Origin of the sequence: Vibrio sp. 10N.261.46.A3 (assembly GCF_041472995.1) — a bacterium.
Lineage (GTDB): Bacteria > Pseudomonadota > Gammaproteobacteria > Enterobacterales > Vibrionaceae > Vibrio > Vibrio coralliirubri.
Window position 1 is genome coordinate 39407 of sequence record NZ_JBFRRH010000110.1, and the last position, 57671, is coordinate 97077.

Here is a 57671-nt window from a genome sequence, read left to right on the forward strand (position 1 = left end):
CTCGTGGGTTGGTGGATTAAACAGAAGCTCTCTTTTCAGCAGCGATTGCTCGAGCAGCAGCTAGAGTCCGATCGTTTGTTGCATGAATCTCAGCAAGCTCAGCTCAAAGCATCACTCGCAGAGGCGCAACAAGAGCTCGATGAGCTAGATGATGACCGAGACAAAGCGGCATTCGAGCTCAAGCAGGCGCACGGTAAGGTGATGGCAGCGATGGAAAAGCTGCGCTACTTTGAGGCGGTAAAGCAAGAGCGCCAGCAGTATGCCGATGAGATCAATGTACTTAAGGATCATAAGTCTGAATTAGAAGCCGAGCTGCGCGAGCAAGAAGCAAGGCATGACCAAGAAAACTTAGCGAACAGTGAAAAGCTGCAGTTGCTAGAGCAAGCTGAATCACGACTTAAGCAGCAGTTTGAACTGTTAGCGAATCAACTGTTTGAAACAAAAACCGCTAAGGTCGATCAGCAAAACAAGCAGAGTCTAGAAGGTTTGTTGTCTCCACTAAGAGAACAGTTGGAAGGCTTCAAGAAACAAGTGAACGACAGCTTCAGCCAAGAGGCCAAAGAGCGTCACACCTTGGTGCATGAGCTTAAGAATCTACAACGTCTCAATGAGAGTATGACGCGTGAAGCGGTGAACCTGACTCAAGCGTTAAAGGGTGATAACAAACAACAAGGTAACTGGGGCGAAGTGGTACTGGCTCGGGTGCTTGCTGAATCAGGGCTGCGCGAAGGTCATGAATACCAAACGCAAGTGAACCTGCAAAACGATGCGGGCAAGCGTTATCAACCGGATGTGATCGTGCATCTGCCACAAGACAAGCAAGTGGTGGTCGATTCGAAAATGGCGTTGGTGGCCTTTGAACGCTACTTCAATGCCGAAACCGACCAGCAGCGCGATGCTGCATTGCGTGATCACTTGGTGTCACTGCGAGCGCACATTAAAGGCTTGAGCCAGAAAGATTATCATCAGCTCAAAGGCATACAGAGTCTGGATTACGTGTTGATGTTTATCCCGGTTGAGCCAGCATTCCAAGTGGCGATTCAGGCCGATCCTAGCTTGGTGAAAGATGCGATGGAGCAAAACATCATCTTGGTCAGCCCAACCACTCTGCTGGTGGCACTGCGTACCATTGATAATCTGTGGCGCAACGACAGACAGAACCAGAACGCCCAAGTTATCGCGGAACGTGCGAGCAAGCTTTACGACAAGCTGCGCCTGTTTGTTGATGATATGGAAGGTCTTGGTAGCTCATTAGACAGAGCCAACCAAAGCTACCAAGGGGCGATGAATAAGCTAGTCACAGGGCGAGGCAACGTGATTCGTCAGGCCGAAAGCTTCAAGCAACTGGGTGTTGAAGTGAAGAAACCGATCTCGATTGGTTTGGCTGAAATGGCGCAAAATGAGGCTTTTTCAGAAAATGCCTCCTTAGTAGAAAGACAACCTGCTGAGGATAAAGTAAACTAATCGGCCGCAGCGCCTCTAAATACAAAGAGCGCTGTCGATGAGAACTTACCATGGTAGATAACAGCATTATGGACACAAGCGTGCAGACAAATTCAGCAGTAGAGTCAGAAACCACACACTTTGGTTTCGAAACAGTCGCAAAAGACGAAAAAGTCGCGAAAGTAGCAGAGGTATTTCACTCTGTAGCCGCTAAATACGACATCATGAATGACTTAATGTCGGGTGGTGTTCACCGCTTGTGGAAGCGATTCACGATTGATTGTAGTGGCGTTCGCCCGGGTCAACGTATCCTAGACCTTGGTGGTGGTACCGGTGACCTGACTGCGAAGTTCTCGCGTATCGTTGGTGAAAAAGGCCACGTGGTTCTTGCTGATATCAACAACTCAATGCTGAATGTTGGCCGTGATAAGCTGCGTGATAGCGGTATTGTTGGCAACGTACATTACGTTCAAGCAAACGCTGAAGAGTTGCCTTTCCCAGACAACTACTTCGATTGCATTACCATCAGCTTCTGTCTGCGTAATGTCACCGATAAAGACCAAGCGCTGCGTTCAATGTACCGTGTGCTTAAGCCGGGTGGTCGTTTGTTGGTTCTTGAGTTTTCTAAGCCAGTACTTGAGCCGCTATCGAAGGTTTACGATGCCTACTCTTTCCATCTGTTGCCAAAAATGGGTGAGCTGATTGCTAACGATGCAGACAGCTATCGTTACCTTGCAGAATCTATCCGCATGCACCCTAACCAAGAAACCTTGGAAGGCATGATGCAGGAAGCGGGTTTCGAGAATACTAAATACTTCAACCTAACGGGCGGCATTGTTGCGCTGCACCGCGGTTACAAGTTCTAGTCGAACTTGGTAGCAGGCTCGTAGGGCGTGCTAAACAATAAGAATAAAGATAGAACGGATAGGTTAAGGCTTATCCGTTTTCAAAGGTAAGGACAGTCATGCCATTTGATCCATTGGTAACCGCGGTTATTGAAACCTCTTTAAATACTTTCGTGAACGATGATCCAGCCTTGGTTCGTCGTTTGTCTCGTTTAAAGGGGCAGATCATTCAAGTTAATTTGAAAGAGTTGAATAAAACACTCACTTTCGTTTTCAGCCAACAAATCGATGTGTTGTCGGAATACGAAGGGCAGCCTGATTGCTACCTATCTTTGAACCTATCGGTATTACCGGAACTGCGTGAGCAATCGAACATCACCAAGCTGATCAAGCAAGATAAGCTTATCTTAGAAGGTGATATTCAACTGGCTCAGAAATTTGCTCAGCTGATGACAGACTGCAAGCCTGACTTGGAAGAGTGGTTATCGCGCGTAACGGGTGATGTGGTTGCGCATACCTTGGTCCAAGGCGTTAAAAACGTCGGTGGCTTTGTAGCAAAACAGGCGACTAAGCATCAAAACCATGTTGCTCAAGTTCTGACTGAAGAGTGGAAGATCGCACCCGCACCGTTAGAAGTCGCGCATTTTTGCGACCAAGTCGATGACGTAAAAAGCTCTGCTGCTCGTCTTGAAGCTAAGTTGAACGCTCTGTTGGAGAAAGCATGACCCCAGCAGAACTGAAACGTCTTTATCATATTATCAAAGTACAGTTGGAGTACGGCCTTGATGAGTTGATGCCGGAACACCAACTGACTAAAGCCCCTTTGTTGGCGCGAAAGTCACTGTTTTGGCTCAAGAACAAGCATCAAGATAAAGAGTTGGGTCATCGCTTGCGCCTTGCACTGCAAGAACTTGGCCCAGTGTGGATCAAGTTTGGACAGATGATGTCGACACGTCGTGATCTGTTCCCTCCTCATATCGCCGATCAGTTAGCTCTGTTGCAAGACCAAGTTGCGCCGTTTGATGGACAACTGGCGAAGCAAGATATGGAAAAGGCGTTGGGTGGCAGTTTAGATAACTGGTTTACCGACTTTGATATCGAGCCACTGGCTTCTGCTTCTATTGCTCAGGTGCATACCGCAAAGCTTAAAGAGAGCGGTCGCGAGATTGTTCTGAAGGTAATTCGACCTGATATTCGCCCGGTGATTGACGCAGATCTAAAACTGATGCACCGAATGGCGCGTATAGTCGCTAAGTCGCTTCCTGAAGCACGTCGTTTGAAACCGGTTGAAGTGGTTCACGAGTACGAGAAAACGTTACTCGATGAATTGGATCTGCGCCGAGAGGCAGCCAATGCCATTCAACTGCGACGTAATTTTGAAGGCAGTGAAGAGCTGTATGTTCCAGAGGTTATCCCTGATCTAAGCAGCGAAACCCTAATGGTGTCAGAGCGTATCTACGGTATTCAAGTATCCGATATTGAGACGCTAGAAGCCAACGGCACCAACATGAAATTGCTCGCGGAACGCGGTGTGACGGTATTCTTCACCCAAGTATTCCGAGACAGCTTTTTCCATGCAGACATGCACCCGGGCAACGTATTTGTTAACCCAGAGAATCCAGATAACCCTCAGTGGATTGGTTTGGATTGTGGCATTGTCGGCACGCTCAACAGCGAAGATAAGCGCTATTTAGCAGAGAACCTGCTGGCTTTCTTCAATCGAGATTACCGTAAAGTTGCCGAGCTGCATGTTGATTCGGGGTGGGTGCCACACGACACCAACGTCAATGATTTTGAGTTCGCGATCCGTATGGTGTGTGAGCCAATTTTTGCAAAACCACTTGGCGAGATCTCATTTGGCCATGTGTTGCTAAACTTATTTAATACAGCAAGACGTTTCAACATGGAGGTTCAGCCTCAGTTGGTACTTCTACAGAAGACCTTGTTGTATGTGGAAGGTCTAGGTCGTCAGTTGTATCCGCAACTTGATTTGTGGGCAACCGCCAAGCCTTTCCTTGAAACCTGGATGATGAATCAGGTGGGGCCGCAAGCTGTGATCAACGCAGTAAAAGAGCGCGCGCCATTCTGGGCAGAAAAACTGCCAGAGCTGCCAGAGCTACTTTATGACAGCTTGCGCCAAGGTAAAGCGATGAACCACAGAATGGATCAGCTTTATCAAGGCTACCGAGATAGTAAGCGTCAGCAAGCAACTGGAAAGTTTTTGTTTGGCGTTGGAGCCACTTTAGTCGTATGCTCCGCAATATTAGTTTCAAGCCCTTATGAGCAGCTATCTATGGGCTGTGGCATCGCAGGTGTCACATTTTGGTTGCTTAGTTGGCGAGCTTACCGTCGTTAGACAGTAGACTCTCTTAATATTTTTATGTGTAGACAGACCCGAGGACAATGACAATGGGTGGTATCAGTATTTGGCAACTTCTAATCATTGCTGTAATTGTAATTTTGCTATTCGGAACAAAGAAACTGCGCGGTATGGGTGGTGACTTAGGTTCAGCGGTTAAAGGCTTCAAAAAAGCGATGAGCGATGAAGACAAGCCTGCAGATAAGAAAGATGCAGACTTCGAACCAAAGAATATTGAACAGCAGAAGACAGAAGCTCACGCTGAAACAACTGCTGAAACAAAGAAAGACAAAGAGCAGGCGTAAATCGTGTTTGATATCGGTTTTTGGGAACTGGTATTAATATCTGTCGTTGGGTTAGTGGTTTTAGGGCCTGAGCGTTTGCCCGTGGCGATTCGCAGTATTTCCAAGTTTGTTGGACAAGCGAAAAGCATGGCAAATAGTGTGAAAGATGAACTTTCTCATGAGCTTAAGGTGCAAGAGCTGCAAGAAAACCTACGCAAGGCGGAAAAAATGGGTATGGAAGATTTATCTCCAGACCTTAAAGCGTCAGTCGATGAACTTAAGCAGGCCGCTGCTGAGGTTCAACGTCCGTATGCTAAGCCTGAGTCTGATAAGCCAAGTGAGACTAAACCTAGTGTCACGGAAACTGTGGAATCTGAAACCATTCAGGTCAACAGCGAAGCTTCAGCACCGTCAGATAAGAAAGCCGAATAGTCTCGCAAGGAGGAGTCGCCGGATGCTTGAGTCGCTAGATGTTTAAATAGATAGCTATTCAAGTAAACAACTATTCAAGTGGATACCAATTCAACTGGATAGATACACGCGCGGCTCCTTTTCGATCTTCCTGTTTAAGAGGTTTGACATGTCTTCGACTGAGCAGACACAGCCTTTAATTAGCCACCTTCTAGAACTACGTAATCGCCTTCTACGTGCGATTGTCGCGGTGCTAGTGATATTTGTCGGGCTAATTTATTTTGCTAATGATATTTATGAATTCGTATCAGCACCTTTGGTAGATCGTCTACCGGAAGGGGCGACGATGATCGCAACCGATGTTGCATCGCCATTTTTCACACCGCTGAAATTAACCTTGATCGCGTCTATATTCCTCGCGGTTCCGTTTATTTTGTATCAGGTGTGGGCTTTTGTTGCTCCGGGCTTATACAAGCATGAAAAACGCTTGATCATGCCGCTATTGGCTTCAAGTTCATTGCTGTTTTACTGTGGTGTGGCGTTCGCTTACTTTATTGTATTCCCGTTGGTATTTGGCTTTTTTACGGCCATATCATTAGGGGGAGTAGAGTTCGCAACCGACATCTCAAGCTATCTTGATTTTGTACTCGCGCTGTTCTTTGCTTTTGGTATTGCCTTTGAAGTGCCTGTTGCGATTATCTTGTTGTGTTGGACGGGTGCAACAACGCCTCAATCTCTGTCTGAAAAGCGTCCTTACATTGTTGTGGGTGCTTTCATCATCGGTATGATGCTGACACCACCTGATATGATCTCGCAAACACTGTTGGCGATTCCAATGTGTATTCTGTTTGAGATTGGTCTGTTCTTCGCACGTTTTTATACGCGTAAGCCAGATGCGGATGAAGAGGAAGAAGCTGAATCTTGATTCGGAATGCTTCAGTAAAAATCACATAATAAAAAAGCGGCCTAGGGCCGCTTTTTTATTATGTCTGTTTATCGAATCTTTAACTGATAGCCACAGTTCTGACATATATAGAGCTCTTTGATGCCCAAAATTTTATGCCATAGGGTTCGATGTTGACGTTGTAAGTGTTGTGAATGGTCACACATAATCAACTACCTCCATATGCAGGTGGTTGATACTATACATGTCACTGAGCTTTCTCAAATAAATTCAGGAAAAATCCGTAATAATTACTTATTAATAGATTTATCATAAATTAAACAATGCCTTAGCATTTGTGGTGGTTATGTTTTCGACTTCTTCAAGGGGAATTCCGCGTAATTCGGCGATGCGTTTTGCTACTAATTCTGTGTAGGCTGGTTCATTGCGTTTACCGCGATTCGGTGTTGGTGCTAAATATGGGCAATCTGTCTCTAGGATGACGTAATCCATATCGAGATGTGGGATCACCTTGTCCATCCCTGAATTCTTAAAGGTCGAAACGCCGCCTAAACCTAAATGAAAGCCTAGCTCGTTGATCGCTTGAGCTTCCTCTAAGCTGCTACCAAAGCAGTGAAATACCCCGCGTAAGCTGCCATCTTGTTCTTTACGAAGTAGGGCAAGTGTCTCTTCAATGGAATCACGAGTGTGGATCACCACGGGTAGATCAAGCTCTTTTGCCCACTGTAGTTGAGTCACAAACGCCATCTCTTGTTCAGCCTTGAAGGTTTTATCCCAGTACAAGTCGATACCAATCTCACCCACGGCGATAAAGTCATGCTTATCAAACCAAGCTCGAATGGTTTTGAGGGTTTGCTCGATATTCGCATCCACATAACAAGGGTGTAAGCCCATCATTGAACGGCACACATCAGGAAACTGAGCTTCCGTCGCTAACATTGGCTCGATAGATTCTAAATCGATGTTCGGCAATAGAATGGTATCAATCCCTTGAGCCAGTGCGCGCTGCACGACTTGTTCGCGGTCTTCATCGAATTCACTAGCGTAAATATGAGCATGGGTGTCGATCATTGTTTTGTCCTGAAAGCGGTCTTTACTGAGTTGTCATGAGTATACGGCAGTGTGAGGAGAAGGTCATTTTTTGCCATTTATCCCTATTTTTGAGTGGGTTTCATATTTTACTGCTAGCGTCCTGAGCCATCAGTGATATGCTTTTGCCTGTATTTAGCACTTTTCATATCTAAGTATTTCGGTGCTTAGACTAGGCAAGGAGAATCTAGTGTCTGTTTCAATTCAAGGTCAATTCCCAGGTCGCCGTATGCGCCGTATGCGTAAGCACGACTTTAGCCGTCGCCTAATGGCAGAAAATCAATTGTCTGTGGATGATCTAATCTACCCAATGTTTATCCTGATGGGTAAAGACCGCCGCGAGCCTGTCGAGTCAATGCCAGGTGTTGAACGCTTGTCTATCGACTATATGCTCGAGGAAGCAGATTACCTGTCAAAACTGGGTGTCCCTGCGATTGCTCTATTCCCAGTCGTGAACCAAGATGCTAAAAGTTTATGCGCAGCTGAAGCTCATAACTCAGAAGGTTTGGTGCAGCGCGCTGTACGTTTACTAAAAGAGCATGTGCCAAACATTGGCGTTATTACTGACGTAGCACTAGACCCGTTCACCACTCACGGCCAAGACGGCATCATCGATGAAGATGGTTACGTGATGAATGACGAGACGACTGAAGTCTTGATCAAGCAAGCATTATCACACGCTGAAGCAGGTGCTGACGTGGTTGCACCGTCAGATATGATGGATGGTCGCATTGGTAAGATCCGTGAAGCGTTAGAAGAAGCGGGCCATATTCATACTCAGATTATGGCGTACTCTGCGAAATACGCATCGTGCTACTACGGTCCATTCCGCGACGCAGTCGGCAGTGCTTCGAACCTGAAAGGTGGTAACAAGAAGAACTACCAAATGGATCCTGCGAACAGTGATGAAGCGATTCACGAAGTTGCGATGGATCTTAATGAAGGTGCCGACATGGTGATGGTTAAGCCTGGCATGCCTTACCTAGATATCGTGCGCCGTGTGAAGCATGAACTTCAAGCGCCGACATTTGCCTACCAAGTGTCTGGTGAGTATGCGATGCACAAAGCAGCGATTCAAAACGGTTGGCTGAAAGAGCGTGAAACCGTCATGGAATCACTGCTGTGCTTTAAGCGCGCTGGTGCTGATGGCATTCTTACTTACTTCGCTAAAGATGTGGCTGAGTGGCTTGCAGAAGACAATGCACAAGCCGCAGAGCACTTAAAAGAAAAGTAATCGTGTAGGGTTCACTTAAGTGATCAGTAAAGGGTTGGCCATTGTGCCAGCCCTTTCGTTTATAAGGATGAATAAGATGTCAGTTGTTGTACGTGAAGGTTCGTTAGAAGAAGTGGTGTCTGTGGTCGAGCAGATCTCTGAGTTCGCTAAAAAAGAGAGCGTCGCTTCTCTTTCAGAGCGGCTGGCAGGAAAAAAGAACCTTATTTTAGTGGCTGAAGAAGCTGACGTGCTGCTCGGTTTTAAGATCGGCTATGAATTGGATCAAGATACTTTTTACAGCTGGTTTGGTGGCGTGTCACCGCTCGCGAGGAACAAAGGCGTTGCACAGGCGCAATTAGACGCTCAGGAACAGTGGGCGAAAGAGCAGGGCTACAGACAGTTAAAGGTTAAGTCTCGTAACCAGTTCCCTGCAATGTTGCGCCTGTTATTGAGAAACGGTTACCTAATCGAAAGATTTGAAGAAAAAGAAGACATTAATGACCATAGAATCCATTTTTTGAAGCAAATTTAAGCACTGCTGTTAACGGTTTATAAATTAAATGAGATTTATTATCATTTAAGTGTTGACTATTAAATGAGAATCATTATTATTAACTTCGTCTTAGGGAATGAGGAAATGTTCACAAGGATGTTAAGTACTCAAGTATCTACTTGGTTACCCAACAGAATTCTCGCGAACTTGTACTAAGTTCTTTTTGACACGACATTGCTCACATTGCTTCCAGTGTAATTTATAGCTTTTAGGTAAAGCTGTGGTATTCAATTTGAATGGCTTTACCGGTTTTTGCTAGGCGACATCTTAGGGTGTCGCTTTTTTTATACCTACCATTTCAACAAGATGCATATTTAGTGGCACGTATTTTTATGAATAAAACGCCATCAGCATTCTTTTCCACAATGCAAGATCGAGAAAAGATCGTTGATCATCTGTTCGATCTGTAAAATTATTCTTTATTTTCAGGTGTTTATTGGTGTTTTTTGAGTTGTCCACCTTAGTTCTCAACAGGGTGGATAAATAATATAAACAGAGTTATCCACAGAACGCTTGCGTCTAAGAACAAAAAATAACAACAAATCGATTATAACGAACACAACCGAGTGAACGGATACAGATCGACAACGTGGAATCCAGCCAACAGACGTGGCATTCTTAACAGATAATTTCTGTACTTACTGGATACACAAACATTATGGCTCGTATTCCTGATAATCCATTGATTCTGATCGATGGCTCTTCTTACCTATATCGCGCGTTCCATGCTTACCCTGGCACAATGAGCAATGGTGATATCCCAACTAACGCTGTTTACGGTGTAGTTAACATGCTGCGCAGCATGATGCGTCAATTTGCTTCTGATCGTATTGCGGTAATTTTTGATGCGAAAGGAAAGACGTTCCGTGATGACATGTACCCAGAGTACAAGGCAAATCGTCCACCTATGCCTGATGATCTTCGTTGCCAGATTGAGCCTTTGCACAATGTGATTCGTGCAATGGGTTTGCCACTTATCTCTATTCCCGGCGTTGAAGCGGATGACGTGATCGGTACGCTCGCTTCTCAAGCTTCTGCGATGGGTATGCCTGTGCTTATTAGTACTGGCGATAAAGATATGGCGCAGCTTGTCGATGATAACGTTACTCTGATTAACACCATGACCAACGTGGTAATGGATCGTGAAGGCGTGATTGAGAAGTTTGGCATTCCGCCAGAGCTTATTATCGACTACCTTGCGCTGATGGGCGATAAAGTCGATAACATCCCAGGAGTTCCGGGTGTCGGTGACAAGACAGCGACTGCTCTGCTGCAAGGCATTGGTAGCATCGAAAAGCTGTATCAAAACCTGGATGATATTGCCGCTCTTGGCTTCCGTGGTTCAAAAACCATGGCTAAGAAGCTGATTGATAATAAAGACAACGCTGAGATGTCTTATGAGCTTGCAACGATCAAACTGGACGTCGAGTTAGAAGAGACACCTGAATCGCTTGTAAAAGCACAACCAAACACGGATGAGCTGATTAAGCTATACGGTCAACTGGTCTTCAAGTCTTGGTTGAACGAGCTACTTGAAGGTGGTAGTGGTGTGGTTGAGGCGGATGAAAAGTCGGGCGCAGTGCGCAGCAATACGGCATCAACCACTTCTACCGTAGAAATGAACACCTCTGCCGTGACGATTGATCGCAGCAACTACGAAACCATCCTCGATGAAGCGTCATTCAATGTTTGGCTAGAGAAACTGAAAGCGGCTGAAGTGTTTGCTTTCGATACTGAGACAGACAGCCTAGATTACATGGTGGCGAACCTCGTTGGCCTGTCATTCGCGACTGAAGAAGGCGTTGCCGCTTACGTGCCGGTTGCTCATGATTACCTAGATGCACCGCAGCAGCTAGATCGTGATTGGGTACTTGAACAGCTTAAGCCGATTCTTGAAGATGACGCACAAGCGAAAGTCGGTCAGAACCTTAAGTACGATATGAGTGTGCTAGCGCGCTACGGTATCGAGATGAAAGGCATCAAACACGACACCATGTTGGCGTCTTACGTTTTCAATAGCGTAGGTGGCAAGCATGATATGGACAGTCTAGCGCTGCGTTTCCTACAGCACAGCTGCATCTCATTTGAGCAAATCGCAGGTAAAGGTAAGAAGCAGCTTACTTTCAACCAGATTGAGCTGGGTGAAGCGTCTCCATACGCAGCAGAAGATGCTGACGTGACTTTACGTCTTCATAACCGTTTGATGGAAAACATTGAGCAAGATGAAAAGCTAAAAGCCATCTATGAAGAAATCGAAGTACCCCTGATCCCTGTGATGTCTCGCATTGAACGTACCGGCGTATTCATCGATGACATGTTGCTGGGCGCTCAATCGCAAGAGATTGCGGTTCGTCTGGATGAGCTAGAACAGAAAGCCTACGAGATTGCAGAGCAAGAGTTCAACATGAACTCGCCAAAACAGCTGCAAGCGATCCTGTTTGAGAAAATGGGTCTGCCAGTTATTAAGAAAACGCCATCAGGTGCACCTTCAACCAACGAAGAAGTGCTGCAAGAACTGGCTCTTGATTACCCGCTACCTAAGCTGATCATTGAATATCGTGGCCTTGCGAAGCTGAAGTCGACTTACACAGATAAGCTGCCGAAGATGATCAACGCTGAAACGGGTCGTGTTCATACGTCTTATCACCAAGCGGTGACAGCAACGGGTCGTTTGTCTTCAACAGATCCAAACCTACAGAACATCCCAATTCGTAATGAAGAAGGCCGTCGTATCCGCCAAGCATTCGTTGCACAACATGGCTGGAAGATTCTAGCGGTCGATTACTCTCAAATTGAATTGCGTATCATGGCGCACCTTTCGGGTGATAAAGCGCTTCTTGAAGCATTCCAACAAGGCAAAGATATCCACGCGGCAACGGCTGCTGAGATCATTGGTGTTGATATTGAGAGTGTGACCACTGAACAACGTCGTCGTGCTAAAGCCGTTAACTTCGGTCTTATCTACGGTATGAGTGCCTTTGGCTTGGCTAAGCAACTGGGTATTCCTCGTGGCGAAGCACAGCACTACATGGATACTTACTTCGAGCGTTATCCTGGCGTAATGCAGTATATGGAAGACACGCGCAGTGCAGCTTCAGAGCAAGGCTTCGTTGAAACCATTTACGGTCGTCGTCTGCACCTTCCTGAGATTCAATCTCGTAATGGCATGCGTCGTAAGGCTGCTGAACGCGCGGCGATCAACGCGCCAATGCAAGGCACAGCGGCTGACATCATTAAGAAAGCGATGTTGTTGGTGGATGAGTGGATTCAAGCGGAAGGCGATGGTCGTGTGAAACTGCTTATGCAGGTACACGATGAATTGGTGTTTGAAGTGGAAGAGTCATCTTTAGCCGAAATTGAAAGTAAAGTACAAGAATTGATGGAATCTGCTGCAGAGCTAGAAGTGCCGCTTGTCGCGGAAGCTGGCCACGGTGACAACTGGGATCAAGCCCACTAATCAGTTTTTGACCTTAATAAGTAAATTAGTATGAGCCAGTGCACAAACACTGGCTTTTTTTTGTCTAAAATAAAGTTAAGTCGTAATAAGAATTTAGGTGTTTTAATAAAACATTCATGAAAAAAAACTACAAAAATTGTTTTCATTTCTGAGCAATTGTTGTACATTAAATCTCGTAGGGTACAGAGGTAAGATGTTCTATCTTTCAGACCTTTTGTTTCACGTTATTGGATTAGGCTGATTCAGCCGCCCCAGTCAGTATTTGACTGGGGCGTTTTTTCTTGTGCGAAAGAAAAATATTTCCAACCTATCATTCCCCCGTAAAACCTCTCATTTTTAGTGCCTTTTATTACACTTTCTCAAGCACAGTGATAAACCCCTGATTTGCCTTAGTTCTGGAATTCGATCAGCTTTTGGTAATTTAAATCCGTCTCTAAGTCGATTGTTTTATCACTTGAAATAACTTTTATTTTACAAGTTATCGATAAAGGATTGATGGCTCACGCCTTATTTATCAGTGTATTGAGTCGGTGAATGCTCAATGTAATCCATGATTTTCTGTTGTTTCTCGGTGCTGTATTTCAGTGCTTCGGCGGTGATCTGGATGGATTGCGCCATCGAAGAGATATTGTTGGTCGCTTTTACCAAGGTTTGCTGCATGGGTTTCAGGATAAGCAGATAGATAGCGGTCAAAGCGATAATAATCACACCGATAACGGCCGCCAGCGCAATGATGATCTTGGTCTGAATGTCATCCAACAGCACTTGGCTGGTTTGTTTAAAGGCGAGTCGAGATTGGTCTAAGGCCTGTGGCAGTTGATTGAGGGATGTCTTGGTGGAGCTCGCAAGCTTATTGATGCTTTCAACGGTTTGATTGAGGGCTTGTTGCTGGTCGTCGCTTAGGTTGGGGTTGTTGACTATCGCCTGCAAAGATTGCGATATCACCTCAAGAGACTCACTCGCATCTTGGGCGTACTTTTCCATGCCATCGAGATCTAAGGTCATATCGACATTGATCAGTGGGGCTTGTTCTTGTTCTGCTTCAGAGGCAAATCCTGTCAGTGAGACCAACATAAGTGCAATGATGGCCAATGGTGTTTTCCACATGAGTATTCCTTTCTCATTGTTCTGATTATTTAGATGTGTCTTTTAGTATGGTTCACTTCTATTGGTTTTAGTGGCTAAATCCGATCTTTAACACTAAAAACTTAGGCTTAACTCACTCATTTTTGGGCAAAAAAATACCCCACCTATATAAGGAGGGGCATTGATAAGGCTAAATCACCTGTTGTAAGTGCTCTAACCTATAGCGATAAGTAGAGGAATTACTCTGAGTCGTTATGCTCTTCGTCCGCTAACTCATCAAGGATTTGATCAGCAAGCGCTGGAGCAAACCACTCATCCATCTTGGCACGCAGTTGGTCTACGCCGATGCCCTTCATTGAAGAGAAGACATCAACCGCAACATCACCACCGAAAGATTTTGCATCGTTACGGATTTTCAGTAGCTGTGCTTTACGCGCACCACTTTTCAGTTTGTCTGCTTTTGTTAACAAAACCTGCACTGGGATACGGCTATCGATAGCCCAGTAGATCATTTGTTGGTCAAGGTCTTTCATTGGGTGACGGATATCCATCAATACCACTAAACCTTTCAGGCTTTCACGTCGTTGTAGGTATTCACCTAGCGACTTCTGCCATTTTTTCTTCATCTCAAGTGGTACTTGAGCAAAGCCATATCCAGGTAAATCGACGATATGACAACCGTCCGTTACCTTAAATAGGTTGATTAGCTGAGTTCGACCGGGTGTTTTACTGGTTTTCGCCAAGCTTTTTTGGTTTGTAACGCGATTTAGCGCGCTAGATTTACCAGCATTGGAGCGTCCTGCAAACGCAATTTCGATCCCTTCGTCTTCTGGTAAATGACGAATATCAGGTGCACTGGTAATGAAATGCGTGTTTTGATAATGAATTTTTACGCTCACTGTTAACTCCATCTCGACTTTGTGTAGTCGATTGATTACTTTTTTGTGAATTTGTGTAAAATAACCGTGCTCGGCATAAGGTCGCCTATTGTACCATGAGTGGCAACATAGAGTGGTACTGGAAGCTTGATAATTATAATGGAATGTCATGAAGAAATTAGCGCTAATTTTGAGTCTTTTAGCCAGCTGCTCAGTATGGGCTCAAGGTAGTATTGAAGCTGGTAAAGCCAAATCACAAACATGTGTTGCCTGCCACGGTGCTGACGGCAACAGTCTGATCACTCAGTACCCTAAGCTGGCCGGTCAACATGAGAAGTATCTAGAGAAGCAGTTAAAAGAGCTTAAGCTAGGTATGACAAGTGGTGGTAAGCAAGGTCGTTACGAACCTGTAATGGGTGCAATGGCGATGCCTTTATCTGAAGAAGATATGGCTGACCTAGCGGCATACTACGCCTCTCTACCTATCTCTAGTAACTCTACTCCTGAAAATGTAGTAGATGAAGGTAAGGTTCTTTACACAGCGGGCAACGCAGAACGCGGCGTAACGGCGTGTATTGCTTGTCACGGCCCTCGTGGTAATGGCACCGAACTTTCTGGTTTCCCTAAAATTTCAGGTCAACACGCAGATTACATCAAGGCTCAACTTGAAAAATTCCGCGATGGTGACCGTAATAACGACATGAATGCGATGATGCGTGATGTAGCTAAAAAGTTAACAGACGCTGATATTGATACCTTATCGAAGTACGTTGGTGGTTTACACTAATTTGTCGGTTTCTTGCTCTTAGCCAGAGTAAAGGAATGTACGTTCGAGCGAGATTGAAGAGACGCCCCGATCAGTAATGGTCGGGGCGTTTTCTTTTGTATTGGTTTTATTAATGCATTTTGTGTTTATGTCTGATTCATCAATGTGTGATCGATTTGTGTACAAAAGTGTGAAGTCGCACTCTTGTAGTCTTTTTGTAACACGGTAAAGTAACCGACATCAGCTAGGAGCTGACTTAGATATGGATGATCATCTAGTCTAACGGTATAGACAGAAACGGATCAGGCTAGGACAGCCCAGCAACAAGGTGTTAGAAAAGGATAGCCAAAACTCATCAGGACGATGAACAACAAACAAATATGGCATGGAAAGCACCAATAACAAATGGAGATTTGTGTACCAAGTTGAGTATGCAAATTTTGGCCGATATAGGCAGATTTAGAGAGCGATAGGTTTTCCTATCGCTTTTTTTATTGATTTGATGAAAAAACACCCAATACCTCTCCACTATAAACTCAGTTTCTGGTATGTTTCGCATCCCTGTTTAAGGATGTGCTATGTATACTTGTCCCTTATGCCATCACCAAGGCGTGAATCACTATTTTGAAGACAAACGCAGAGCCTATCTGCAGTGTCAGCAATGTGAACTGGTATTTGTTAAACCTGAACAAAGGTTAGAAGCAAAAGAAGAAAAAGCACACTATGATCTCCATGAGAACGATCCTAGTGATGCAGGCTATCGCCGCTTTTTATCTCGCATCGCGGATCCACTAACAGACAAAATTTCATCTAACTCACAAGGGTTGGATTTTGGTTGTGGCCCAGGCCCTACGCTATCTATTATGTTAGAAGAAGCCGGACACACCATGGAGTTGTACGATATCTATTACCACCCAGATACCTCTGTGTTGGAAAAAACGTATGACTTTATGACTGCCACGGAGGTGATAGAGCATCTTTATCACCCAGACAAAGTGTGGCAGCAATGGTTGAATTTAGTTAAACCCAAGGGCTGGATTGGTCTTATGACTAAACTAGTAATAGACGTAGACGCGTTTGCTGGTTGGCACTACAAGAATGACCCGACACATGTCGTCTTCTTTAGTCGTCAAACATTCCAGTTTTTGGCAGAGCGGGATAAGCTCGAACTAGAATTTTTTGGAAATGATGTAATTTTACTGAGGAAAGTGCAGTAATGGGTCGTAGTAAGAAATCAAGAAAGCCGGGAGCACTTGGCGCTCCGGAACCTATGGTTACTCGTAACCGTAGTGAATCTGATGTTGAAGGTCGTGAACGTAAGCGTGTTAAAAAGCGTAAAGGCCTTAAGTCTGGCAGCCGTCACTCAGATGGTAGCGAAGCAAAACAGCGTAAAGCTGCACAAGCTCGTGATCCACGTTTAGGCAGCAAGAAAAAAATTCCGCTGATCGTTGAACCAGCGAAGAAGCCGACTAAACAAGAGCGCAAGCTATCTAACGAACAAGAGTTAGAGATGCTTGAAAATGATGCTCAACTGAACACACTGCTAGATCGTATCGAAAATGGTGAAAACCTAGGTGCGGGTCTACAGAAGTTTGTTGATGAGAAACTTGATCGTATCGAACACCTAATGGGCCGCTTAGGTCTACTAGAGCCAGAAGACGATGAAGAAGAGATCTTCGAAGAAGCACCGGTTGCCTCTAAGAAGAAAGCGAGCTCTGACGAAGACTTGCTATCTCAATTCGAAGATTTCGATTTAGACAGCTTTAAAGGTTAATAGCCAATGAACGTAACCTTATTAGCAATTGCTGGTGGAATTATCATTCTCGGCTTGGGCTCTTACGCAGGTTACCTTCTACTTCAAGTGAAGAAGCAGACGGAGTTGCAAAAGCAGCATCAAGCACTAGCCATTGAAAAACGTAACGCGACGATTTACGAAAACGTAAATACTTTGTGCTTAGCGGGCATTCAAGGGCAATGTGACTTACCTGAGATCAGTATCCGAGTGTGTATCATTATGGATAATGTTCAGGGTGATGAGCGTGTCGATTTTGATTCTGAGTATCCTGCTCTTTCTGAGCTGTACCATATCGTAAAAGATATGGCTCGCGGAGAGGCAAGACAGGAACTGACGAAGAAAGAACGCATGCAGCAGAATCTCACGCGCCATAAGGCAGAGACTCGCTTGAATGATGCGGTCATTGAAGATCTGAAAAGGTTGCAAGAGAAGGTTAAACCTCTCAACAACCAAATCAACATTCAGATGATCTAGTCGCTAAGACTTTTAAAATAGAGGCTTGTTTAATACAGGGTGTTCTTGAGACACCTTATCTTTATAGATAGTGTTAAATGAGCCTTCTTACCTTTTGCGTCTCGTTAATCCCGACGCTTTGTTAGTGATCAAGCTAGCAGTTCTGAGTTTTTGTCTAAAAAATTGATTTTGTCTTGGAACGACCTTACAGGTCGTGTGGCAAAATAACCCGTCTATATTTTAATGTATGTAAAATGATTTGAGAGACCTTAGGTTCTCGCGGATCTAAATTGGAAATACCGCTATGTCGAGCAAGCCAGTAACAACGAATCAGCAAATCGTTTGGGATCAAGAGATCTTAAACAAGTACAACTATTCGGGACCTCGTTACACCTCATACCCAACTGCGTTGGAGTTTCATGAAGCGTTTACCGTCGCTGATTACGACATGGCGTGTACTCAATATCCTGAGCGTCCACTCTCTCTTTACGTGCATATCCCGTTCTGCCACAAGCTTTGTTACTACTGTGGTTGTAATAAAGTCATTACTCGTCACTCGCATAAAGCGGATGAGTACCTTGATGTGATTGAACATGAAATCCGCCAACGCGCCTCTTTATTGAATGGCCGTGAAGTGACGCAATTGCACTTCGGTGGTGGTACGCCAACGTTCTTGACTAAGACACAAATCACTCGCTTGATGATGATTCTACGTGATGAATTTAACTTCACCGCTGACGCTGAAATCAGTATCGAAGTTGACCCGCGTGAGATTGAACTAGACGTACTTGACCACCTGCGTAACGAAGGCTTCAACCGCCTGAGTATTGGTGTTCAAGACTTCAATAAAGAAGTACAGAAGCTGGTTAACCGTGAGCAAGATGAAGAATTCATCATTGCGATGGTTCAGCGTGCCAAAGAATTAGGCTTCCGCTCAACTAACCTTGATTTGATCTACGGCCTACCAAAGCAGACTCAAGCTTTGTTTGCTGAAACATTGAAGCAAGTGCTAGAGATGAAACCAGGTCGTTTATCGGTATTTAACTACGCACACATGCCTCAGCTGTTTGCTGCGCAGCGTAAGATTAAAGACGAAGACCTACCAGAAGCGAAAGAGAAGATGGCTATCTTACAAGATACCATCGAGACGCTAACGGGGGCGGGTTACCAGTTCATCGGTATGGACCACTTTGCTCTGCCTGAAGACGAGCTAGCAGTAGCACAACGTGAAGGTATTCTGCATCGTAACTTCCAAGGCTACACCACCCAAGGTGAAGCGGACCTAATTGGCTTCGGTGTTTCTGCTATCTCTATGGTCGGTGATGCTTACGCACAAAACCAAAAAGAGCTGAAGAAGTACTACGCTCAGGTGAATGACCTGCGCCATGCACTTTGGAAAGGCGTGGCACTAGACAGTGACGACCTTCTACGTCGTGAAGTGATCAAGCAGCTTATCTGTAACTTTAAGCTTGATAAAACGATGATCGAATCTGAGTTCTCGGTTAACTTTAATCGCTACTTCAAAGAAGATTTAGAGCTTCTGCAAACCTTCATCAACGATGATTTGGTTGAAGTCGATGACAAAGAAATCCGCGTTACTCTGCGTGGCCGCTTGCTGATCCGTAATATCTGTATGTGTTTTGATAAATACTTACGTGCAAAGGCTCGCCAGCAGCAGTTCTCTCGCGTTATCTAATCGCTCGATAGAGAATAGAACAATAAAAAATGCCAGCATTATGCTGGCATTTTTGTATCTGACTCATTTGATTTCTGCCTGATTTAGGTGAGGCTCTCAGTGGTATTTTGTTTGATCTTGGCACTTTGCTTGGAGTTGCTAAGGTCGGTAGGCCATTGGTCAAACGGAACTGGGCGACTGTATAAGAAGCCTTGAGCAAGCGGGCACTGCAGCTGCTTAAGAAGTTCAGCCTGTTGCTGTGTTTCAACGCCTTCAGCCACCAAGCTTACTTTGAAACCTTTAGTGATGTTAACGATGGCCGCGACGATGGAGCTGTCGAGATTTTCTTTGCTGAGCTTGCTAACGAAGCTTCGATCTATCTTCAGGCAATCAAATGGCAGCTTTTGCAGATAGGCTAGGGAAGAGTAGCCAGTACCAAAATCATCAATTGCGATTGAGACCCCTAACGCTTTGAGCGTCAGCATGTTATCGATGATGGTCGGATCGTTGTCGACGATGCGTGATTCGGTGATCTCTAGTGTCAGGTTGCTTGCTGGCAGCTTGGTGTCTCTTAGCGTGCCCTTAACCTGTTCGACAAAGCCACTTTCGCTTAGCTGATCGACCGATAGATTGACGTGAATCGAGAAGTCTTTGCTCCACTTTCCTGACTCAATCGCAATGGCTGTATCTCGACAGGACTTATGCAGAATTTGTTTTCCGATATCGTAAATGAGCCCGCTCTCTTCCGCGAGAGGAATGAACTCGAGCGGCGAGATCACCCCTTCATCGGTTATCCAGCGAGCTAAAGCTTCCGCACCAATGGTCGAGCCGGATTCCAGATCAATAATAGGCTGATAAAACGGTTCGAACTGTTGAAGCTCTATTGCTCGGTTCATCCGCGCTAGCATCTTGGTGCGATGTCTCGATGCTTTGCCCATCTCCGGGCTGTAAATGCTGACACTGGTTTTGTCTTGTTTTGCGTTGCTCAATGCAATGCTGCTATTGCGTAGCAGGAGTGTAATGTCGTAGAGATTCGAGACATTCACTATCCCCATCGATACCTTAATCACCACGCTTTCTGATTCCATTGAAAATGGGGAAGCGAAGGTTTGAAGTAAGCGGTTAGTCAGCAGCTGAACATCATCGCTTTGCGTTACGTTTGGGGCGTAAATCGCAAACTCATCACCACCAGTGCGAGCTAATAGGTATTCGGATGGCAGTGTGCCTCTTAAACGAGCGGCCGCAATGATAAGCAGCTGGTCACCATTGTAATGACCTAGGCTGTCATTGATGTCTCGGAAGCGATCAATACCAATCAAATACAGCGTGCCTTCTTCGTTGTCAGGGTGTTTCTTGGCCGCATCAATAAAGCCTTCACGACTGTATAGCTTGGTTAATGAGTCATAGGTAAGTTGAGACTGCAAGGCGTGAAACGAGGCCTTTAAGTTGTTGGCCATTTCATTGAATGACTCCACCAACATGCTGGTTTCATAGATATGCCCCGTCTTTGGCATGCTCGTGTCCCAATCGCCTTTAGCAAGGCGTTTGGCTGCATCTGCAGTCGAGGTGATGGGTTGGGTTACGCGATTAAAGGCAACTAATCCTGCAATGACCCCAAGGCAACTCAGTGCTAGCCCGAGCAACCAGCTGTTTCTTTGATTTTCTGGTAATTCACCGAGCAGATTGCTTTCAGGAATCGACACTCCAATAAACCACGTGAGGCCGTGTTCATCTTCGTAAGGGGTGATTTGGTTAAAGTAGCGTTCGTTGTCTAGGCTAAAGCTAAAGCGCTGCTCGCCCAAATTATCGATTAGGTGGAATTGGTCTACGTAACTGGCGCTTTCACGTATTACGGGGTTAGCACTCTCTGTTGCCAGTAAGCGTTGGCCTTTGTTGGTTTTTCCTGTGCCCCACGAAACGACACTGCCTCCACCTGAGTGCGCGACCAAGCGTTGCTGCTTATCGATGATGTAAACAGAGGCATCTGTTCTATCTTTGAGCTTTCTGAGAAACGCATTGAAGGTATTGATCTTGATGTCGCTGACGACGACGGCTTTGAATTCGTTATCATCATAGATAGGCGCGAGAGCCGATAAGGTGATTTCTTGGCGTTCGTCAGCATTGGCATAAATTGGTGACCACAACGGTTTTTTCTGTGTCGCAACGGGTGTGTACCAAGGACGGATTCTTGGGTCGTAACCTGAAATTACCGATCGAATGTCTTCACTAATCTTGCTGCCACGGTAAATGACCAACTGATCATTGGTGCGTTCGTCTTGCACCATCAAGGTGTAGCCTTTGTTGGCTTCTTTGCGGAAACCGACGTAGTTACCATCTTCAGAGCCAAAGCCGATCACATCGAGTTGAGGTACAGCAGTGTAATGGTCTGAAAACGTATAAAAAATATAGTCTTGGACCTTACTAAGATTACCCGCTTGATAAAGATGGTGGTAGCCGATGTTATGGCTGAGCGAGAGGTTCGCGTGAAATGGCTTTTCTAAAAAATTAGACAGGCTTTGATGAACATTGTCAGTCAGTGATGTTAGTTGGCGTGCACTAACATCACTCACCATCTCTTTGTAGCTCAGCTTTTGAGTGAAAACCATTACGCCCATAGTGAACAGAAAAATCATCACGAATGGCAGAACCACTGCGGTTCTCAAAGTAATTTGTGTTTTCAAAGACATCTTTAGCTACAACTTTGGTGAATAGTGTACTGTAATTGTACCGACACTATTCAAACCAAGCGACACTTTTTTGGTTAAAAAGTAGCTGCATCGAGAATCATATAAGGTCTAGTACAGTTCTTTGAGTTTACGAGTTAGGGTATTTCTTCCCCATCCCAAAACCTTAGCTGCATCCTGTTTATGACCATTAGTATGGTGGAGTGCAGCCTCTAGCAGTATACGTTCAAACTCTGGCAGAGCATAAGTCAGCAGCTCTTTTTCTCCTGAATCAAGCGCACACTTTGCCCAATTAGCGAGCAGTTGTTGCCAGTTATCTCCAGTTCCTGAGGTGGTCACTACTTTTTCTTCCAGCAGCTCTGGTGGCAGGTCTGAAGGAAGAATTTCGCTGCCGCTCGCCATCACGGTGAGCCAACGACAAATGTTCTCCAGTTGACGCACGTTACCCGGCCAATTGAGCTGGTTGAGCTTCAAAATGGTCTCAGGATGCAGCGTCTTGACTTCAACACCAAGCTCTTCGGCGGCGGATGCTAGGAAGTGATGAGTCAGTTTTTCAATGTCTTGTTTACGTTCGCGCAGTGCCGGGATATGGATTCGGATAACGTTGAGTCGGTGGAAAAGGTCTTCACGGAAGTCGCCTTCATGTACCAAACGCTCAAGGTCTTGGTGGGTTGCGGCAACGATACGAACGTCAACCTTAACCGCAGAGTGTCCACCCACACGATAAAATTGGCCATCAGAAAGTACACGTAACAAGCGAGTCTGAATATCGAGTGGCATGTCGCCGATCTCATCAAGAAACAGGGTGCCGCCGTTGGCTTGTTCGAAGCGTCCTTGGCGAACGCTGTTAGCACCGGTAAAGGCGCCTTTTTCGTGGCCAAACAGTTCAGACTCGATCAGATCTTTGGGGATTGCTGCCATGTTCAAGGCAATGAAGGGCTTCTTAGCTCTTGGGCTGTGACGATGCAGAGCGTGAGCGACCAATTCTTTACCGGTACCCGATTCACCATTGATCAGCACGGATATGGATGAGCGAGACAAACGACCAATCGCTCGGAAAACTTCCTGCATTGCCGGTGCTTCACCGATGATTTCTGGCGCGTTGGTGTCTTCAGCGACTTCGCTGGCTTGTTCGCGTTTCTGTTCTTGGCTGTGCGCGATCGCTCGTTCGACTAGAGTCAGTGTTTCATCAATATCGAACGGCTTTGGTAGATATTCAAAGGCGCCTTTTTGATAAGCATTCACCGCCGCATCAAGGTCTGAGTGCGCGGTCATAATGATCACGGGCAGGTCGGGAGAGCGCTGGTGAACTTGATGCAACAGCTCTATCCCATCAATGCCGGGCATGCGAATGTCAGACACCAAAACGTCCGGTGTTTCGCGCTCAAGCGCAAGTAACACGCTCTCAGCATCAGCAAATGTTTCGCACTTTATATCCGCAGATGAAAGTGTTTTCTCTACTACCCAGCGGATAGAGCTGTCGTCATCGACGACCCAAACGTATCCCTTACTCATAATTCAATTCCTTTGCAGCCAAATCTATTGTGATAATCATTGTTGTTTTTATGATGTCTTAATCTTTGTGTTAACGAGCTAAGCCTTTCATCTCGCTGTTCAATAGCGAGGCTCTTGTGACCTAAATCGGTAGATAAATCGTGAATGTGGTGTTGCCCGGCCAGCTTTCAACATCAATTTTCCCATTGTGTTGATCGATCAGGTTTTGAGAAATCGATAACCCCAGCCCTGTTCCACCTTCTCGTCCACTGACCATTGGGTAAAACAAGGTGTCTTTTAAATCATCGGGTATGCCCGGACCGTTATCGCTGATCTCAATACGAGCCGCGAGTTTGTGTCGCTGCCCGTGAATATTTGCTTGATGCACCGTTCTGGTGCGAATGGTGATTTTTCCAGAATCCTGAGTCTTTAGAATCTGCGCAGCGTTGCTCACGATATTGAGCATCGCTTGTTCAACCTGTGACGAATCCATCAAGATGTCCGGTAGGCTAGGGTCGTAATCCCTTTCGATGGCGAGCGTTGAACCCGATTCGAGCTCTACGAGCTGTCTTACTTTCTCAAGTATTTGGTGAAGGTTCTCTTCTGACTTAGTTCCTGGCTTTTGAGGGCCAAGTAGACGGTCGACCAATGCTCTTAAGCGGTCGGCTTGCTCAATAATGATCTGCGTATATTCATTAAGAGACTGATCAGGAAGCATTTTCCCAAGTAACTGCGCCGCACCTCTTAAGCCACCTAGTGGGTTTTTGATTTCATGTGCTAATCCGCGTACCAGCAACTTAGCCGCTTGTTGTTGTGCGTGTTGGTTGAGCTCTTGGCTAAGGCGTCTTTGCTGGTCTATTTTGCGCATCTCAACCAATAACAGCGTCTCTCGCTGCCAAGATATTGGGCTAACCGTGACTTCAAGCATCAGTGGGCGGTTATCAACAACGAAGGTAACGTCACTGTCGGTAATGCTCTGGCCACTTTGTAGTGGTTGCGTCAGAAGTGCCAAATCCAGTGAAGCGTGTTGGATAAGTTGGCTCAGTGGATGATCAACGATGCGTCGTGCGCTCTGTGAAAAGAGCTGCTCAGCCGCCGGATTGGCGTATCGGACATACAATTGCTCATCGAGCATCAATGTCGAAGTCACCATATTGTCGAGAATGGCGCTGGAAAGATGGTGTGTATCTATGCTGTCGCTTTTGGCTGATCGATTCACTATTTCGTCCTTGAACTGGTGTTTTTCTCACTGCACCAAATTGGTGCGTAGCTAAGTTCAAGTATGGCGCATATCAACCAGAAGCTAAAGATAATTCATTAGAGTCGCTGAAAGCTGCTTCGATTAGGTGAAAAGTAGAGGTTATTTGGCCTCTTTTAACACATTGGCCTACTTGAGCGTCGCTCGATGTAAATACACGGTGACTGGACTAGTAGATGCAATAAGCTTGCCGCTTCTATGTGCTTGAATTGCAATGGTGTGAGTACCTCGATCGATACCTTTTAATTCCCAAATAGGTTGGGTCTGTGGGGCGCCATATCGACGGCCATCAAGCATCAATTGTAATTGCTCCCCGATACCAAGTTTTCGGTTGAGCTCTATCTGAATCGGGATTAAGCCGCGGTTGTTGCGAATGGTTTGATCATGAACTGGAGTCAGCATGGTGAGGGCTAATTGAGTGGGAACCTCGCGCTCTGTGGTTTCGGTTTCTGCCTGGGTTTTAGCTGGCGTTTTAGTTGTAGAGGAAGCAGCGGCGTCAACCGGAGTCGAGGCCTCAAATTTAGGGGCGGGTGCTAAAGCTTGCACATCTGGCAGGCGAAGAGCCTCGGCATCTTGAGCGCTAGGGTTATCACTAAAGTGGAGCACGCCATCTTCATCTACCCAGGTATACACCGTTTGCGCAGAGCACGAGAGCGCGACTGTTAACCCGATCAGGAACAGTATGTTTTTCATATCTTTAGCCTCTTTTCACCGCTAGGTGATTTCACGTTTGGCGTTAGTTTTGTTATTGATTTTATTGTATTTAGCGCGACAGCCTCTGAGGGCTTTTGTCTAAGATATGTTACGAGGAGGGGAGCGTCGAGAGAACATAAAAAAGGCCCGCCTGCGAGGCGAGCCTAATATTTAGTCAGCGATTCTTACAAGGTTGCAGTAAGAAGTAGCTTATCTCTACAGGAGATTAAACTGAGTAGTACAGTTCAAACTCAAGTGGGTGTGTAGCCATGTTCACACGTTGTACGTCGTCAGACTTCAGAGTGATGTAAGAATCGATGAAATCGTCAGAGAATACGCCGCCAGCTGTTAGGAACTCACGGTCTTCGCTAAGCGCAGCTAGAGCTTCTTGTAGAGATTCTGCAACTGTTGGGATTTCAGCTGCTTCTTCTGCTGGAAGGTCGTATAGATCTTTATCCATAGCTTCGCCTGGGTGAATCTTGTTCTTGATGCCGTCAAGGCCAGCCATAAGCATTGCTGAGTAGCATAGGTATGGGTTAGCTGCTGGGTCACCAAAACGTAGCTCGATACGACGTGCTTTAGGGCTTGGTACTACTGGGATACGGATAGAAGCAGAACGGTTACGTGCTGAGTAAGCAAGCATTACAGGTGCTTCGAAACCAGGTACAAGACGCTTGTACGAGTTAGTTGATGGGTTAGCAAACGCGTTGATTGCACGAGCGTGCTTGATTACACCACCGATGTAGTAAAGAGCCATTTCAGATAGACCGCCGTACTTATCACCAGCAAACAGGTTAACGCCGTCTTTTGCTAGAGATTGGTGAACGTGCATACCAGAACCGTTGTCACCAACTAGTGGCTTAGGCATGAATGTCGCTGTTTTACCAAATGCGTGAGCAACGTTGTGTACAACGTACTTGTAGATTTGAGTTTCATCAGCTTTCGCTGTTAGCGTGTTGAAGCGAGTAGCGATTTCGTTTTGACCCGCAGTTGCTACTTCGTGGTGGTGAGCTTCAACAACTAGGCCCATCTCTTCCATTACTAGACACATTGCTGAACGGATGTCTTGAGATGAATCTACTGGAGCTACTGGGAAGTAACCGCCTTTAACGCCAGGACGGTGACCTTTGTTACCGCCTTCGAAGTCAGAACCTGTGTTCCAAGCTGCTTCTACGTCATCGATCTTGAAGAAAGAACCAGACATGTCGTTTGAGAACTTAACGTCGTCAAATAGGAAGAATTCTGGCTCTGGACCAACTAGAACTGTGTCTGCGATACCTGTAGAACGTAGGTACTCTTCAGAACGTTTAGCGATAGAGCGTGGGTCACGGTCGTAGCCTTGCATTGTTGCAGGCTCAAGGATGTCACAACGGATGTTTAGCGTTGCGTCTTCTGTGAATGGGTCCAGTACAGCAGAGGCTGCGTCTGGCATCATTACCATGTCAGATTCGTTAATGCCTTTCCAACCAGCTACTGAAGAGCCGTCAAACATTTTGCCTTCTTCGAAGAAGTCTGCATCAACTTGGTGAGAAGGAATAGAGATATGCTGCTCTTTACCTTTTGTATCAGTAAAACGTAAGTCGATAAATTTAACTTCGTTCTCTTGGATCAGGGATAGTACATTTTCTACTGACATCTTGGATAACCTCCAGTGTTATTAATTCGGTATTAGCTCGATTCGGTTGAAACTAGCATTGATTAATGTCTATAAGTGCATTAATCGATGCTGATTTATCTATTGCCAAAAACGTGCCAAAAAAATTATTCCATTAATTTCAATGATTTACTTGTTTTGCGATTTTGCTTAATCTGGTTTTTGCACCAAAATGATCTCTAGTTGCACCTTGCCGGTGCAATCGTTTGTCTGTGCACCAATATGAGACATAAGCGAGCACCATTCAGCAATGAATTGCCTAAGTTGTCAATCCACTTTTGTTATTTTGCGGGAGATTTGGCTCGCCACTCGCAGGTGATACTTTTTTAGAGTCCTACGAATTTGGCTGCTCAACACTGTACTGAATCAAAGTTAAGCGGATATGAATCGCTAATAAAGAAAAAAGCCTTGGTTCAGATCACATATTTCTGGGTTTTTGTCTAGAATCTGGTATATTATTGACCGTTTTTTAAATCAAGCTAGCGGTTATTATCCAAACTTTTGAGATAAGTGACGGCTACTTTTATGAGTGAATCGAGAATCCATGTCTACTCCACAGATTGATAAGTTAAGAAATATCGCGATCATCGCGCACGTTGACCACGGTAAAACGACTTTGGTTGATAAACTGCTACAACAGTCAGGCACTCTTGAGTCTCGTGGTGAAGCTGAAGAGCGTGTCATGGATTCGAATGACATCGAAAAAGAGCGTGGCATTACCATTCTTGCTAAGAACACAGCAATCAACTGGAATGATTACCGCATCAACATCGTAGATACTCCGGGACACGCGGACTTCGGTGGTGAAGTTGAGCGTATCATGTCTATGGTTGACTCTGTTCTGCTTATCGTTGACGCAGTTGACGGCCCAATGCCTCAAACTCGTTTCGTAACGCAAAAAGCATTCGCACACGGTCTTAAGCCAATCGTTGTAATCAACAAGATTGACCGCCCAGGCGCTCGTCCTGATTGGGTTATGGATCAAGTATTCGACCTTTTCGACAACCTAGGTGCTACTGATGAGCAACTAGACTTCACAGTTGTTTACGCTTCAGCTCTAAACGGTTGGGCAACAATGACTGAAGGCGAAACTGGCGAGAACATGGAACCATTGTTCCAAGCTGTTGTTGATACAGTAGACGCGCCTGCAGTTGACCTTGACGGTCCACTACAAATGCAAATTTCGCAACTTGATTACAGCTCTTACGTAGGTGTTATCGGTGTTGCTCGTGTTACTCGTGGTTCTGTTAAGCCAAACCAACAAGTAACTATCGTCAATGCAGAAGGCAAAAAACGTAACGGTAAAGTAGGTACAGTTCTTGGTTACCTAGGTCTTGACCGTCACGAAGTTGAGCAAGCTAACGCTGGCGACATCATTGCAATCACTGGTCTTGGTGAGCTGAAAATTTCAGACACTATCTGTGACGTAAACAATGTTGAAGCAATGACTCCGCTTTCTGTTGATGAACCAACAGTAACAATGACGTTCCAAGTAAACACTTCTCCGTTCGCGGGTAAAGAAGGTAAGTTCGTTACTTCACGTAACATCCTTGAGCGTCTAGAGAAAGAACTAGTACACAACGTTGCACTACGTGTTGAAGAAACTGATAACCCAGATCGTTTCCGTGTTTCAGGTCGTGGTGAACTTCACCTATCTATCCTGATCGAAAACATGCGTCGTGAAGGCTTCGAGCTAGCTGTATCTCGTCCAGAAGTTATCATCAAGAAAGACGAAGATGGCAACCTAACTGAACCGTTTGAAACTGTGACTATCGACGTGCTTGAAGAGCACCAAGGTGGCATCATGGAAAACATCGGTCTACGTAAAGGTGAGCTAACTGATATGTCTCCAGATGGCAAAGGCCGTGTTCGCATGGACTTCATGATGCCTTCTCGTGGTCTTATCGGTTTTCAAACTGAGTTCCTAACTCTAACGTCTGGTTCTGGTCTTCTTTACCACTCATTTGATCACTACGGTCCTCATAAAGGCGGCGTAATCGGTCAACGTAACAACGGTGTTCTAATTTCGAACGCAACTGGTAAAGCTTTGACTTACGCACTATTCAACCTACAAGAACGTGGTCGTCTATTTGCTGAGCACGCAGACGAAGTATACGAAGGTCAAATTATCGGTATTCATAACCGTTCAAACGACCTAACAGTAAACTGTCTGAAAGGTAAGCAGCTAACGAACGTTCGTGCATCTGGTACTGATGAAGCACAGGTTCTTTCGCCACCTATCCGTCACACTCTAGAGCAAGCTCTTGAGTTCATCGACGAAGACGAACTAGTAGAAGTAACGCCAGTAAGCATTCGTATCCGTAAGAAGCTTCTTACTGAAAACGAACGTAAGCGTGCAGCACGTCCAGCTAAGGCTTAATTGCCAGCTGACTAGCTTCTAGCTAAGTAGATAAGAAAACCCCGAGTAGCCTAGCTGCTCGGGGTTTTGTTTTTTAGTTAGCTAAGATACGAGTAAACGAGATGCGAGATACGAAGAGCGTACTCTATATCTACTCATCGAATCGTCATTCCAGAATTGAGGAACGAAATATCTGGAATCTAGCTTTTGATACCTAAGTAACGCTCAACGAATTGCAGCCGTTCATCGACTGGCATAAACGGCACGTCAATCACTTCATAGCCAAGCTCTTGGTAGACTCTTACCAAAGCGTGGTGAATCTCTAACGCTTCCTCAAACGGATAAGGTCTCACATCATCTTGTACATAAATTGAAGCCTCAGGACGACAGAACAACACTTGGGGGTGATAACCTTGGCTCGTATCTCGGTAGGTTGTGTTTATCTCTAGATTCGCCTGAGCCAAATAGCCACAAATGTCTGGAATGGCGCGATCGAGAAAGGCAATTGGATGCTGATGGGCTTGGTCTTTTTGTTCGCTCATCACGGTTAAACATAGGCGAGCAAAGCCCGGAAGGTCTAACCAAGGTAAGATACCGTTCTCAAGTTGACTCTGCTGTTCGATTAACTGACGAGAGGACTCAGCGAAGGTGGGATAATCCGCATCACCCAAGGCATTGATCAATGTGGTTTTTCCGGCGCCCGGGCCGCCAGTAATAATGATTGGGTTCATACGGGTTTATCTTATTTGTGCCTACGGGCGTTATTTCTGGTTCAGTTGAGCAAGGAATTTATCCGATTCGGCGATCGCAGCATTCATCTGTTTGATCGCGTAGGCGATGTCTTTTTCTAAGCTCATAAACTCGCCCTGCAGTGAACCGACAGCGCTCGCATTGAGGTTGTGCTTCAAGTAAAGCGTGTTGTCGCGAAGGGTATTGAGCACAGGATCCATTTTCTTCTCGGCGCGCTTCATTGCTGACAGCATCGTTTGGTAAGACGATTTAGTTTCACGAAGCTTTTGCTCGCTCGAACGGCGCAGTGAATCACTGGTGTAGAGATCTAATTCACTCTGCCACTCTTCAAACAGCGCATCCGACACATCTTCAATCGCAGCAATGCGATCACTGACATTTTGTGCGGCTTTCTCGCTGTCTTGGTATTTATCATTAATCTTGTTGTACATGTCTTCAAGGTCGCCACCACTGAAATTAGTCAGGCTACTCAAGGCTTCAAGTGCGCTGGTAAACTCTTCCTGAGCATCCTGCTGCGACTCTTTAGCGTCTTCCACTCTATCGACCATAATGTCACGCTTGTGGTAACCCACTTGCTCCATTGCGGAGTAATAAGCTGATTGGCATCCTGTAAGAGTAAAAATAGAGAGGACTATAACTATTAAATAAGGCATCCTAGTTTCCTATAGTTAAATGATATCAATCGTAGTAAATAACTGCTCAACCTAGCTTGTTAAAATGCTCGATAACGGCGTTAGAATTTTTGATTGTAGAATAACTACTTATCAAAACTATTCTTTGCGAGAAGGGCTTCCTTGTTCTCAAGCCTTTTTCCTACGCTATTTTTGAACATTTTCTTACTGTGATTGATATGTCGGAATATAAATTAGGACTATGAACGAGTTACAAGGGAGTTACAAGTTGAAGATAAAAAAGGTCGCCACACTCAGTATTCAGTTTTCTCGCTATCTTTTGGCGCGAATGACGCACGATAGAGTCAATGTGAATGCGGGCTACTTGGCGTACATTACCTTGCTCTCGATCGTACCGATGCTGACGGTTCTGCTCTCTATCTTGTCGTCATTCTCCATCTTTGCTGATGTTGGCATCGTGATTCAAAACTTCGTCATTACCAACTTTGTTCCCGCGTCTGGGGATGCCGTACACGGTGCCTTGTTAGAGTTCGTTGCCAATACCGGAAAAATGACGGCGGTGGGTAGTGTGTTCTTATTCATTGCAGCGCTGATGCTGATCTCGAATATTGATAAGAACTTAAACTACATCTGGCGTGTCGACGAGAAGCGTCGTGCGGTGCTGTCTTTTTCTATGTACTGGATGGTGCTCACGCTTGGACCTATTTTGGTTGGGGCGAGCATTGCAGCCACTTCTTATGTGACATCATTGAGCTTGTTGCAAAACGAGGTGGTGTCTGGCGCCTTTAATACCGTGATTCGCAAACTTCCTTTGATTCTCTCTTTCTTTGCGTTTTTCGGTCTGTATCTGTTGGTTCCCAACAAAAAGATACACTTTTCTCATGCGGCTGCAGGTTCTCTAGTGGCGGCTCTGTTGTTCGAACTCAGTAAGAAAGGCTTCGCGGCCTACATTACTCAATTCCCTTCTTACCAGTTGATTTATGGTGCATTGGCGGCAATACCAATTCTTTTTGTGTGGGTTTATTTGTGCTGGTTGATTGTGCTGGTGGGGGCTGAGGTGACCGCTGCATTGGGTGAGCAGGAACAGTGGAGTGACTCGAAAGAAATGGTACACTCGTCGGATAAAGACAAAATCACAGAGCAAGGAAACAACAGTGATAGCACTGATCCAGAGAGTAAGTGAAGCTGCCGTCCGTGTTGATGGCGAAGTAGTTGGTGAGATTGAGCAAGGCTTATTGGTTCTGTTAGGCGTAGAAAAAGGTGATGACGAAGCCAAAGCCAAACGTTTGATGGAACGAGTGACCACTTATCGTGTCTTTGGAGATGAAGACGATAAAATGAACCTCAACGTGAAGCAGGTAGAAGGTAAGGTATTAGTGGTGTCTCAATTCACTCTGCCGGCCGATACCAAGAAAGGGACTCGAGCAGGGTTCTCTCGTGGTGCTCACCCAGAAGATGCTGAGCGTCTTTACAACTATTTCTCTGACCAGTGTGAATCAGTGTTGCCAACGGAACGTGGCCGATTCGCAGCCGACATGAAAGTGTCTTTGGTTAATGATGGCCCAGTGACATTCTGGCTGCAGGTTTAGGCTTAAAGGAATAAGCATGTTTAAACTCATAACACCGACCACCGAAAATCAGCTAAACAAGTATTATCATTTTCGTTGGCAGATGCTCCGTGAACCTTGGCGAATGCCGGTAGGTTCAGAGCGCGATGAATATGACCCAATGAGTCACCATCGTATGATTGTTGATGGCCGTGGTCGTCCGATGGCGATTGGTCGTCTGTATATCACCCCAGATCTGGAAGGTCAGATCCGCTATATGGCGGTGAAGAAATCTCGCCAAAGTAAAGGCATGGGTTCGTTGATTCTAGTCGCACTTGAGTCATTGGCTCGCCAAGAGGGTGCTAAGCGCTTAGTGTGTAATGCACGTGAAGATGCGATCTCATTCTATGAGAAGAATGAATTTGAACGTCGCGGTGAGATTAACGATCAACGTGGCCCTGTGCGTCACCAACAGATGGTTAAGCATCTTGACCCAATGGCAGACGTTCTACGCAAGCCTGAGTGGTGTAATGAGCTTCAGCAGCGCTGGGAACATCAGATCCCGATCAGTGACAAGATGGGCATCAAGATCAACCAATACACGGGTTACCAATTTGAGTGTAGTGCTCAGTTGAATCCCAACTTGAACCCTCATAACACCATGTTTGCAGGCTCTGCCTTTACCTTAGCGACCTTAACTGGTTGGGGGATGACTTGGTTATTGATGAAAGAACGCGGGCTGACCGGTGATATCGTGCTGGCAGACAGTAATATTCGTTATCGTCACCCGGTTGAGCAAAACCCTGTTGCCTCTACTTCATTGGATGGGATCAGTGGCGACTTGGATCGCCTTGCGTCAGGAAGAAAGGCACGTATCATCATTCACGTGACCATTCATAGCGGCGATGTGGAAGCGGTAGAGTTTACGGGAACCTATATGCTGATCCCTGACTACAAAAAGGTACTCTCGACAGATACTAGGGCGTGTTGATTTTTCGAGCTGGTTTTTGCAGCGAGTTGCTGGGTATTTATACAAGGCAGAGGCTTTGATGTGTAGCTAGCCTACATGAGAAACCGATAACGCAGTAGAAATGACCAGCAAACGCTGCCCGGAGGGTTCGGCTAAAAGCGTTTTACTCTTTGTTGAGGGAGATTTGCTTAGAATGACTAGGCTACTTCCCCCTCGCCGCGATTAAAACGCTTTTATCTCGAACAAAATTCAACCACGAAAGGTCAACACGCCCTAATGTGAGCGAATAGCTAACACCGGTAATACTGTCGATATTGACTGAAAGCGCTACTCCTGAGGAGTGGCGCTTTTTTGTTGGCAGTCGTTAATCTCCGAATACTCGGCTTGGGTGAGCTTTCCTGAGATTTGATGGCATGGGTCCGATAGGGTAATCGAGAGGGTGTGTTGCTCGGCTTTAAGCAAGTCGAGTTCTCCAGAAGCCTCGCCATTGAGCGTTTGAACCCTTTGTTCGCCTTGCTCTGCTGCTGATGCACCAATAATGTGCATCGGTTCGAGAGTAAAGCGCCCACGGTCAAAATTCGCATTAAGCTCTGGGATTTCAAACACGTTATCAATCGATGTTTCAGAAAGCTTGTCATTAAAGGTCATCACACCCTGGCGAACGCTGCCAGTGAGTTGCCCTGTGGTTGAGTAACCGAGCATCAGAGAGTCGCCATATAAACCTGCGGCTTGAAGTTCAAACTCGCCATAACCGGTTGCATCGAGTGGTAATTCAAGTCGCTGCAGCATAGGCGCTATCGGTAACCCATCGGCAGAAATATCTAAGCTCCATGGCTTGCTGATTTGGTTAAAGTCGAGTGTTGCATTGGCTTCAATGTAGCCATTCCTGAGTGGTGCAAACAGACGTGTCAGCGACCATTTCCCTTGTTCGCTATTCATCTCAACCACAGGCTGTGCGCTGAGAATATTTTGATAGCTGGCATCATTGGCGCTCGCCATCAGCTTCCCTTGCCACAGGCCTAGCTTTCTATCTTGCAGCAGCTGGACTTGATGCCCCTCGACATGTAATCCAGAGACCTGCCAGTAAGGTTGTTGTGCGAGTTGGATAAGTTGGCTGCGTTCTATGTTAAGTCGGTTAATCTCGACGTTCTGGAGTTGTGTAAGCCAAGGTATTAGTCGAGCTACGACTAGAGGGCTATCTTGGTTTTCGGTAATCCACTTGATCCCTTGCAGGTCGAGCTGCGCTAATTCAATATTGCTAGGGGTGACTTCGCCATTGAGCTGAACAGTGCCTTGTAGGAATTGAGTATAGAAATCTTCAATCAGAATCTGGTTTGTTTCTAGGTTGAGCTTGAGGCTTGGCTCGATGAACATGTCATCATCAATGGTCACTCCTTCTGCTTGCAGAGAGAAAATGGCTTTCTGCTGCTTCCAGATTTCAAAAGGCAATTGGATATTTTCTAGTGAGGCATCAAAGGCTGCGAGGTGGCCATCTTGCCACTCTACGTCGCTACGTAGAATATCTAAGCTATTAATGTGATTAATCTGAATACCTGCCACATCCCATTCTTTGCTTAGTAGGCTTTGGGTCTGTTTCTGATTGAGTCGTAAGCCATCGACGGTCACGTTCACCAACGACCAATCTTGTTGATACTGCTCTGCTTGGCCGGAAATTTTGGCGCCACTCCAGTCAAACGAAGCACCATAAAGGGTGCTGTCACTCGGCTTGAGGTCTAGGTCAATCAACAGGTTATCGAATGCTTCACCTTGCCAATACAGTTGTGAGGCCGAGAGTTGGGTTTTTCCATAAGGTAGCAGTGAGTTGTCGTTGTGCCATGTTGGGTCGGAGATCTGCAGGTCGATGCCTCGCGCATTAAACTCTGGCGTCGAAAAGTCGAGGTTGTTGATGGCCAGCTGGTGGATCTTGATGTTTGGTTGGGTAAATAAAGAAGTCAGCGTTTTTAGAACGTCTGCCTCTAACTGCAGGCCACTGATCAAAACAGAGTCAAAGACCAGTTTGGTTTCTGTCATCGAGGTGGGGCTGAACCAAAGATCGATCTTGTCGATATACAGAGGTGTCTGCTTTTCTGGTTGGTTTTGGGTAATGCCCATTAAGGTGATGTGATAAGGCGCCTGATACTCAACATCTTCAATGAGTACAGGTTGTTCAATCGTATGTTTGACAAAAAAGTTAGCAACATCCGCACGGTATTGGGTCTGCAGGCTTAATAGCAACGCTGCGATAGTTGCAACGGCGATAGCCAACACAATGCCGAACACCATGAATACCTTTTTCATTCCCTGAAAGCCTTAAATTTCAATAGTCTCAAAACAGAGTGGAACAAAAAGGGGCAAGCAGCAACAAAAAAGCCCCTCAAAAGAGGGGCTTGCTACAAAAATATCACTTTAAATTGGGCGTTCGCTTTTGGCTAAGCCCGAGCAGATGATTGGGTTAGTCCAGTTGAGGGCCAGCCGCAACCAGTGATTTACCTTCAGCGTTGTCTGTGTACTTATCAAAGTTGTTGATGAAGCGTTCTGCTAGATCTTTCGCTTTGCTTTCCCATTGTAGAGGGTCAGTGTACGTATCGCGTGGGTCAAGGATCGCTGGGTCAACATCGTGCAGTGCTAGCGGTACTTCTAGGTTAAACATAGGGATAACCTTAGTTTCAGCGTTGTCGATTGAGCCATCTAGGATAGCGTCGATGATGCCGCGAGTATCTTGGATAGAGATACGTTTACCAGTACCGTTCCAACCTGTGTTCACTAGGTAAGCTTCAGCGCCAGCCGCTTCCATACGCTTCACTAGCACTTCAGCGTACTGAGTTGGGTGAAGAGTTAGGAATGCCGCGCCAAATGCCGCAGAGAAGGTTGGCGTTGGCTCAGTAATACCACGCTCAGTGCCCGCTAGTTTCGCAGTGAAGCCAGATAGGAAGTGGTACTTCGTTTGCTCTGGAGTCAGTTTAGAAACGGGTGGTAGTACACCGAATGCATCAGCAGTCAGGAAGATAACTTTTTGAGCATGGCCTGCTTTTGATACTGGCTTAACGATGTTGTCGATGTGGTGAATCGGGTAAGAAACACGAGTGTTCTCAGTTTTTGAACCGTCATCAAAATCGATAGAACCATCGCCACGAACCGTTACGTTTTCTAGTAGTGCATCGCGACGGATTGCATTGTAGATTTCTGGTTCTGCTTCTTTAGATAGACGAATAGTCTTCGCGTAACAACCACCTTCGAAGTTGAAGATACCATCGTCATCCCAACCGTGCTCATCATCACCGATTAGCTCACGTTTAGGATCGGTTGAAAGCGTAGTTTTACCTGTACCAGATAGGCCGAAGAAGATGGCTACATCGCCTTCCTCACCAACGTTTGCACTACAGTGCATTGAAGCAATGCCTTGCAGAGGAAGCAGGTAGTTCATCATTGCGAACATGCCTTTCTTCATCTCACCGCCGTACCAAGTACCACCGATGATTTGAACGCGCTCTGTTAGGTTGAAAGCAACGAAGTTTTCAGAGTTTAGCCCCTGCTTCTCCCAGTTAGGGTTGGTTGTTTTAGCACCGTTCATTACCACGAAATCAGGTTCGAATGTTGCTAGCTCTTCGTCAGTTGGACGAATGAACATGTTCTTAACGAAGTGCGCTTGCCACGCTACTTCAGTGATAATACGCACGCTTAAGCGCGTATCAGGGTTAGCACCACAATAACCGTCGATGACAAACAGGCGTTTGCCAGATAGCTGAGTTGTCACAAGCTCTTTCAGCTCATTCCATACTTCAGTTGTAATCGGTTTGTTGTCATTTTTGCCTTGATCTGACCACCACATGGTATCGCGGGTCGTGTCATCTTTAACAATGTACTTATCTTTTGGTGAGCGGCCAGTAAAGATACCAGTGTCTACCGCAACAGAGCCTAGTTCCGTTACTACGCCTTTTTCGTAGCCTTCCAAACCTGGCAGTGTTTCTTCAACGAATAACTGCTCGTAGCTAGGATTACGAAGAACTTCAGTAACGCCAGTCAGTCCGTGCTTAGTTAGATCAATTTGTGCAGCCTTTGTATGTTCCATAACGGTCATAGGTGCTCCTTGTAGGATATTTTGTAGGGATTTTGTATTAATTTTTTATTGTTATCTGCTCACCATGCTAGCAACGAGACTCGGGGGAAACAGGGATACAGCTCAAAAAATACCCATATTAACCATGGGGTTTTAAGCGCCTCGTCACATATTGGCCCAACTAGTCTATCCTGTACGCAAACCTTTGCGCTAGGGGCGAGAACATTATTAATTGATTAAAATTAAGCGGTGATTTTATTACGAGATGTTACGGAGTTTGCGCTATTTTGATCACAAAAAAGGCCAGCTGAGTGCTGACCTTTTTGGGGTAAATTACGTGTTTTTGGTACGCCGTAAATTAATGAACCGTATTGCTGCCTTTATCTGCTGCTTCTGCGTACAGTGCATCAACATCATTCTTGTCGAACGAGTAGTTTGTGCCACAGTAATCGCAGTGTAGACCAACGCTTCCTTCGGTGCTTAGGATGTCGTAGATCTCTTCTTGAGCAACAGTAATGATTGCTGCTGCACTTCGATCACGTGAACAGCCACAGAAGAACTCAACCGGTTGTGGTGTGAATAGCTGTACTTTCTCTTGGTTGTACAAACGGTAAAGCAGTTCGTTCGCTTCTAGAGTGAATAGCTCTTCGTTTTTAACTGTGTCTGTTAGTTGCTCTAGGTGCTCGAAGTCATCTGGAGTACCAGTACCGTCAGGCATTACTTGTAGCAACATACCTGCAGCGTGTGCTTTGCCTTCATGCTCGCCAGTGCGCAGCCATAGACGAGTCTTAAGCTGTTCAGAGTTAGCGAAGTAGCCTTCAAGCACTTGTGCAAGCGTGTCACCTTCAAGACCAACGATACCTTGGTAACGTTCACCTTTCTTAGGATCAATGGTGATCACTAGGTGACCTTTACCCATTAGGTCGTGTAGACCTGCGTCGTCTGCGATATCGCCTTCAAAGCGAGCAACACCACGGATCTTCTGATCGTGATCGCCATTGATAACTGCTAGAGATACTGGGCCGTCACCTTGCAATTGCATTGTGATCGAACCTTCAAACTTTAGGGTCGCAGTTAATAGCGTTGTTGATACCAATAGCTCACCCAGTAGCTTTTGCACTGGCGCTGGGTATTCCTTGCTAGAAATAATTTGTTGGTACGCTTCATCCATTTGTACCAATTCACCACGTACTGATAGGTCTTCAAATAGGTAGCGATTTAAAACATTGTTTGCCATTTGGCTATTCCTTCTAGCTTATTGATGCTTGAACTTGATGATGTCACGACGTTGCTTCTTATCAGGGCGACGCTCTGGAGCTGGGTTATGAGCATTCAGTTTACGCTGTGTCGCAAACTCTTCTCTTTTTGCCAAGCTCTCGGTGGTTTCTTCATAGAGGGTTTGAGCGATCGGAGCTCCACCGCGATGGGCAGAGATTTTCTCGATCGTTACCGTCTTTTCTTCATTACCTTGGCGCAGTGTAATCACAGCCCCAAGTTCGACAATTTTACTTGGCTTGCTGCGCTGACCATTATAGTGGACTTTGCCACCATCGACCATGTTGCGAGCAATAGACCGGGTTTTGTAAAAACGAGCTGCCCACAACCATTTATCGAGTCTGACAGCTTCATTAGCAGTTTTCATATAGGGCTGTGCCTTATTAAGTGAGAAATGAATGCGGTTTAACTGTAATGAACAGTGCGCAACATGTTTTTGATGATGCTTATCACATTAAGTAGAAGCTTAAAGTGGAGGCGGTTGGCATTTTTTTCAAGTCATAATACAAAATAGCCATGTTATGCCGATTTATCGATTTGCTATGATATAGTTCAGGATCTTATTGCTTAAATAAGCTTGGTATCGAACGAATGAATAAAAAAGCTGAAAGTTTAATGATTTGCAGCGTTTGTCGTCATGAAAAGGGACTAGGAAAGTGAACTTTTTAGAGCTCAAAAATCGCGTAGGGAATTCTCCTATGTTGAGCCGCTTATTAGAGAATGGATTTGTACTTCAGCAGAAACTAAGCTTAGCGACCTGTTGTGTATTGATTGCAGCTTCCGCATGGATCTTAGGACAGCTTGCATGGTTTATCGAACCTGCTGAGCAAACTGTCGCGCCTTGGGCAGCAACCGCTTCATCGTCTTCAGCACCTCAATCGACCCTTGATATCTCTTCTTTGCAGCAGAGCAACATGTTTGGTGCTTACAACCCAAGCACGCCCGCTGTTGTTGAACAGCAAGTTATCCAAGATGCGCCTAAGACGCGATTAAACCTCGTTTTAGTGGGTGCAGTAGCGAGCTCTAATCCAAAACTGAGCTTAGCGGTGATCGCCAATCGCGGCACGCAAGCGACCTACGGAATTAATGAAGAGATTGAAGGCACTCGAGCCAAGTTAAAAGCGGTATTAATCGATCGCGTGATCATTGATAACTCAGGACGAGACGAAACCTTGATGCTTGAAGGTATTGAGTACAAGCGTTTGGCTGTATCAGCGCCTGCGCCACCTCGTAGCTCTTCTTCGGTTCGTGGTAATAATCCGGCTTCAGCAGAAGAGAAGCTTGATGAAATTAAAGCGAAGATAATGAAAGATCCGCAACAAATCTTCCAATATGTTCGACTGTCTCAGGTGAAGCGCGACGATAGCGTGATTGGTTATCGTGTGAGCCCTGGCAAAGATTCAGAACTTTTTAACTCAGTAGGGCTCCAAAACGGAGATATTGCTACTCAGTTAAATGGTCAAGACCTGACTGACCCCGCCGCTATGGGCAACATATTCCGTTCTATCTCAGAGCTGACAGAGCTAAACCTCGTCGTAGAGAGAGATGGTCAACAACATGAAGTGTTTATTGAATTTTAAAACTTTGCGTCTAACGAAGGACGAAAGTGTAGGAGAAGTACGTGAAGCATTGGTTTAAGAAAAGTGCATGGTTATTGGCAGGAAGCTTAATCTGCACACCCGCAGCCATCGCGAGTGATTTTAGTGCCAGCTTTAAAGGCACTGATATTCAAGAGTTTATTAATATTGTTGGTCGTAACCTAGAGAAGACCATCATCGTTGATCCATCGGTGCGCGGAAAAATCGATGTACGCAGCTACGACGTATTGAATGAAGAGCAATATTACAGCTTCTTCTTAAACGTATTAGAGGTGTATGGCTACGCGGTCGTTGAAATGGACTCGGGTGTTCTTAAGATCATCAAAGCCAAAGACTCTAAAACCTCGGCGATCCCCGTTGTTGGTGACCGTGATTCGATCACTGGTGATAGCGTAGTGACACGCGTAGTGACTGTACGTAATGTCTCGGTTCGTGAACTTTCCCCTCTACTTCGTCAATTGAACGACAATGCTGGCGCGGGTAACGTTGTGCACTACGACCCAGCCAACATCATCCTTATTACAGGCCGAGCGGCGGTAGTAAACCGTTTAGCTGAAATCATCAAGCGTGTTGACCAAGCGGGTGATAAAGAGATTGAAGTCGTTGAGCTAAAGAATGCATCAGCGGCAGAAATGGTGCGTATTGTTGACGCTCTAAGCAAAACAACAGATGCAAAGAATACGCCTGCATTCCTTCAGCCTAAACTGGTTGCCGATGAGCGTACCAATGCGATTCTGATTTCAGGTGACCCTAAGGTTCGTAGCCGATTAAGAAAGCTTATCGAGCAGCTTGATGTCGAAATGGCAACCAAGGGCAACAACCAGGTTATTTATCTTAAGTATGCAAAAGCAGAAGACTTAGTCGATGTACTGAAAGGCGTGTCGGACAACCTACAGTCGGAGAAACAATCTTCAACTAAAGGCAGCTCATCGCAACGTAACCAAGTGATGATCTCAGCTCACAGTGATACCAACTCTTTGGTAATTACTGCACAGCCAGACATCATGAATGCGCTGCAAGATGTGATCGCTCAACTCGATATCCGTCGTGCTCAAGTGTTGATTGAAGCTCTGATTGTTGAAATGGCAGAAGGCGACGGCGTAAACCTTGGTGTGCAATGGGGTAACCTAGAAACGGGTTCCATGATTCAGTACAGCAATACTGGTGCATCGATTGGTGGTGTGATGGTGGGTTTAGAAGAAGCTAAAGATACTGAAACGACAACTGCGGTTTATGATGAGAATAATAACTTCCTACGAAACGAAACGACTACTGAAGACGGTGACTACTCAACCTTAGCCACCGCTCTTTCAGGCGTTAATGGCGCCGCAATGAGTGTGGTGATGGGCGACTGGACAGCATTGATCAGTGCGGTAGCAACCGATTCCAACTCAAATATCCTATCTTCTCCAAGCATCACCGTAATGGATAACGGCGAAGCGTCGTTCATTGTGGGTGAAGAGGTTCCGGTTCTAACTGGTTCAACGGCAGGTTCAAGTAACGATAACCCATTCCAGACGGTTGAACGTAAAGAAGTGGGTATCAAGCTTAAAGTGGTACCACAAATCAACGAAGGCGATTCGGTTCAGCTGAATATTGAACAAGAAGTATCGAACGTATTAGGCGCAAACGGTGCGGTTGATGTGCGTTTTGCCAAGCGTCAATTGAATACGTCGGTGATTGTTCAAGATGGCCAAATGCTGGTGCTTGGTGGCTTGATTGACGAGCGTGCATTAGAGAGTGAATCTAAGGTGCCATTCTTGGGTGATATCCCAGTGCTTGGTCACCTGTTCAAATCAACCAGTACTCAGGTTGAGAAAAAGAACCTAATGGTATTCATTAAGCCAACCATCATCCGCGATGGTATGACGGCGGATGGTATCACTCAGCGCAAGTACAACTTCATTCGTGCAGAGCAGTTGTACAAGGCAGAGCAAGGTTTGAAACTGTTGGATGACGATAATATCCCGGTATTGCCTAAATTTGGTGCCGATATGAATCACCCGGCTGAAATCCAAGCCTTCATCGATCAAATGGAAACAGAATAATGGCTGAATTGGTAGGGGCGGCACGTACTTATCAGCGCTTGCCGTTTAGCTTTGCGAATCGCTACAAGATGGTGTTGGAATATCAGCACCCAGAGCGTGCGCCGGTGCTTTATTATGTGGAACCTCTGAAATCGGCAGCGATCATTGAAGTAAGTCGCGTGGTGAAAAATGGCTTCACGCCCCAAGCGATCAGCGCAGACGAATTTGATAAAAAACTGACCGATGCTTATCAGCGTGACTCGTCGGAAGCTCGTCAGCTAATGGAAGACATTGGTGCTGACAACGACGACTTCTTCTCTCTAGCTGAAGAGCTACCACAAGATGAAGACTTGCTCGAATCGGAAGACGATGCACCAATCATCAAGTTAATCAATGCGATGCTGGGCGAGGCGATCAAAGAAGGTGCTTCGGATATTCATATCGAAACCTTCGAGAAGTCACTGTCTATCCGTTTCCGTATTGATGGTGTGTTGCGTGATGTGTTGGCGCCGAGCCGTAAACTGGCTCCGCTGTTGGTTTCGCGTGTAAAGGTTATGGCTAAATTGGACATTGCGGAAAAACGCGTGCCACAAGATGGTCGTATTTCTCTGCGTATTGGTGGTCGAGCGGTCGACGTTCGTGTATCAACCATGCCTTCATCACACGGTGAGCGTGTGGTAATGCGTCTGTTAGATAAGAATGCTACTCGTCTAGACCTGCACAGTTTAGGCATGACGGCAGAGAACCACGAAAACTTCCGTAAGCTTATTCAGCGCCCACACGGCATTATCTTGGTTACTGGTCCTACGGGTTCTGGTAAATCAACGACTTTGTACGCCGGCCTGCAAGAGCTCAACAGCAACGAGCGCAATATCTTAACCGTTGAAGACCCAATCGAATTCGATATCGATGGCATTGGCCAAACGCAGGTAAACCCTAAGGTTGATATGACCTTTGCGCGTGGTTTACGTGCCATTCTTCGTCAAGATCCCGATGTGGTAATGATTGGTGAGATACGTGACTTGGAGACCGCAGAGATCGCTGTTCAAGCCTCTTTAACCGGTCACTTAGTGATGTCGACTCTTCACACCAATACGGCAATCGGTGCGATTACACGTCTGCGTGATATGGGCATCGAACCCTTCTTGATCTCCTCTTCGCTGCTGGGTGTTTTGGCTCAGCGCTTAGTTCGCACCCTGTGTAACGACTGTAAAGAACCTTACGAAGCGGATAAAGAACAGAAGAAGCTGTTTGGGTTGAAGAAGAAAGACAGCCTGACGCTTTACCATGCCAAAGGGTGTGAAAACTGCAGCCACAAAGGCTATCGAGGCCGTACCGGTATTCATGAACTCTTGATGATTGACGATTCGGTACAAGAGCTGATTCACAGTGAAGCTGGCGAACAGGCGATTGAGAAAGCAATTCGTGGCACAACACCAAGTATTCGAGATGATGGCTTGAGCAAAGTTCTGAAAGGGGTAACGTCCCTAGAAGAAGTGATGCGCGTGACCAAGGAAGTCTAGTATGGCGGCATTTGAATACAAAGCACTGGATGCCAAGGGTAAAAGCAAAAAGGGCTCGATTGAAGCAGATAACGCTCGTCAGGCTCGCCAACGCTTAAAAGAACAAGGCTTGATGCCGGTTGAGATGACCGAAACCAAGGCCAAAACAGCGAAAGGTGCACAGCCTTCGACTAGCTTTAAGCGTGGTATCAGCACGCCTGACCTTGCTTTGATTACTCGTCAAATATCGACGCTCGTTCAATCTGGTATGCCGCTAGAAGAGTGCTTGAAAGCCGTTGCCGAACAGTCTGAAAAGCCACGTATTCGAACCATGTTACTGGCGGTTCGTTCGAAGGTAACGGAAGGTTATTCGCTAGCCGATAGCTTGGCTGATTACCCTCACATTTTTGATGAACTTTTTAGAGCCATGGTCGCAGCTGGTGAGAAATCGGGTCACTTAGATGCGGTATTGGAGCGACTGGCCGATTACGCAGAAAACCGTCAGAAGATGCGTTCTAAGTTGCTGCAAGCGATGATCTACCCTGTGGTGCTGGTGGTGTTTGCGGTGACGATTGTTTCGTTCCTGTTGGCAACTGTGGTACCTAAGATCGTTGAACCGATTATCCAAATGGGCCAAGAGCTTCCTCAATCGACACAATTTTTATTGGCATCGAGTGAATTTATCCAGAATTGGGGCATCCAATTACTGTTGTTGATCATTGGTGTAATTGTGTTGATTAAGACCGCGCTGAAAAAGCCGGGTGTTCGTATGAGTTGGGATCGCAAGCTATTAAGCATTCCACTGATCGGCAAGATCGCGAAAGGGATTAATACCTCTCGTTTTGCACGAACACTCTCTATCTGTACCTCGAGTGCGATTCCTATCCTTGAAGGGATGAAGGTTGCTGTAGATGTGATGTCGAATCACCATGTGAAGCAGCAAGTACTGCAGGCGTCAGACAGTGTTAGAGAGGGGGCAAGCCTGCGTAAAGCGCTCGATCAAACCAAACTCTTCCCTCCGATGATGCTGCATATGATCGCCAGTGGTGAGCAAAGTGGTCAGTTAGAGCAAATGCTGACAAGAGCGGCGGACAACCAAGACCAAAGCTTTGAATCGACCGTGAATATCGCGTTAGGTATCTTTACGCCAGCACTTATCGCTTTGATGGCAGGCTTAGTGCTGTTCATTGTGATGGCGACTCTAATGCCGATGCTTGAAATGAATAATTTGATGAGCGGTTAACCAACTGCTCATAAGACGTTAGTTTTTGGATTATCGAGAAGAAGGACATTATTACCTTCAACTCGCTGTCTGTAATTTGGAGAAAATAATGAAAAACAGAATGAAGAAACAATCAGGCTTTACTCTACTCGAGGTGATGGTTGTTGTGGTTATCCTTGGCGTATTGGCGAGCTTTGTTGTACCTAACCTATTGGGTAACAAAGAGAAGGCTGACCAACAAAAAGCCATCACTGATATCGTGGCGCTAGAGAACGCGCTAGATATGTACAAACTGGATAACAGCGTTTACCCAACAACGGATCAAGGTCTTGATGCATTGGTTTCTAAGCCAAGCAGCCCGGAGCCTCGTAACTACCGCGACGGTGGCTACATCAAGCGTCTGCCAAACGACCCATGGGGTAACGAGTACCAATACCTAAGCCCTGGTGATAACGGCACTATCGATATTTTCACTCTTGGTGCTGATGGCCAAGAAGGTGGTGAAGGTATTGCGGCGGATATTGGCAACTGGAACATGCAGGATTTCCAATAAGCTTCAGCTTATTGTTTGATTTGCTATTGTTGCTTGATAGGTTATTGATGGTAGGACGTAAACAGATGGAGTCTAAAGGTGAAAACTAAGCAAACACAGCCAGGTTTCACCTTAATTGAGATTCTTTTGGTGTTGGTATTACTGTCAGTAACGGCGGTCGCGGTGATCGCGACCATTCCTACTAATAGCAAAGATGTTGCTAAAAAATACGCTCAAAGCTTTTATCAGCGAGTTCAATTACTCAATGAAGAGGCGATTTTGAGCGGCTTGGATTTTGGCGTTCGGGTTGATGAAAAGAAATCGACCTATGTACTGATGGCGCTTAAGTCTGAAGGCTGGCAAGAAGTCGATTTTGAAAAAATCCCCTCTTTAACTGAATTACCGGAAGAACTCGCATTGTCACTGACTCTAGGTGGTGGCGCATGGGAAGATGATGATCGGTTGTTCAATCCAGGAAGCTTGTTTGATGAAGATATGTTTGCTGATCTTGAAGAGGAAAAGAAGCCGAAACCACCACAGATCTACATCTTGTCGAGTGCTGAAATGACGCCATTTGTATTGTCGTTTTATCCAAATACCGGAGACACCATACAAGATGGTTGGCGTATTCGAGTGTTGGACAATGGTGTGATTCGATTGCTAGAACCGGGAGAAGAAGATGAAGAGGAATAACCGTTCTCCTTATCGTTCTCGTGGTATGACTCTTGGTTCTCGAGGAATGACGCTGCTTGAGGTATTGGTTGCGCTCGCTATCTTTGCGACCGCGGCGATCAGTGTGATTCGTGCTGTCACTCAGCACATCAATACCCTCAGTTACCTAGAAGAAAAAACCTTCGCGGCGATGGTCGTTGATAATCAAATGGCTTTGGTGATGCTGCATCCTGAGAAGCTAAAAAAAGCGCAGGGCACACAAGAGCTGGCCGAGAGAGAGTGGTTTTGGGAGGTCACGCCAATCGATACTAGCGATGATTTATTAAAGGCGTTTGATGTGAGTGTGGCAACCAGTAAACAAGCTTCTCCAGTGGTCACGGTGCGCAGCTATGTGGTCAAGTAAAAGCGTGTCGTTAGCTCAGAGCAAGTCGCCAAGTAAGAGCATGTCCGCCAATAAGCGTGTGCCTCGTAAACAAGGACTATCTTCGAAAGGGAGAGGCTTTACCTTAATTGAGGTTTTGGTCTCGATCGCTATCTTTGCCACGTTAAGCATGGCGGCTTATCAGGTAGTCAATCAGGTTCAGCGCAGCAACGAGCTTTCAATCGAGCGCAGTGCTCGTTTAAATCAACTGCAACGTAGCTTAGTCATTTTAGATAATGATTTTCGCCAGATGGCGGTACGACAATTTCGCACCAACGGTGAAGAAGCATCATCTAAGCTGATCTTAATTAAAGAGTATTTACTGGATTCCGACAGCGTTGGCATCATGTTTACTCGCCTTGGCTGGCATAACCCACAGCAGCAGTTTCCTCGCGGAGAAGTCACCAAAGTGGGTTACCGCATTAAAGAAGAAACGCTTGAGCGTGTGTGGTGGCGTTACCCCGATACCCCTGCAGGTCAAGAAGGTGTGATTACGCCTTTGCTTGATGATGTTGAAAGCTTGGAATTCGAGTTTTATGACGGAAGCCGCTGGGGGAAAGAGTGGCAAACCGACAAATCACTACCGAAAGCGGTAAGGTTAAAGCTAACCTTGAAAGATTATGGTGAGATAGAGCGTATTTATCTCACCCCTGGTGGCACGCTAGATCAGGCCGATGATTCTTCAAACAGTGACTCTTCAAGTAGTAATGAGGGGAATAATGACTCATCGAACTAATAAGCTTGCACTGACAAGGTCTGCCATGGGGCGCAAGCAGAGTGGTGTCGCGCTGATCATTATCCTGATGCTACTGGCGATAATGGCAACCATTGCAGGCAGTATGTCGGAACGCCTGTTTACTCAATTTAAGCGCGTTGGCAATCAATTGAATTACCAACAGGCTTACTGGTACAGCATTGGTGTAGAAGCGCTGGTGCAAGACGGCATTAGGCAAAGCTACAAAGACAGTGATACCGTCAACTTGAGTCAACCATGGGCGTTAGAAGAACAGGTATACCCATTGGATTATGGTCAAGTTAAAGGCCGTATTGTTGATGCTCAGGCATGTTTTAATCTCAATGCGTTGGCTGGTGTGACGACGACTTCAAGTAACCAAACGCCTTATTTAATTACGGTTTGGCAAACCTTGTTGGAAAACCAAGATGTTGAGCCTTATCAGGCCGAGGTTATCGCACATTCAAGCTGGGAATTTGTTGATAGTGATACCCGAACCACCTCTTCAGCAGGTGTAGAAGACAGTACTTATGAGGCGATGAAGCCATCTTATTTGGCAGCGAATGGCTTAATGGCCGATGAGTCCGAGCTACGCGCGGTTTATCAAGTCACTGGTGAGGTGATGAATAAGGTTCGCCCCTTTGTTTGTGCTCTGCCGAGCGACGATTTCCGTTTGAATGTGAATACTCTTACGGAAAAGCAGGCGCCGTTATTGGAAGCGATGTTTGCCCCCGGCTTAAGTGAGTCGGATGCCAAACAGCTGATAGACAAACGCCCATTTGATGGCTGGGATACGGTGGATGCGTTTATGGCTGAACCTGCCATTGTGGGTGTGAGTGCCGAAGTCAGCAAAAAAGCGAAAGCATATTTAACTGTAGATAGCGCCTATTTTGAGCTAGATGCAGAGGTATTAGTTGAGCAGTCACGTGTACGTATACGGACGCTTTTCTATAGTAGTAATCGAGAAACAGTGACGGTAGTACGCCGTCGTTTTGGAGGAATCAGTGAGCGAGTTTCTGACCGTTCGACTGAGTAGCGAACCACAAAGCCCTGTGCAGTGGTTAGTTTGGTCGACAAGCCAACAAGAAGTGATAGCAAGTGGCGAACTGTCTAGCTGGGAGCAGCTTGATGAGTTAACGCCTTACGCTGAAAAGCGCAGCTGCATCGCTTTATTGCCGGGAAATGAATGCTTAATTAAGCGTGTTGAGATCCCGAAAGGTGCTGCTCGCCAGTTCGATTCTATGCTGCCGTTTTTATTAGAAGACGAAGTCGCACAAGATATCGAAGACTTACACCTGACTATTTTAGATAAAGACGCAACGCACGCGACAGTGTGTGGTGTCGATCGTGAATGGTTAAAGCAAGCGTTAGACCTGTTTCGCGAAGCCAATATTATCTTCCGTAAGGTGTTGCCAGATACACTGGCCGTGCCTTTTGAAGAGCAAGGTATCAGTGCATTACAGATCGACCAGCATTGGCTATTACGCCAAGGCAATTATCAAGCGGTATCGATCAGCGAAGCATGGTTACCGATGTTTTTGCAAAGTGATTGGGTTGTTGCTGATGACGAAGAGCAAGCGACGACTATCTTCAGCTATACCGCGATGCCGAACGAAGACGTTCAACAACAAAGCGGCGCGAATTGGCAAGCAAAGCCTGCGGAATTGGTGATGTCTTTGCTGAGCCAACAAGCGATCACAAGCGGCGTGAATTTACTGACTGGCACCTTTAAAACCAAATCTTCATTCAGTAAATATTGGCGCGTATGGCAGAAAGTAGCGATTGCTGCTTGTTTGCTGGTGGCTGTGATCGTGACTCAGCAAGTGTTGAAGGTTCAGCAATATGAAGCGCAAGCACAAGCCTACCGCATGGAGAGTGAGCGTATCTTTAGAGCGGTGCTGCCTGGTAAACAGCGTATTCCGACGGTCAGCTACCTTAAGCGCCAGATGAACGATGAAGCCAAAAAATATGGCGGCTCGGGCGATGGTGACTCTTTGTTGGGGTGGTTAGCATTGCTGCCGGAAACCTTAGGTCAGGTGAAGTCAATTGAAGTCGAAAGCATTCGCTACGATGGTAATCGTTCTGAGATTCGACTTCAGGCGAAAAGTTCTGACTTCCAACATTTTGAGACCGCGAGAGTGAAGCTAGAAGAGAAGTTTACCGTCGAACAAGGTCCATTAAACCGTAATGGCGATGCCGTATTTGGCAGCTTTACTCTTAAACCCCATCAATAACCTGCGTAAGGAGATCAGTGATGAGAAATATGATTGAGCCACTCCAAGCGTGGTGGACTTCAATAAGTCAAAGAGAGCAACGATTAGTTATTGGTTGCTCAATTCTATTGGTGGTCGGTGTCGTTTATTGGGGGTTAATCCAGCCACTCAGTCAGCGAGCTGAACTCGCGCAGAGCCGTATTCAAAGCGAGAAGCAACTACTGGCTTGGGTAACCAATAAAGCCAATGAAGTGGTTGAGCTAAGAGGCAGTGGCAGCATCAGTGCGAGTCAACCTTTGAATCAATCTGTGCCTGCTTCTATGCGTCGCTTTAATATCGAGCTGATACGTGTACAACCACGTGGCGAGATGTTGCAAGTGTGGGTAAAACCTGTGCCTTTTAATAAGTTCGTTGACTGGCTTACATACCTGAAAGAAAAACAGGGTGTTGAGGTCGAGTTTATGGATATTGATCGCTCTGATAACCCTGGGGTTATTGACGTCAACCGACTACAGTTTAAACGAGGTTAATGTGAAACGCGGTTTATCTTTTAAGTATGGCCTGCTCTTCAGTGGCATCTTTATCGTCTTTTTCTCGGTTAGCTTGTTGCTGCACTTGCCGGCTTCTTTTGCTCTCAAGCAGGCACCTGCTGTACGCGGTTTGAGTATCGAAGGCGTTGAGGGCACCGTTTGGCAAGGCAGCGCCAACAATATCGTGTGGCAGCGCATTAATTACGGTTCAGTACAGTGGGACTTCCAGTTTTCTAAGTTATTTCAAGCCAAAGCAGAACTAGCGGTTCGTTTTGGTCGTAACAGTGACATGAACTTATCAGGTAAAGGGCGTGTCGGGTACAGCATGAGCGGCGCGTATGCAGAAAACTTAGTGGCTTCAATGCCTGCTATGAACGTGATGAAATACGCTTCAGCCATTCCGGTCCCAGTTTCTATTGGTGGACAAGTTGAGCTGACGATTAAGCATGCGGTTCACGCTCAGCCTTGGTGTCAATCTGGCGAAGGTACACTGGCTTGGTCTGGTGCTGCAGTCGACTCTCCTGTTGGTTCGCTAGACCTTGGCCCTGTGATTGCAGACATAACCTGTGAAGACAGCACCATTGCAGCGAAAGGCACTCAGAAGAGCGATCAGGTAGACAGTGAGTTCTCAGCGAGCGTAACACCTAACCAACGCTACACTTCGGCAGCATGGTTTAAGCCGGGTGCGGAATTCCCGCCAGCGATGCAGAGTCAGCTTAAGTGGTTGGGCAACCCTGATAGCCAAGGTAAGTACCAGTTTACTTATCAAGGGCGTTTTTAGCTAAACAGCTAAGAGCTACTAAATTACGAGATATAAAAAACGGGCACCTCATTGAGGTGCCCGTTTTGTTTGAATCATTAGAGCTACAGCGAAGCAAATTCGCCTAGTCTTTACCTTGTAAGATCTCTGCCCACGGTAAGTCTGCATCACCGAGTACAATGAAGTTCGGGTTTTCTAGCGTTTCTCTTTCATTGTACGAAAGCGGCTCTAGTTGAGTACTTAAGATACGTCCGCCAGCTTCTTCAACAATGCACTGTGTTGCGGCTGTATCCCACTCTCCGGTTGGTCCAAGGCGCAGATAACAATCCACAGCACCTTCTGCTACTAAACATGCCTTAAGCGCTGCTGAGCCTAGAGGAACCAAATCATAATTCCATGCTGAGCTCATACGGCTAGTGATGCGATTGATGTCTTGGCGACGGCTGATCGCCATGGCGATTGACTGGTTTGGCAGCTCGTGACGATGCGTTTTGATTTTCACGCTGTCATTAAGGTCTGGGATCTTCCAAGCACCTTTGCCACTGTAAGCGTAATAGCTCACACCAGAAACGGGTGCGTATATCACGCCCATCACTGGCTTGTTATGCTCGATTAGGGCGATAATTGTCGCGAAATCACCACTTCGTGCGATGAACTCCTGGGTACCATCTAGTGGGTCAACCAACCAGTAGCGATCCCATTGAGAGCGTTGCTCTAGGCTGATGTCGGCGTCTTCTTCGGATAATACGGGAATATCAGGCGTCAATTCACTGAGTTTTTTTAATATCAGCTTATGTGCTGCAAGATCGGCACTGGTTACTGGAGTGTCATCACTCTTAATGAACTCTTCGTAATCCTTTTTCTCGTATATCTCTAAGATGAGTTGACCAGCAGAGCGAGCAATCTCAATGACAGAGGGTAGGAGGTGAGACAAATCTTTTGTTATTGGCATAAATGTTCTCTTACTCTTAGAGCGAGCCTGAATGTTCTAGTTATTGTTTAATACACGAAGGCTTAAAAGCAGGGCTGTAATACTCCGAGCCTCACAGAAATCGAGATGTGTTAACAGTTCTTCGGCTTGAGCAAGTGGCCAGCGCACAATGTCGAGTGGCTCTGGTTCGTCACCTTCTAGCTTTTCTGGGTAGAGGTCTTCTGCAATAAACAGCGTCATTTTGCTAGAGAAGTAAGAGGGCGCAAGGATCACTTCCTTCAGCGGAGTCAGCTTGTTGGCACCGAAGCCAATCTCTTCTTTAAGTTCGCGAACGGCGGCTTCGTTTGGCTGCTCACCTGGATCGATAAGCCCTTTCGGAAAGCCCAGTTCATAGCGTTCTGTGCCCGCTGCGTATTCACGCACCAAAAGAATATCGCCTTGTTCAGTAATCGGAACCATCATTACTGCGTTGCGGCCGCTAGGCTTCATGCGTTCGTAAGTGCGCTGTTCGCCGTTTGAAAAGCGTAAATCGAGAGACTCGATAGAGAATAGTTTTGATTGAGCGACAGTTTGCTGAGCCAAAATCTCTGGCTTGGTCCTTTTTGTCATTGCGCTCGCTCCTTAGCTCATTGGAATTCTTTCTTATAAAGTCATTCTAATATAGGGGAAATGACGTTGAGTTCCTAGATCCGAGTTTTCATATCCTAGAATTATTAGAGCAGGAACCGATTGCGATCACTTGAATACCTTACTCGAGATGGTAACCAACCGAGAATTCGGGTTATTTCGTTCAGGAATACAAGAGCATAGTGAGATCGTGTTCGAGCGTATCTGTTTAGCCCTAAAACAAAAAAGGTTGATGCTTGCGCATCAACCTTTTAATCAGTGACTCTACTAACTGAGTAATTAGTAGTAAGAGTGCTCACCACGATCGTGCTCAGTTGCGTCACGAACAGCAGTCAGTTCACCTTCGAATTGTTGAAGAAGTTCTTTCTCGATGCCTTCTTTTAGCGTTACATCAACCATAGAACAACCGTTACAGCCGCCACCGAATGCAACGATAGCAGCGCCGTCTTCAGTGATTTCTACCAAGCTAACGTGACCACCGTGACCAGCAAGCTGTGGGTTAACCTGTGTTTGGATTGCGTATTCAACGCGTTCTACAAGTGGTGCATCATCAGATACTTTACGCATTTTAGCGTTTGGCGCTTTAAGCGTTAGTTGAGAGCCCATTTTGTCAGTCACGAAGTCAATCTCAGCTTCGTCTAGGAATGGTAGGCTTAGCTCATCTACGTATGCAGAGAATGCTTCGAAAGAAAGCTTTGTATCAGACGCTTCGATAGCATCTGTTGGGCAGTAAGAAACACCACACTCAGCGTTTTGTGTGCCTGGATTTACCACGAACACACGAATGTTTGTACCTTCAGGCTGCTGTGACAGCAGATTGGCAAAGTGAGTTTGAGCTGTTTCTGTAATAGTAATATTTGACACGACGAATACCTGAGTAGATTTGTAGGTTATTAGCGCCATTCTACTCCTGTCAGATTTGTAATTCAGCCCTTTTTTGTTGGATTGCTGTACAAGTAGTGATTCACAGCTTTTATCCAGAGGGCTCAGGAGTGCGGCAGATGCAGTAAATATCAATCCTTTTAACGCCCACTTCAAGTAGTAATTGGCATAATTGATACACAGTACTGCCGGTGGTTACAACATCATCAATTATCGCGACGTGAGAGGGGATAGTTCCTTGAAAGTCTTGTTTTCGCAGCGCAAAAGCACTCTTTAGATTGTGTGATCGTGCGGATTTAGTCAGCCCCTGCTGCGAAGCAGTTGAGCGAATTCGACGAAATAGCACATCACTTTTAACGCCAAGCTCTGGAGCCGTGTAATTGGCTAGTAGCTGACTTTGATTAAAGCCGCGATGAGTGTATCGACGCCAATGCAGAGGAACGCTGGTGATCAGCGGAGCAGGATGTTCGATACGTGATGCCAATAGCTTAGATAAATCACGTGCAAACCAAAACTTATCAGCGTACTTCATTTTCTGAATATAACCTGCTGTTGGAAAGGTGTAGTCCCCAACGCAATAGAGGCGATGCCACGGCGGTGGTTTTGATAAGCACTCGCCACATTGTTCGACAGTGGTTACTGTTTTTAAACCACATCGCTGACAGCGTGGCACTGGCTCAAAGAGTTTGAGACAAGAATTGCACCATCGAGGGTGTGTATCACTGGGCAGTTTATCGAGTTTGCACAGGTGGCATTGAGGTGTGACCAGACGTGGTGTGTGTTTTTGTAGCCAATCGGATAACATAGCTCGCGATGCTTTTGGGTTATGGTGTTCCTTTTGCTAACCATACTGAAAAGCGCGGATTATCGCTGATGGAAAAAGTAGGGAATATTGAGAATGAGTGACGCGTTATATTGGCATGTTTCTGGGCAAGGGCCTGATTTAGTACTGGTTCACGGCTGGGGAATGAACGGTGCGGTATGGCAACAAACCGTTAATGCATTACAAGCTGATTTTCGAGTGCATGTTGTCGATTTACCAGGGTATGGACACAGCGCGCACTGCCACGCTCAAGATCTTGAAGATATAGCTCAGCAACTGTTGACCGAAGCGCCTAAACAAGCGATTTGGGTAGGTTGGTCACTTGGAGGTTTGGTCGCAACGCACATGGCTCTCCATCACTCAGATCACGTGCGTAAACTGGTGACTGTCGCCAGTTCTCCTAAATTCGCGGCCGCAAAAGAGCCCGTGTTATGGCGAGGCATTCAACCTAACGTATTAACCGCATTCACCGAACAACTGGTTGAAGATTTCCAAACCACCATCGAACGCTTTATGGCATTGCAAGCCATGGGCAGCCCTTCAGCAAGACAAGATGTAAAACAGCTCAAACAAGCAGTGCTGTCTCGCCCGTTGCCGAACCCTGACTCATTATTGGCAGGATTAAAGATGCTGTCGGATGTTGACCTGCGTGAACAACTGCCTGAGATTTCAGTGCCAATGCTGCGCTTGTATGGTCGATTAGATGGGCTTGTGCCAATCAAGGTTGCCAAAGACTTGGGGAATGCTCTGCCTCATACTGAGCAATACATTTTCACTCAGTCTTCGCATGCACCGTTTATGACCGAAGCGGATGCCTTTTGCAGTGAGCTTGTCAGCTTCGCACAAAAATAATTGCTAAATATATATCCGGCTTGGTCGATATATAACCTAATACCAATCAAAGTAAGTAAGTGTTCAAAAATAGCGTAGGAAAAAGGCTTGAGAACAAGGCAGAGCTTTTTGATAAGTAGTTATTCTACAATCAAAAGCTCTAACGCCGTTATCGAGCATTTTAACAAGCTAGGATGAGCAGTTATTTACTACGATTGGTATAACACCAACGTGTTGCATGATACTCAGACCTAACTCTCTCCAGAGCTGATTGCGCTAAGTTGGGCTATGCCTGTTGTGCGTTCTCGGTACAACAGTGTTATGGCAATAGTGATGGGCGATTCTTGAGGAGTTCGCGATGATTGTGTCACCTGCAACTGCAGTGAGTGTGCCACTTATCGCCCCGTCCGTTAATGTGCAAACAGAGCAAGTTGCGCGTGATAATAGAGTTCGAGAGCCTGTTGCTCCCGCAGTAGCGTTGGCGAAAACCAATGCAGAGCGAAAGGTTAAGTCGGACGATAAGCGAAGGCAGCAGTCGGCTTGGGATCCTTCAGACCATCCGGGTTATGAAATGGAGAACGAGTCAGAGGCCAATTCGATTAGCCAAGAAGAGTCACAAGATCCTTTTGATCGGCTGTTCAGCTTATTGGCACTGAGAACATACAGTGCTGATCAAGGCAAAGGCTATACCATGCGTTTCCGCCTGCCAAAGCATGTTTTAGATGCGGCGATTCAGGAAGGACAGATGGAGAAACGACGTAAGGTCATAAAATATCATTATGGTCATGCTGTTGCGCCTCATGCTCCATCAGAAATGCTGATTGTGTTGTAATTATACTCTTCATACTTGAAGCCGCAGCGTTGTTAACTGCGTAAGTTCACCCTAATTACATAGAACCCCTATGCTCATAGGGCTGAACTTCATTCCTTTGTAAGGAAAAGGTTACCTAGCTGCAACCCCAATTATTTCGAGTATAAAATACGTAGAATACAGCTCAGCTTCGATGTCTTTTTTGAACACATAATAAAAACCTGCATACCCTAAGGGATGCAGGTTTTCTGTTTTTAAGCTAATCCGTTTTTTAGATGAGCTAACGGATTACTTTTTCGCTTTTGCAAAAGCAGCGGCAAAAGCACCACCCATCGCCGCATTTTGTTGCGGCTCTTCACGACGTCGTTGTCCACCTTGTGAATTTTGATTCGGGCGGTTTTGCGTGCGAGGCGCGCTTGAACGTTGCGCTCGGTTGTCTTGTCCCGGCTCGTCCTTCATACGCATGCTTAGTGCAATACGTTTACGTTGAACATCCACTTCCATCACCTTCACTTTCACGATGTCACCGGCTTTAACCACTTCACGTGGGTCAGAGACAAAGCGATCGGTCAGCGCTGAGATATGCACTAAGCCATCTTGGTGAACACCAATATCAACGAAGGCACCAAAATTCGCCACGTTCGATACCACACCTTCTAAGATCATGCCCGGCTCTAGATCTGAAACGCTGTTAACGCCATCGGCGAAGGTTGCAGTTTTGAACTCTGGGCGAGGGTCGCGTCCCGGCTTATCCAGCTCCTTGATGATGTCGGTGACCGTTGGTACACCAAAGTTTTCATTGGTGTAATCAACCGCGTGCAAACCACGTAAGAAGTCGGTGTTACCTACCAGAGATTTGATGTCTTTCTGGTTTTTCTCAGCGATGGTTTTTACTACTGGGTAAGCTTCTGGGTGAACCGATGATGCATCTAACGGGTTCTTACCGTCCATGATACGCAGGAAACCAGCACACTGTTCAAAGGCTTTTGGCCCTAAGCGAGCGACTTTCTTCAGCGTAGTACGTGCTTCGAAGCGACCATTCTCATCACGGAAATCCACGATGTTCTGAGCGATGGTGTTAGAAAGGCCTGCTACGCGAGTAAGTAGCGCGGCAGACGCGGTATTCACATCAACGCCAACGGCGTTTACACAGTCTTCGACAATCGCATCTAGGCGCTTAGCGAGCATAGTTTGGCTCACATCGTGTTGGTATTGGCCCACACCGATCGATTTAGGGTCAATCTTCACCAGCTCTGCCAGTGGATCTTGTAGACGACGAGCAATAGACACCGCACCACGAATTGATACATCCATGTTCGGAAACTCTTTTGCTGCTAGTTCAGACGCAGAATACACCGATGCGCCCGCTTCGCTAACAATGATCTTTTGCGCTTTTAGGTTGCCACGCTTAATTACATCAGCCACAAAGCTGTCGGTTTCGCGTGAAGCCGTACCGTTACCAATCGCAATCAAATCAACATTGAATTGGCGAACCATCTGCTCAACCACGTGTGCTGATTTGTCGTATTGCTTTTGAGGTGGGTGAGGGTAAATCGTTTCTGTTGCCAGAACCTTACCGGTTGAGTCTACAACAGCTATTTTCGAACCGGTACGTAAACCCGGGTCCAAGCCTAAAGTTGCACGAGGGCCAGCAGGCGCCGCCATCAGCAGGTCTTTTAGGTTGGTTGCGAATACTTCAATCGCTTCGATTTCTGCACGCTCTTTCATCGCGCCCATCAATTCTGTTTCCATGTGCATCGAAACCTTGATGCGCCATGCCCAGCTAATCACTTGCTTACGCCATGCATCCGCAGGTGCGCTGCTTAAGGTAATACCGTAGTGATCAGAGATGATGTTCTCGCAGTAAGAACCACGTACACCTTCTTCTTGCTCTGGGTCTGCGTTCATTGCCAGTGTTAAGAAGCCTTCATTGCGGCCACGCAACATGGCAAGTGCACGGTGTGACGGTACT

General features: G+C 46.1%; 52 protein-coding genes (1 of these 52 cut by a window edge). 33 read left to right on the forward strand and 19 right to left on the reverse strand.

The annotated features are described in order from the left end of the window. From rmuC to tatC, 7 genes are all read left to right on the forward strand, one after another. Positions 1-1464: DNA recombination protein RmuC (gene rmuC / locus AB4484_RS22245; RefSeq protein ID WP_372080466.1), on the forward strand; the 1464-nt coding region annotated here is incomplete at its 5' end. Positions 1465-1529: 65 nt separating this feature from the next. Then, a complete protein-coding gene (gene ubiE, locus AB4484_RS22250) occupies positions 1530-2309 on the forward strand; it encodes a bifunctional demethylmenaquinone methyltransferase/2-methoxy-6-polyprenyl-1,4-benzoquinol methylase UbiE (RefSeq protein ID WP_026012235.1) in 780 nt (259 codons plus the stop codon). 98 nt (positions 2310-2407) lie between these two features. Continuing rightward, complete coding sequence (locus AB4484_RS22255; RefSeq protein ID WP_017063051.1) at positions 2408-3013, forward strand: SCP2 domain-containing protein; 606 nt, start codon at positions 2408-2410, stop codon at positions 3011-3013. After that, complete coding sequence (gene ubiB / locus AB4484_RS22260; protein ID WP_017065813.1) at positions 3010-4644, forward strand: ubiquinone biosynthesis regulatory protein kinase UbiB; 1635 nt, start codon at positions 3010-3012, stop codon at positions 4642-4644. Before AB4484_RS22255 ends, ubiB begins: the two co-directional genes overlap by 4 nt. Before the next feature lie 53 nt (positions 4645-4697). Then, positions 4698-4952 (forward strand): Sec-independent protein translocase subunit TatA, encoded by a 255-nt coding sequence (tatA, locus tag AB4484_RS22265; RefSeq protein ID WP_017060154.1) that lies wholly within the window; start codon positions 4698-4700, stop codon positions 4950-4952. A 3-nt stretch (positions 4953-4955) separates the two neighbouring features. Then, the gene (gene tatB, locus AB4484_RS22270) at positions 4956-5363 is read left to right on the forward strand and encodes a Sec-independent protein translocase protein TatB (RefSeq protein ID WP_048612432.1); all 408 of its coding nucleotides are present in this window, start codon (positions 4956-4958) and stop codon (positions 5361-5363) included. Between the two features lie 148 nt (positions 5364-5511). Next, a complete protein-coding gene (gene tatC, locus AB4484_RS22275; protein WP_017060156.1) occupies positions 5512-6267 on the forward strand; it encodes a twin-arginine translocase subunit TatC in 756 nt (251 codons plus the stop codon). Positions 6268-6555: 288 nt separating this feature from the next. Here the strand turns inward: tatC and AB4484_RS22280 are convergent, their stop codons facing one another. Next, positions 6556-7317, reverse strand: a complete 762-nt coding sequence (locus tag AB4484_RS22280) for a TatD family hydrolase (RefSeq protein ID WP_060983246.1) — start codon at positions 7315-7317, stop codon at positions 6556-6558. Positions 7318-7525: 208 nt separating this feature from the next. Here AB4484_RS22280 and hemB point away from each other — a divergent pair, with 208 nt between their 5' ends. From hemB to polA, 3 genes are all read left to right on the forward strand, one after another. After that, complete coding sequence (gene hemB / locus AB4484_RS22285; protein WP_017060158.1) at positions 7526-8569, forward strand: porphobilinogen synthase; 1044 nt, start codon at positions 7526-7528, stop codon at positions 8567-8569. Between the two features lie 76 nt (positions 8570-8645). Continuing rightward, positions 8646-9080, forward strand: a complete 435-nt coding sequence (locus AB4484_RS22290) for a GNAT family N-acetyltransferase (protein ID WP_372080468.1) — start codon at positions 8646-8648, stop codon at positions 9078-9080. A gap of 679 nt (positions 9081-9759) precedes the next feature. After that, entirely contained in the window at positions 9760-12558 is a 2799-nt protein-coding gene (gene polA, locus AB4484_RS22295) for a DNA polymerase I (protein ID WP_122082645.1), read from the forward strand. A 507-nt stretch (positions 12559-13065) separates the two neighbouring features. Here the strand turns inward: polA and AB4484_RS22300 are convergent. Both AB4484_RS22300 and yihA read right to left on the reverse strand, forming a co-directional pair. Then, positions 13066-13665 carry a GTP-binding protein gene (locus tag AB4484_RS22300; protein ID WP_248368857.1) on the reverse strand — a complete coding sequence of 200 codons (600 nt, stop codon included), beginning with the start codon at positions 13663-13665 and terminating at the stop codon, positions 13066-13068. 218 nt (positions 13666-13883) lie between these two features. Beyond that, positions 13884-14543, reverse strand: coding sequence for a ribosome biogenesis GTP-binding protein YihA/YsxC (yihA, locus tag AB4484_RS22305; RefSeq protein WP_172380502.1), 660 nt, complete (start codon positions 14541-14543; stop codon positions 13884-13886). A gap of 148 nt (positions 14544-14691) precedes the next feature. On the opposite strand from yihA, the gene AB4484_RS22310 reads away from it, so the two are divergent. The 5 genes from AB4484_RS22310 (at position 14692) to hemN (ending at position 19232) form a co-directional block, all read left to right on the forward strand. Further along, complete coding sequence (locus AB4484_RS22310) at positions 14692-15309, forward strand: cytochrome c (RefSeq protein ID WP_012602993.1); 618 nt, start codon at positions 14692-14694, stop codon at positions 15307-15309. Between the two features lie 557 nt (positions 15310-15866). Further along, positions 15867-16505, forward strand: coding sequence for a class I SAM-dependent methyltransferase (locus tag AB4484_RS22315; RefSeq protein WP_048612436.1), 639 nt, complete (start codon positions 15867-15869; stop codon positions 16503-16505). Then, positions 16505-17062, forward strand: coding sequence for a Der GTPase-activating protein YihI (gene yihI / locus AB4484_RS22320; RefSeq protein WP_017060163.1), 558 nt, complete (start codon positions 16505-16507; stop codon positions 17060-17062). Before AB4484_RS22315 ends, yihI begins: the two co-directional genes overlap by 1 nt. 6 nt (positions 17063-17068) lie before the next feature. Further along, positions 17069-17557 carry a DUF2489 domain-containing protein gene (locus AB4484_RS22325; protein ID WP_017060164.1) on the forward strand — a complete coding sequence of 163 codons (489 nt, stop codon included), beginning with the start codon at positions 17069-17071 and terminating at the stop codon, positions 17555-17557. A gap of 283 nt (positions 17558-17840) precedes the next feature. Continuing rightward, a complete protein-coding gene (hemN, locus tag AB4484_RS22330; protein WP_050648426.1) occupies positions 17841-19232 on the forward strand; it encodes an oxygen-independent coproporphyrinogen III oxidase in 1392 nt (463 codons plus the stop codon). 83 nt (positions 19233-19315) lie between these two features. Here the strand turns inward: hemN and AB4484_RS22335 are convergent, their stop codons facing one another. The 5 genes from AB4484_RS22335 to glnA form a co-directional block, all read right to left on the reverse strand. Next, complete coding sequence (locus tag AB4484_RS22335) at positions 19316-21898, reverse strand: EAL domain-containing protein (RefSeq protein ID WP_372080471.1); 2583 nt, start codon at positions 21896-21898, stop codon at positions 19316-19318. A 108-nt stretch (positions 21899-22006) separates the two neighbouring features. Continuing rightward, positions 22007-23410 (reverse strand): nitrogen regulation protein NR(I), encoded by a 1404-nt coding sequence (gene glnG, locus AB4484_RS22340; RefSeq protein WP_017059224.1) that lies wholly within the window; start codon positions 23408-23410, stop codon positions 22007-22009. Positions 23411-23531: 121 nt separating this feature from the next. Further along, complete coding sequence (gene glnL, locus AB4484_RS22345) at positions 23532-24608, reverse strand: nitrogen regulation protein NR(II) (protein WP_050644474.1); 1077 nt, start codon at positions 24606-24608, stop codon at positions 23532-23534. A gap of 168 nt (positions 24609-24776) precedes the next feature. Further along, a complete protein-coding gene (locus tag AB4484_RS22350; RefSeq protein ID WP_050633895.1) occupies positions 24777-25340 on the reverse strand; it encodes a DUF4124 domain-containing protein in 564 nt (187 codons plus the stop codon). Between the two features lie 226 nt (positions 25341-25566). Continuing rightward, on the reverse strand, positions 25567-26976 hold the full coding sequence (glnA, locus tag AB4484_RS22355; protein ID WP_017059221.1) for a glutamate--ammonia ligase: 1410 nt from the start codon (positions 26974-26976) through the stop codon (positions 25567-25569). Positions 26977-27538: 562 nt separating this feature from the next. On the opposite strand from glnA, the gene typA reads away from it, so the two are divergent. Then, a complete protein-coding gene (gene typA / locus AB4484_RS22360) occupies positions 27539-29374 on the forward strand; it encodes a translational GTPase TypA (protein WP_017059220.1) in 1836 nt (611 codons plus the stop codon). A 179-nt stretch (positions 29375-29553) separates the two neighbouring features. On the opposite strand, the gene AB4484_RS22365 is transcribed toward typA, so the two are convergent. Both AB4484_RS22365 and AB4484_RS22370 read right to left on the reverse strand, forming a co-directional pair. After that, positions 29554-30084, reverse strand: coding sequence for an AAA family ATPase (locus tag AB4484_RS22365; RefSeq protein WP_372080474.1), 531 nt, complete (start codon positions 30082-30084; stop codon positions 29554-29556). Positions 30085-30114: 30 nt separating this feature from the next. Then, positions 30115-30756 (reverse strand): DUF2959 domain-containing protein, encoded by a 642-nt coding sequence (locus tag AB4484_RS22370; protein WP_052880260.1) that lies wholly within the window; start codon positions 30754-30756, stop codon positions 30115-30117. A 220-nt stretch (positions 30757-30976) separates the two neighbouring features. On the opposite strand from AB4484_RS22370, the gene AB4484_RS22375 reads away from it, so the two are divergent. Genes AB4484_RS22375 through AB4484_RS22385 form a run of 3 tightly spaced genes read left to right on the forward strand, consistent with a single transcriptional unit; the run spans position 30977 to position 33273 of the window. Further along, positions 30977-31918 (forward strand): virulence factor BrkB family protein, encoded by a 942-nt coding sequence (locus tag AB4484_RS22375; protein ID WP_019826491.1) that lies wholly within the window; start codon positions 30977-30979, stop codon positions 31916-31918. Further along, entirely contained in the window at positions 31890-32324 is a 435-nt protein-coding gene (gene dtd, locus AB4484_RS22380; protein WP_004735590.1) for a D-aminoacyl-tRNA deacylase, read from the forward strand. The genes AB4484_RS22375 and dtd overlap by 29 nt, the downstream gene beginning before the upstream one ends. Positions 32325-32340: 16 nt before the next feature. Then, positions 32341-33273: a bifunctional GNAT family N-acetyltransferase/hotdog fold thioesterase gene (locus AB4484_RS22385; protein ID WP_048617771.1), complete on the forward strand. Its 933-nt coding sequence runs from the start codon at positions 32341-32343 to the stop codon at positions 33271-33273. A gap of 306 nt (positions 33274-33579) precedes the next feature. Here AB4484_RS22385 and AB4484_RS22390 read toward each other — a convergent pair whose 3' ends face one another. The 4 genes from AB4484_RS22390 to hslR form a co-directional block, all read right to left on the reverse strand. Beyond that, on the reverse strand, positions 33580-35550 hold the full coding sequence (locus AB4484_RS22390) for an AsmA family protein (RefSeq protein ID WP_372080476.1): 1971 nt from the start codon (positions 35548-35550) through the stop codon (positions 33580-33582). A gap of 154 nt (positions 35551-35704) precedes the next feature. After that, positions 35705-37330 (reverse strand): phosphoenolpyruvate carboxykinase (ATP), encoded by a 1626-nt coding sequence (gene pckA, locus AB4484_RS22395; RefSeq protein WP_050619712.1) that lies wholly within the window; start codon positions 37328-37330, stop codon positions 35705-35707. 337 nt (positions 37331-37667) lie between these two features. Then, positions 37668-38546, reverse strand: coding sequence for an Hsp33 family molecular chaperone HslO (hslO, locus tag AB4484_RS22400; protein ID WP_050619713.1), 879 nt, complete (start codon positions 38544-38546; stop codon positions 37668-37670). Positions 38547-38564: 18 nt separating this feature from the next. After that, on the reverse strand, positions 38565-38951 hold the full coding sequence (gene hslR, locus AB4484_RS22405; RefSeq protein ID WP_048607611.1) for a ribosome-associated heat shock protein Hsp15: 387 nt from the start codon (positions 38949-38951) through the stop codon (positions 38565-38567). A 331-nt stretch (positions 38952-39282) separates the two neighbouring features. Between hslR and gspC the strand changes: the two genes are divergently transcribed. The 12 genes from gspC to AB4484_RS22465 all read left to right on the forward strand — a co-directional run bounded on the left by gspC (position 39283) and on the right by AB4484_RS22465 (position 50815). Further along, positions 39283-40164, forward strand: coding sequence for a type II secretion system protein GspC (gene gspC, locus AB4484_RS22410; protein ID WP_048607614.1), 882 nt, complete (start codon positions 39283-39285; stop codon positions 40162-40164). Between the two features lie 41 nt (positions 40165-40205). Beyond that, a complete protein-coding gene (gene gspD, locus AB4484_RS22415) occupies positions 40206-42230 on the forward strand; it encodes a type II secretion system secretin GspD (protein WP_048618586.1) in 2025 nt (674 codons plus the stop codon). After that, positions 42230-43732, forward strand: a complete 1503-nt coding sequence (gene gspE / locus AB4484_RS22420; protein ID WP_061039840.1) for a type II secretion system ATPase GspE — start codon at positions 42230-42232, stop codon at positions 43730-43732. The genes gspD and gspE overlap by 1 nt, the downstream gene beginning before the upstream one ends. 1 nt (position 43733) lies before the next feature. Further along, positions 43734-44954, forward strand: coding sequence for a type II secretion system inner membrane protein GspF (gene gspF / locus AB4484_RS22425; RefSeq protein ID WP_372080479.1), 1221 nt, complete (start codon positions 43734-43736; stop codon positions 44952-44954). 88 nt (positions 44955-45042) lie between these two features. Beyond that, positions 45043-45486 carry a type II secretion system major pseudopilin GspG gene (gspG, locus tag AB4484_RS22430; protein WP_017062485.1) on the forward strand — a complete coding sequence of 148 codons (444 nt, stop codon included), beginning with the start codon at positions 45043-45045 and terminating at the stop codon, positions 45484-45486. Between the two features lie 78 nt (positions 45487-45564). Then, positions 45565-46158 carry a type II secretion system minor pseudopilin GspH gene (gene gspH, locus AB4484_RS22435; protein WP_017062484.1) on the forward strand — a complete coding sequence of 198 codons (594 nt, stop codon included), beginning with the start codon at positions 45565-45567 and terminating at the stop codon, positions 46156-46158. Beyond that, positions 46145-46540 (forward strand): type II secretion system minor pseudopilin GspI, encoded by a 396-nt coding sequence (gspI, locus tag AB4484_RS22440; RefSeq protein WP_372080481.1) that lies wholly within the window; start codon positions 46145-46147, stop codon positions 46538-46540. The genes gspH and gspI overlap by 14 nt, the downstream gene beginning before the upstream one ends. Next, complete coding sequence (gspJ, locus tag AB4484_RS22445; RefSeq protein WP_048612450.1) at positions 46527-47294, forward strand: type II secretion system minor pseudopilin GspJ; 768 nt, start codon at positions 46527-46529, stop codon at positions 47292-47294. The genes gspI and gspJ overlap by 14 nt, the downstream gene beginning before the upstream one ends. Then, entirely contained in the window at positions 47278-48327 is a 1050-nt protein-coding gene (gspK, locus tag AB4484_RS22450) for a type II secretion system minor pseudopilin GspK (protein WP_122082636.1), read from the forward strand. Before gspJ ends, gspK begins: the two co-directional genes overlap by 17 nt. Beyond that, complete coding sequence (gspL, locus tag AB4484_RS22455) at positions 48296-49525, forward strand: type II secretion system protein GspL (RefSeq protein WP_372080484.1); 1230 nt, start codon at positions 48296-48298, stop codon at positions 49523-49525. Before gspK ends, gspL begins: the two co-directional genes overlap by 32 nt. Positions 49526-49545: 20 nt before the next feature. Then, on the forward strand, positions 49546-50034 hold the full coding sequence (locus AB4484_RS22460; protein ID WP_061039834.1) for a type II secretion system protein M: 489 nt from the start codon (positions 49546-49548) through the stop codon (positions 50032-50034). A 1-nt stretch (position 50035) separates the two neighbouring features. Beyond that, positions 50036-50815 (forward strand): type II secretion system protein N, encoded by a 780-nt coding sequence (locus AB4484_RS22465; protein ID WP_061039833.1) that lies wholly within the window; start codon positions 50036-50038, stop codon positions 50813-50815. A 103-nt stretch (positions 50816-50918) separates the two neighbouring features. Here AB4484_RS22465 and cysQ read toward each other — a convergent pair whose 3' ends face one another. The 4 genes from cysQ to AB4484_RS22485 all read right to left on the reverse strand — a co-directional run bounded on the left by cysQ (position 50919) and on the right by AB4484_RS22485 (position 54039). Then, positions 50919-51746: a 3'(2'),5'-bisphosphate nucleotidase CysQ gene (cysQ, locus tag AB4484_RS22470; protein WP_372080486.1), complete on the reverse strand. Its 828-nt coding sequence runs from the start codon at positions 51744-51746 to the stop codon at positions 50919-50921. Positions 51747-51782: 36 nt separating this feature from the next. Next, positions 51783-52334, reverse strand: coding sequence for an ADP compounds hydrolase NudE (nudE, locus tag AB4484_RS22475; protein WP_019826462.1), 552 nt, complete (start codon positions 52332-52334; stop codon positions 51783-51785). Between the two features lie 297 nt (positions 52335-52631). Next, positions 52632-53216 carry a Fe-S biogenesis protein NfuA gene (gene nfuA / locus AB4484_RS22480; protein WP_029405734.1) on the reverse strand — a complete coding sequence of 195 codons (585 nt, stop codon included), beginning with the start codon at positions 53214-53216 and terminating at the stop codon, positions 52632-52634. Between the two features lie 109 nt (positions 53217-53325). Further along, positions 53326-54039 carry a ComF family protein gene (locus AB4484_RS22485; protein WP_372080488.1) on the reverse strand — a complete coding sequence of 238 codons (714 nt, stop codon included), beginning with the start codon at positions 54037-54039 and terminating at the stop codon, positions 53326-53328. A gap of 93 nt (positions 54040-54132) precedes the next feature. Between AB4484_RS22485 and bioH the strand changes: the two genes are divergently transcribed. Both bioH and AB4484_RS22495 read left to right on the forward strand, forming a co-directional pair. Next, positions 54133-54909 carry a pimeloyl-ACP methyl ester esterase BioH gene (gene bioH / locus AB4484_RS22490; RefSeq protein WP_372080490.1) on the forward strand — a complete coding sequence of 259 codons (777 nt, stop codon included), beginning with the start codon at positions 54133-54135 and terminating at the stop codon, positions 54907-54909. A gap of 337 nt (positions 54910-55246) precedes the next feature. Beyond that, on the forward strand, positions 55247-55720 hold the full coding sequence (locus AB4484_RS22495) for an ATP-dependent Lon protease (RefSeq protein WP_372080492.1): 474 nt from the start codon (positions 55247-55249) through the stop codon (positions 55718-55720). 267 nt (positions 55721-55987) lie between these two features. Here the strand turns inward: AB4484_RS22495 and AB4484_RS22500 are convergent, their stop codons facing one another. Continuing rightward, positions 55988-57671, reverse strand: the 3' portion of a protein-coding gene (locus tag AB4484_RS22500) for a Tex family protein (RefSeq protein ID WP_372080493.1). 647 nt of this gene lie beyond the right edge of the window; only the last 1684 of its 2331 coding nucleotides appear in the window; the start codon falls outside the window, past its right edge; its stop codon occupies positions 55988-55990.

Bases quoted from the DNA above. Each gene is read 5' to 3' on its own strand.
- AB4484_RS22280 (WP_060983246.1), bottom strand. From the start codon at position 7,317: ATGATCGACACCCATGCTCATATTTACGCTAGTGAATTCGATGAAGAC.
- AB4484_RS22325 (WP_017060164.1), top strand. From the start codon at position 17,069: ATGAACGTAACCTTATTAGCAATTGCTGGTGGAATTATCATTCTCGGC.
- AB4484_RS22290 (WP_372080468.1), top strand. From the start codon at position 8,646: ATGTCAGTTGTTGTACGTGAAGGTTCGTTAGAAGAAGTGGTGTCTGTG.
- gspE (WP_061039840.1), top strand. From the start codon at position 42,230: ATGGCTGAATTGGTAGGGGCGGCACGTACTTATCAGCGCTTGCCGTTT.
- AB4484_RS22350 (WP_050633895.1), bottom strand. From the start codon at position 25,340: ATGAAAAACATACTGTTCCTGATCGGGTTAACAGTCGCGCTCTCGTGC.
- AB4484_RS22335 (WP_372080471.1), bottom strand. From the start codon at position 21,898: ATGTCTTTGAAAACACAAATTACTTTGAGAACCGCAGTGGTTCTGCCA.
- tatA (WP_017060154.1), top strand. From the start codon at position 4,698: ATGGGTGGTATCAGTATTTGGCAACTTCTAATCATTGCTGTAATTGTA.
- gspF (WP_372080479.1), top strand. From the start codon at position 43,734: ATGGCGGCATTTGAATACAAAGCACTGGATGCCAAGGGTAAAAGCAAA.
- cysQ (WP_372080486.1), bottom strand. From the start codon at position 51,746: ATGCCAATAACAAAAGATTTGTCTCACCTCCTACCCTCTGTCATTGAG.
- gspI (WP_372080481.1), top strand. From the start codon at position 46,145: ATGAAGAGGAATAACCGTTCTCCTTATCGTTCTCGTGGTATGACTCTT.
- glnA (WP_017059221.1), bottom strand. From the start codon at position 26,976: ATGTCAGTAGAAAATGTACTATCCCTGATCCAAGAGAACGAAGTTAAA.
- hslO (WP_050619713.1), bottom strand. From the start codon at position 38,546: ATGGCAAACAATGTTTTAAATCGCTACCTATTTGAAGACCTATCAGTA.
- glnG (WP_017059224.1), bottom strand. From the start codon at position 23,410: ATGAGTAAGGGATACGTTTGGGTCGTCGATGACGACAGCTCTATCCGC.
- AB4484_RS22385 (WP_048617771.1), top strand. From the start codon at position 32,341: ATGTTTAAACTCATAACACCGACCACCGAAAATCAGCTAAACAAGTAT.
- gspC (WP_048607614.1), top strand. From the start codon at position 39,283: ATGTTGAGCCGCTTATTAGAGAATGGATTTGTACTTCAGCAGAAACTA.
- pckA (WP_050619712.1), bottom strand. From the start codon at position 37,330: ATGACCGTTATGGAACATACAAAGGCTGCACAAATTGATCTAACTAAG.
- hslR (WP_048607611.1), bottom strand. From the start codon at position 38,951: ATGAAAACTGCTAATGAAGCTGTCAGACTCGATAAATGGTTGTGGGCA.
- hemN (WP_050648426.1), top strand. From the start codon at position 17,841: ATGTCGAGCAAGCCAGTAACAACGAATCAGCAAATCGTTTGGGATCAA.
- AB4484_RS22460 (WP_061039834.1), top strand. From the start codon at position 49,546: ATGAGAAATATGATTGAGCCACTCCAAGCGTGGTGGACTTCAATAAGT.
- AB4484_RS22375 (WP_019826491.1), top strand. From the start codon at position 30,977: ATGAACGAGTTACAAGGGAGTTACAAGTTGAAGATAAAAAAGGTCGCC.
- gspG (WP_017062485.1), top strand. From the start codon at position 45,043: ATGAAAAACAGAATGAAGAAACAATCAGGCTTTACTCTACTCGAGGTG.
- tatC (WP_017060156.1), top strand. From the start codon at position 5,512: ATGTCTTCGACTGAGCAGACACAGCCTTTAATTAGCCACCTTCTAGAA.
- AB4484_RS22485 (WP_372080488.1), bottom strand. From the start codon at position 54,039: ATGTTATCCGATTGGCTACAAAAACACACACCACGTCTGGTCACACCT.
- typA (WP_017059220.1), top strand. From the start codon at position 27,539: ATGTCTACTCCACAGATTGATAAGTTAAGAAATATCGCGATCATCGCG.
- AB4484_RS22370 (WP_052880260.1), bottom strand. From the start codon at position 30,756: ATGCCTTATTTAATAGTTATAGTCCTCTCTATTTTTACTCTTACAGGA.
- AB4484_RS22315 (WP_048612436.1), top strand. From the start codon at position 15,867: ATGTATACTTGTCCCTTATGCCATCACCAAGGCGTGAATCACTATTTT.
- polA (WP_122082645.1), top strand. From the start codon at position 9,760: ATGGCTCGTATTCCTGATAATCCATTGATTCTGATCGATGGCTCTTCT.
- yihI (WP_017060163.1), top strand. From the start codon at position 16,505: ATGGGTCGTAGTAAGAAATCAAGAAAGCCGGGAGCACTTGGCGCTCCG.
- AB4484_RS22255 (WP_017063051.1), top strand. From the start codon at position 2,408: ATGCCATTTGATCCATTGGTAACCGCGGTTATTGAAACCTCTTTAAAT.
- AB4484_RS22365 (WP_372080474.1), bottom strand. From the start codon at position 30,084: ATGAACCCAATCATTATTACTGGCGGCCCGGGCGCCGGAAAAACCACA.
- bioH (WP_372080490.1), top strand. From the start codon at position 54,133: ATGAGTGACGCGTTATATTGGCATGTTTCTGGGCAAGGGCCTGATTTA.
- gspJ (WP_048612450.1), top strand. From the start codon at position 46,527: ATGTGGTCAAGTAAAAGCGTGTCGTTAGCTCAGAGCAAGTCGCCAAGT.
- AB4484_RS22495 (WP_372080492.1), top strand. From the start codon at position 55,247: ATGATTGTGTCACCTGCAACTGCAGTGAGTGTGCCACTTATCGCCCCG.
- nudE (WP_019826462.1), bottom strand. From the start codon at position 52,334: ATGACAAAAAGGACCAAGCCAGAGATTTTGGCTCAGCAAACTGTCGCT.
- AB4484_RS22310 (WP_012602993.1), top strand. From the start codon at position 14,692: ATGAAGAAATTAGCGCTAATTTTGAGTCTTTTAGCCAGCTGCTCAGTA.
- AB4484_RS22390 (WP_372080476.1), bottom strand. From the start codon at position 35,550: ATGAAAAAGGTATTCATGGTGTTCGGCATTGTGTTGGCTATCGCCGTT.
- ubiB (WP_017065813.1), top strand. From the start codon at position 3,010: ATGACCCCAGCAGAACTGAAACGTCTTTATCATATTATCAAAGTACAG.
- AB4484_RS22300 (WP_248368857.1), bottom strand. From the start codon at position 13,665: ATGTGGAAAACACCATTGGCCATCATTGCACTTATGTTGGTCTCACTG.
- gspK (WP_122082636.1), top strand. From the start codon at position 47,278: ATGACTCATCGAACTAATAAGCTTGCACTGACAAGGTCTGCCATGGGG.